The organism is Mesorhizobium sp. Root695, assembly GCF_001428185.1.
Classification (GTDB): domain Bacteria; phylum Pseudomonadota; class Alphaproteobacteria; order Rhizobiales; family Rhizobiaceae; genus Mesorhizobium.
In genome coordinates this window covers 399076-448723 of sequence record NZ_LMHO01000012.1, presented here as the reverse complement: position 1 = coordinate 448723, position 49648 = coordinate 399076, and the positions used below count along the sequence as shown (strand labels likewise).

Below are 49648 nucleotides of genomic sequence, written 5' to 3'. Positions count from 1 at the left end.
TGAGCGCCTCCCCGAAAATCGGACAGTGACGGAAGCTACGAACTGACGTCTGCTGATCTCCAAGGACGAGGAGATCAGAATATGCGCAAACGCAGGAACCATGACGCGGGCTTCAAGGCTCGCGTGGCGCTAGAGGCCGTGAAGGGCGAGCGCACCGTGTCGGAGTTGGCCGCGGATTATGGCGTGCATCCGACGATGATCCACCAGTGGAAGAAGGCGCTGCTTGACGGGGCGGCGGACATCTTCGAGCGGGGCACGAAGAAGACCGCTGAGGTCGACGAGGACACTGTGCGTTCCTTGCATGCGAAGATCGGAGAACTGGCCGTCGCCAACGATTTTTTGTCACGAAAGCTCAAGCCTTGGGGCGGGAAATGAGACGCGGGATGATCGAGCGGAACCATCCCGTGCTGTCGGTGGGCGCGCAGTGCCGCCTGCTGTCGATCTCGCGGTCCTCGTTCTATTACGAGCCGCAGGGTGAGGCAGAAATGAACCTCGCCCTCATGCTGCTGATCGACAAGCAGTTCCTGGAGACGCCCTTCTACGGCGTGCAGCAAATGACCTGGCACCTGCGGAATGATGGCCATGCCGTGAACGTCAAGCGCATCCGGCGGTTGATGCGGCTTATGTGCCTGATGCCGATCTTCCAGAAGCCGGACACCAGCAAGCCCGCGAAGGGACACAAGACCTATCCCTATCTGCTGGGCGGGCTGCGGGTCGAGCGGCCCAATCAGGTCTGGTGCGCCGACATCACTTACCTGCCGATGCGCAGAGGCTTCCTCTATCTGGTCGCGATCATGGACTGGTTCACCCGTAAGGTACTGGCCTGGCGCATCTCGAACACGCTGGAGGCCGACTTCTGCGTCGAGGCCCTGAACGAGGCAATCCACCGCTTCGGCCCGCCCGAGATCATGAATACCGATCAGGGCTCGCAGTTCACGTCCTTCGCCTGGACCGACCGGCTGAAGCGGGTCGGGACCCGGATCTCCATGGACGGCAAGGGACGCTGTCTCGATAACATCTTCATCGAGCGCCTGTGGCGGTCGCTGAAGTATGAATGCGTCTACCTGCACGCCTGGGAGACTGGGTCGCAGGCCAAGGCAGGCATCGGTCGCTGGATCATCTTCTACAACTACCAGCGGCCTCACGCAGCCCATGGCGGACAGCCGCCCGCCGTGGTCTACTTCAACAGCATCGAAACCGATCAGCAGGCGCGGAGAGTAGCTTAAACCACCCAGAAATCTGTCCGAAGATCGGGGAGTAGCTCANTCTTCTACACCTACCAGCGGCCTCACGCAGCCCATGGCGGACAGCCGCCCGCCGTGGTCTACTTCAACAGCATCGAAACCGATCAGCAGGCGCGGAGAGTAGCTTAAACCACCCAGAAATCTGTCCGAAGATCGGGGAGTAGCTCACGTTGATCGGAGGGAGTGCAGCGTTCCTCCTCGGCGTGCCGCAAGACTGGCTACTTCTCGTCAGGGTGTTGTTGCAGTCCCGTTGGTGCTTGCCTGTCGCGGCGACATCAATTTGGAAGGTTTGAAATCTTGAGCTTGCCGATCCATCATCGCTGTCGGATTCAAGGTTTGCTAGGTACCACAGCGGTGAGGATATGACAGCGGAAGCTGCCCTTTTGTCAGGAAACCCGTTAGGCTCACTTGGCTTGCGAGATGGCGCGACATGCTCGGCCTTAAACAGTTGTCCGACATGAAACAGGTAAGATTGCTGGGTGTCCTGGCGGCGACAGCGATCGGTGTATATGTCTGCTATCTGTTGGTGCTGCCGTTTTTACCGGCATTGACTTGGGCACTCGTGCTGGCAATCGTCCTTCATCCGGCCCATCTGAAGGTGGAGGCGAAGACCGGAAATCGAGATCTGGCAGCCCTGATATCAGTAAGCGTTGCGGCGGTTGCAGTCGGCCTGCCGCTGATTTTCGTGGCACAGCAACTCGTTCGCGAGGCGGCAAATGGAGCTACCTATCTTGAGGAGGTTATCCGGGGATGGAACGCAAAAGGCTTCGCGTTAGACTATCCCAGGCTTTCAGCCTTTGCCCAGTGGATTGAGGACCGGCTCGATCCGGCCGGCTCAGTCGCCGCATTCGCTCAATGGCTGACGGGACAAAGCACATCGCTATTGCGCGGCTCCATCAATCAAGTGGTGATGGTCGTGCTGACGTTCTATTTTCTGTTCTATTTCCTGCGGGATCGCGAACATGCCCTGCGATGGATTGAGAGCCTTTCGCCCCTGCATGCTCCGGAAACGGCATACATTCTGTCCCGTTTTGCAGAAACGGTACATGCCACGCTCATCGGCACCGTTTGCGTCGCCGCTGTTCAGGGAGCGCTGGGTGGTCTGATGTTCTGGTGGCTCGGCTTGCCCACTCCGGTCTTCTGGGGCCTGGTGATGGGACTTCTGGCCATCGTGCCTGTCCTCGGCGCATTCGTAATCTGGGTACCGGCAGCGGTCTATCTCGCGCTGGAAGGCAGCTGGGCAAGCGCGGCGATATTGACCATCTGGGGCGGCGTCATTGTCGCCGGCATCGACAATTTGCTCTACCCGATGCTTGTCGGGGACCGGTTGCGGCTCCATACGGTGGTGGCCTTCATCGGCGCGGTCGGCGGCATTGTCCTGTTCGGACCTTCCGGGCTCGTTCTCGGCCCTGCTGCTACAGCCGTCACTATCAGCCTCATTGATATCCTCAAAAGGCGATTGAACGTCCGATCCGAGGCGGAAGTAACCCTTGGCAACTAGTCAGATACTTTGCTTCCCAGCTCTCGCCGAACCAAGACAAGTGTCGGATCGTCAGGATAAGTCGTCACGGCAAATCCCATATCGCGTTCGAGCTCGATGGCAGCGCGGTTTTCGCGATTCTCAATCGACTCGATCGTATCGAGGCCCAGCCTTTCAGCATACTTTGCGATATACGCGAGCAATTCCCAGCTGACGCCCAGATGCTTGCGATCTGCGCGAATGCAGATCGCGACTTCTCCGTGCCGACCAGCCTGATCGCATGCCAAAGTTGCTACTGCGATCAGCATCCCGTCGATGGAGAAGGCAAGAAAATTGTGTATCCGGGCATCATCGGAACGCGTCATTTCGACGAGGCGCTCATGCGAAACCTCCTTCACCCCGCCGAGAAAGCGAAATCGCAGGTCCTCCGGCGTCACATGGGTGAAGAACTCCGCCAAGGTGGGTTCGTCTTCGCGGTGTGCGCTGCGCACTTCGAAGCGAAATCCAGTGCGTGTGGTAAGAGTATCTTTGGCGTCTGTAGTCATTTTGCTGCCTACAATCGTTGGAACTGGTATTGACGACCCTGGCCGCCTACGGTCTGCTGCGGGCGTCGACTAGCCGACCCGCGTCACTCGCTCATATTGTGAAGCGCCTCATGCTTGACGATTTCGATGCTGCGCAGGTTGAGCAGGCGGATGACGCCCTTTTCCTTCAGCCGGGTGAAGACCCGTGACACGGTCTCGATGGTGAGGCCGAGATAGTCGCCGATATCCATGCGAGACATCGGCAGCTCGACCTGCCGCAATCCGCCTTGCCGCTCCGCCATGTCGACCAGGAAGGCGGCGACGCGTTCGATGGCGTTCTGGCGGCCGAGAACCAGCAGGTGTTCCTGAGCCTTGGTCAACCCCTTGAGCGCAAGTGGCAGAAGCTGGCGGGACATGTCCACGCCTGAGGCAATCCGGAAAACCCGAACGCCGGTGGCGTTGATCGCCTCGGCGAAGAAATGATGCGTGGTGTCGGCTTCGAAGCCGAACGTCTCTCCAGCAAGGTGGAAGGCACTGATCTGCCGGCGACCGTCAGCAAGCAGGCGGTAGATGCGGACGGCGCCGAATTCGACCTGATAGAGGGATCCGGCCTTTTCGCCCTGGGCATAAATCTCCGCACCGGCGGGAAAGAAGCTGAGCGGCTGCAGCAGTGCGGGCTCGAAAGCCTCCGGCGTATTGGGTTGCGAGGACCGTGACGGCAGTGCAATTGTGGAGGTCGAGTAAGCGTGCATGGCTGTTCTCCCGGTTGATCCGTGACACAGCAATTCGCGCGAATCCGCGGGTGGCGAAATTCGGTTTTGTCCCTAAGGGAAACTACCTAACGTTTGGCCGAGGCGGCAGTGGAGCCGTTGATGAGACCGGGTCGGGCATTCGGGCCGTTGAGGAATACCATCATGAACCTGAGGCGGCCGCCGTTTCTGTCATCGAATATCCGCGTCGCTTCAGTGCGACGCTTGATCGGATATCACAACCAAACATCGACAGGATTATTTCTCGCCGTTGATGGGCATCAATGAGACCGCTGCGGGCTGGCCTGATGTAGTATTTGTTTCGGCTTGCACAAAACCAGGCGCGCGATTTCCGCAACGACGCCGGCCCCATGCGCTTTGAGAATACTATGACCGAGCTTCATTTTTGGTCGATTGTTCAGTGCCTCATTTTGCTGACCCTCGCGAACGGCGTGCCTGTCATCGCCAAGAAGATGCTTGGCGATTGGCTTGCATGGCCCATCGATGGCGGTCGACTCTTCTGGGACGGACATCCGCTCTTGGGCAAGTCAAAGACGCTTCGCGGGTTCGTCCTGGCAACCCTCGCTACTGCGATCGGCGCTCCCCTTGTCGGGCTCGACATTGAAACCGGAGTGCTCATCGGCTTCACCGCCATGGTCGGCGACATGCTGTCGAGCTTCATCAAACGTCGCTTGCGCTTGGCTCCGAGCGCCGAGGCGCCAGGCTTCGATCAGGTGCCGGAATCGCTGTTGCCTTTCCTGGTGGTCAGGAACCTTGTGGGGTTTTCGGTTTGGGACATTCTGATCGGTGTCGGCGCGTTTTGGATCGGTGAACTGCTGGTCTCTCGGCTTCTCTACATACTGCGCATCAGAGACAGGCCCTACTAGTCCTTGCGGACCAGTTGGTGGAGTGTGATCTCGGGAAGACAGTTTAGCCGTACCGCGACGACACTCGAGCCGGCGCCAACCGATGTGTAACCCATCATGCCATGGTACATCCACGCGCCGGCGCCCATCGTGCGCGGGAGTTTCGAATCCAGGGTGACCGGAATTCCCCCCGGCAGACAGATCTGGCCGCCATGGGTGTGACCTGCCAGCAGCACGTCGAATCCAGCGTGCGCTGCCTGGCGATAAATCTCGGGAGTATGCGAAAGCAGGATCGAAAATGCCTCGGCGGGCACATCGGCTGCTGCCTTTTCGATATTGTCGACCCGGAAGAAATGCGCATCGTCTATTCCGCCGAGATAGATGTGTTCTCCGCACCGCTCGATCACTTCGAGCTCATTCATCAGCATGCGAATGCCCATGTCCTCCAAGGCCGGAACCATTCGAACTGTATCGTGGTTCCCGAGCACCCCGTATAGCGGACCCTTGAGAGAGGCGCGTACGCGGGCGACGCCGTCGACGGCAGCTTCAAAGGGACCGAAAGTCTTTGCACGGAAATCGCCGGTCAGCACGCAAATGTCATAGTCGAGACCGGCGACGAGTTCGGTGACGCGATGCATCGCGGGGCCGCTCATGTCCGTATGCAGATCGGTGAGGTGCAGGATCCGGAATCCTTCGAAGCCGCGTGGCAGGGTTGCCGATGCGATGGTGTTGAAGCGGAGCTGGACGTTCTCGGCGTTGCGGCACCCGCGTCCATAGAGCCCCGTGATCCTCAGCCCGTTGCGGATCATCGCATGGATCGAATACCAGTTCTCCAAGTGAAAGAAGTTCAGGCCCTGGCCGAAGATTTGTGCTTCGTGGTCGTCTTCTATGCCCAGACGCTGCCTGGCATGAATCCGGCCGAGGCGCTCGTCCAACCTCAGGCTGATGTCATTCATCGCGGTCCAGAGCTAAGTTGGTGGCGCAGAGAGAACGTGCACCAATCCATGCAGGCGCAGCAAGCCATTTAGCGACCTTCGCAGCTGCTGAGACTATTGCTGCAGCGTCTCAATGTAACCGGCCAGGTTATGAATGCGTTCGGTCGTGACGACCTCACCGCCGCTGGGACCGTAAAGTGTTTCGTCTTGCTCAAGGAACTGGCGACCCCAGACCGGCATCTCGCGATCGCCATGGCTTGGTATGGGATAGCGACCGTCGATAGTTGCGAAGACCCTCGAATAGGGAAACGCGCCGCCGTTTCGTTCGGAGAGATGCGTCAGGTCGGCCGGGCGTTTCAACAGCACATCGCCAAGGGGGCCGTCGCCCTTGCCTTCGAGACCATGACAGACCGCGCAGGAGTTCAGATATTCCGCCTCACCATAGCTCATTTCCTGCGCACTAGACGCTTCGTAGGTCAGGATTGCGAGAGCTGCTGCGATCAGGAATTTCATGTGCACACCCACCGATTGATCGGCTGAGCGTACTGCGTCAACGCGTCCACGTGTTGATCCGGATCAATTGGGCGTCGGCATGGTCTTTGATTCAACGCAATGAACATGCCGAACCGCCTTGCTATCGTTGTCATCGAATTTGACACAAGATCGGGAGCAGCCGCCATGGCTTTCAGGACGATACTTACGGTTACGGGACCGCATATGGGCGACGACGATCTCAAACTCGCCGCTGAGCTTTGCGACGAAATCGGTGCCCATCTTGCTGTTCTTAACGTTGTCATCGCCGCGCCGCCGCCAGTCGGAGAGTATGCGGCAATCGTTTCAGAAGACTGGCTGAAGGAGCGGCAGGCCGATGAGAAGCTCTTGAAGAAGCGAGCCACTGCCGTGTCGGCTTTTCTCGCCAACAGGGCGCTTTCGGCCGATGTCTCCAGCGAATATCCGGAGGTTGGCTGGGCTGACGAAACAATTGGTCGCCGCGCACGCTACGCCGACATCACGGTGATCGGGCCGGAATTGCTCGCTGGCGAGACGCTGAAGGGCAAAGTGATCGAGGGCGCCTTGTTTTCTTCCGGGAAGCCGCTGCTGATCGTTCCCCCGGGGACGCGGCCGACACTGAAGCCGAAGCGGGTACTGGTCGCGTGGGATGCTCGTCTTGAGTCATCGCGCGCCGTCCGTGAATCACTCGATATGTTAACAGGCGCCGACGAAGTGCGTCTCGTCATGGTCGATCCGGTGGAGGACGATTACCACCACGGTCAGGAACCCGGAGCTGATGCCGCAGCCTACCTCGCCCGGCATGGCATGAAGGTAACAGTCGACCGTCTGCCGAGTGCGAACCATTCCGTCGCTGATGTTCTTCGCCAGCACGCGGTCGACAGCAGCGCCGAGTTGATGGTCATGGGCGCTTACGGTCATTCCCGGTTGCGCGAGCGGATTTTCGGCGGCGTCACCAAGTCGATGCTTGAGGATCAATCGCTGCCTGTCTTGATGGCGCGATGAAGCACGGCCAGTGTGCCGCGACCGATGTTTAGATAGTACGCTCTTTCGCTTCGCGACCCGACACGTGCTCGATCGAAATCCGAAAGAATACAGGTGTCGAGTGGTCCGCAAGCGGAGGTGTCCATGGGTTTAAGGGCTCCAGGTTCCCACCAGTCGACGTGCCTGCTTAAGATTGACCAGGCATGCTCCCGTTCCGGCATGTGGCCGATCCGGTCCAGCAATTCCTCGTATCGACCATCAACCACGACGCTTTTCCATTCTCGCCCTTCGCCGCGCGTATCGACCAGGACGGACACCAAGGGGTTTGCCCGCATCCGTTCGACCTTCTTGCCAGGCATCGAGACGGCATTGAGATTTCGGGTTCTTGCGTTGATACTCATCAATCGAAATGCCAATCCGTGGCGAATTCAGTTGCGTGGCTCCACCAGGCCGCCATCGACAAGGGCGTCGGACGGGTGGATGACAACTCCGGCGCCGGGCTTCAGGCCTGTCAGCACTTCCGCGGCATCGTCATTCATGTGACCGATCTGCACTTCCGTCTGCCTGGCGCGGCCACCATCGGCAGCAAAGACGTTCCACCGGTCGCCGTTCCTGAACAGCGCCCCGATCGGCACCTGGACGCATTCGGCGCACTCCCAGACGGTCATTTCGACGAAGACCCGATAGCCGTGGCCGAGTCGGACGTCCGTATCTTCCAGATCCAGGACGACGGTAACCCTCTGCTCCTCGATGCCGAGCGCGGAAACCTTCGTGAACGCCGCAGGATCGACGCGTCTCACCGTCGCGCGCAATGTATGATCGCCGCCCCAGTCGCTGATCTCACCTTTTGTCCCAGAGGCGATGCGTACCGCGTCACTCGACAGCAGGTCGACAACGATCTCCAAATCGTGGACGTTGCCTATCTCGGCGATCTTGGCGCCAGCCGCCACCGCCTGTTCGCTCCTTGCCATGACGGCAAGAACGGTTCCGTCGATGGGAGCCAGAAGATTGACGCAGCAGCTTTCACCGGTCGGGTCCGCCGGATCGGGCTGCAGCAGGCGGGCCTCGGCGTTCGCAAGTTCCGCATTTCTGAGCCCTATGACTGCTTTCGCAGCATCGACTGCGGTTTTCCGCAGGTCGACTTCGTTGGTAAGCCTCTGCAAGGCGCTCTCCGAGACAAAACCGGATCCGAACAATTTGATTGTCCGAGCCAATTCGTTCTCCGCCAGCTTCAATGCTGATTGCGCACGCTGCAAATCGATCTCGGCAACACCGACACCGGCGCGCGCCCCGTCGCGGCTAGCAAGCAGTTCGGCCTCCGTGCGCCGGTCGATCAGTGGCGGGTCGAGCGGATGGATGGCAGCAACAACCGTATTGTTTGCTTTCACCACGTCGCCTTCGTTCACCACCGTGCGCGTCAGATGACCGGCGATCGGCGCCGATACCGCATAGACATCGCGCACGCGCGTCACACCTTCCTCGCGGATCGTCACTCGCATCGGTGCCGCGGTCACCTCGGCCACATCCACCAGCGCCGGCTGCTCGCGCAGAGCCCAGCCGAAGCCCGCAACCACCGCAACGGCAAGGAGTGCAAGTCCAACGCGTTTGATCCAGATAGACTTCATCGGGCTAATCCCTTGTCTTGAGGACGCGCACCAGGTCCAGGCTGTCGATACGTCGCCGAACGATCAGCGCCGAAATCGTGGCCACGGCGAGCACGACCAGGCTGGCAAGCGCGAAGGTGGACCGATTGACCACGAACGGAATGCGGAAGAGGTCGCTTTCGAAGCCCCTGACGACCGACCACGAGAAGAGATAGCCGAGGATCCAGCCTAGCGGCTGCGCTAGAGCGACGATGGTAGTCAGTTCGATGAGCAGGACACTCGACACCTCGCTCCTGGTGAAGCCGAGCACGCGCAGGCCGGCGAGTTCGCGGGCGCGCTCGGAAAGCTGGATACGGGCCGAGTTGTAGACGACGCCGAAGGCGATGATGACGGCAAGCGCCGTGTAGACGCTGGTCATGATCGTGATGTTCTCTCCAATCGTCTCGCGGAAGCGCTGGCGCGATACGCCCTGCAGCGCGATTGAGGCGACAGCGGGCATCTGTTTGATGGCGGTGTAGAGATCGCCGAGGCGTGCCGGATCGATCGATACCCTTACCCCGGAAATCCGTGGTCCGCCGCCGACCAGCCGGTCCAGCGCCTCGGCGCGCATGTAGACGGCGAGCCCGACATAGCTCTGGACGATGCTGGTCACGGGAACGCGGACCATTTGATGCGCCTTTTCAATCAGTTCGACCTCGGCCAGATCACCGATACGCAGATGGAGCAGCGAGGCGACCCTTTCGGACAGCATGAGGCCGGCCGACGGCGGGTCGATTGGATCGAGATCGAGATCGAGATCGAGAACCCGGGCGAGGTCCGCGCGTTGCGGAACACTCGAGATCACCAGCCGGCGCTCACGATAGCCATGGTGCAGGATCACAGCCGTTGCTCGGAACGGCTCGGCGCGCAACACGCCCGGCATGGCCGCGACCGACTGCAGGGCGCGCGGTGGTTGCTCGACGCCGAAGGACAAGGTCGCATCCTGTCGCTCGGCGCGGAAGAAGACTGTGTCGACCATGAACGCTATGGAATCGAAGGAGAACAGTGCCGTGACCAGGAGAGCGACGGCAAGCGAGGTCCCCAATGTCGTCAGCAACGAGCGAACGGGCCAGCGCACCAGATGCCTGAACGCCATGATGGTTAATTGGGAGAAAGCCGACAGAAGACGGCCGTCGCCCGTGAGGAAGGCCCGATATCGGGCCGGCGCCGGCGGTTGCATGGCGACCGCCGGCGGAAGCGTCACGACGCTCCAGATCGCCCGCGCCGCGCCCAACAGCGCTGCCAGCGCGCTTGTGGCGGCGGCGATGGCGTAGAGGTCGAGACTTTGCTGGAAGATCAGGAAGGGAAAGGAAAAGAATCGCGCATAGAGGGTGGTGAGGCCGTGTCCCAGCCAGTTGCCGGCACCGGCGCCAATGGAGATGCCGATCAACGCAATCACCAGGGTCAGCTTCGCATAGTGCCAGCCGATTGCTCCCGATCCATACCCGACGGCCTTCATCAGCCCGATTTGTTCCCGTTCCAGCACGATCAACCGTGACAGGATCATGTTGACGAGGAAGGCCGACACAAACAGGAACACCGGTGGAATGACGGCGGCCATGGCGCGAAGCTGGATCAGCTCATTGTCAAGGAAAGCGTGGGATATCTGGTCGGCACGCCCATGCGCACCGGTTCCGCCGAATGGCTTGAGGATACGGTCGACCGCGTCCTCGATCGCCTGGATGTCGGCACTGCGCTGGGTGCGTATGGCGACATCGTTGAATGCGCCATCCATGTCGAAGATGCCGGCAAGCACGGCTCGCGGCATGAAGAAGACGCCGAAGCGCCGCGGGTCTGGCACCATGTCGCCAGGGCCAAGCGCATAGATATATTCGGGCGTGAGCACGATGCCGGTGACGCTGAGTGTTCGCTTGCGACCGTTCAGAATGGCGTGGAATGTGCTGCCGGGCGCCATGCGATGTGCGGTCGCGAAACGTTCAGTCACCGCTACCTCGCCGGGACGTCCGGATTCAGGCAGCCGGCCGATGCGCAGGTACAGTCTGTTGACGGCCGGTTCGCCGCGGTCAGGGATCGAGACGGCGATCGCGGTGGCCGGTTCGGCCATTCCAGGCATGTCCAGCAAGACCGGCTTGACGATGCGCAGTTCGAGCCCGCTACCCCCCGCGATCGATGTGATGCGCTCGCGAAGGTGCAGCGGCGCGCGCGTCAGCCCGGAGAAGACGGTGGCAAACCGGTAGCGATCATAGAATGCCGTGCGGGTTTGCTCCAGCGAGCGATAGGCGCCGACGGCGATGACGATCGTCGCGACGCCGCAGGCCATGACGAGCGAGATGGCAAGGACCTGCGCCCACATCCGCAGGATATCGCGCAGAAGCTTACGATCAAGGACCGACACGGCGCTACCAGCTAACTTCGGCGGGCCGTGCCCGTTGGTCGTTGACGGCGACATCGGCAATGCGACCGTCCTTGAAGGTGAAGACGCGATGGGCGATCTGCCGGATGCCGGCATTGTGCGTGATGATCGCCATGGTCGTCTTCATCTCCTCGTTGATCCGCGACAGCGCTTCGAGGACCAGAACGCCAGTCTTCGAATCAAGGGCGCCGGTCGGCTCGTCGCACAGCATGACTTCCGGGCGTTTGGCGATTGCACGGGCAATCGCCACCCTTTGCTGCTCGCCGCCGGAGAGCTGGGCGGGGAAATGCGCCATGCGATCCTTGAGGCCTACCATCTCCAGCGCCTCATCGGGCTTCATCGGATTGGACGAGATCTCGGTGACCAGGGCGACGTTTTCCCACGCGGTGAGGCTCGGGATCAGATTGTAGAACTGGAACACAAAGCCGACATGGTCGCGCCGGAAGCGGGTGAACTGCCTCTCGGAGAAAGTGGTCAGGTCCTGGTCGCGAAAGCGCACCTCACCCGCGGTCGCCCGGTCAAGCCCGCCCATGATGTTGAGCAGTGTCGACTTTCCACTGCCTGACGGTCCAAGCAGGACAGCGATCTCTCCCTCATAGAGGTCGAGATCGACACCGCGCAGGGCGAACACCTCGACTTCGCCGGCGCGGTAGACCTTGGTCACCCCATGGGCAGAAAAAATCGGAGAATGCATGCTTCGCGGACCCTGTGTTCCGCCGACAGTCGCGGCATTCACGGCAAGGCACCTTGATGTTCATCAAACCCTGCCGCCAATCGCCTGGCGGACGGAGAACGGAATTTGAAGTGACTCAAGCCACCCGGGGCGTGGTCGTCCGGCGCGGAACTGTTCGCTGAGCCGTGCGACCTTCTTGTCTGGTCTCGGCGAGAGCTTCCGTCACCTCGTCATCGGTAATCTGGGGGAAGCTGTGGTAGTGGTAACCTAGGGCATGGAAACGTGCCGGCTGGCTGAGACACACGACCCGATCCGCTTCCTGGGCGAGCTCGGCCAGTGTTTCGGGCGGCGCGACAGGGATCGCCACGACGATCTCGCGGGGCGAGCGTCGCTTGAGGGCGCGGATCGCAACCTTCATGGTCGTCCCAGTCGCGACACCGTCATCGACGATGATTGCCGTCTTGCCGGTGATCGACAGAGGTGGGCGCTCGCCACGATAGACGAGCCGGCGCCGTTCCAGTTCCGGGCGCTCCTTGGCGATCAAGACGCGAAGCCCGTCATCGTCGAGCGTGTAGGCCTCGACGATCTCGCGGTTCAGCACAATGTCCGGGGGGTTGCCATCCACGATCGCCGCGACAGCCAGTTCAGGATTTCCCGGCGCGCCAACTTTGCGCACGATAATCAGATCAAGTGGCGCCTTCAGGGCTTTGGCCACTTCCACGGCGACAGGGACACCACCTCGCGGCAGGGCGAGAACGACCGGCTGATGTAAGCCGAGCTTCTCCAACTCAACGCCAAGTTTTTGTCCGGCCTCCTGTCGATCACGGAACATGGGTCAATCCATCGGCCAGAGCTGACGGAGCGATTTCTTCATCGAGTTCCGAACCTGGACGATTTCACCATGCGATATATGACGGTCGAGGACCTTGAAAACAGCCTTGATCGCCTGATCGATATCGACGTCAAGTTCATATCCGAAGTGTTTCCTGACACAAATTACGAAGTCGCTCTTTTTCCTCTCCCAGGTAGGCGTGTCCGGTTTCCAGCCTTCGAAATAGATGCCCCTGATGAGTGTAGGCAACTGAGCTGAAAGATCGGCCATCTCCTCTGGCGTCAGCCAGTCTCGCACCGCGTGCAGGACGGATTTCATGAATCGGTAGGCATTTTGTTCGTTCCAGCCCAGATCCTGGGTCAACTCGTTCAGCCATTCCTGGGCCTGCTCGGCGGCATGAGTGAATCCCGTGGCTGACGTGTGGGTCATGCGATCGCTCCTTCTATTTGTCCTGCCATTCTGGCGTATAGGGCGATGTTCGCATTGAGCCGGATCAAATCATCGTGGCGTGACCATGTCCGGCGAACGAGCAGGGCGGGCGGGTGGGAAATGAACAACAGTCTCTCAAAAATTGGATCGTCTGTCTTGAATGATAGGAACATGTTCCTACTTCTAGGGTGCCCATGTCCTCCCCTGACGTGGGTGAGCGATGGGTTGTCCTCCCTGATCCATCGTGATGCTGAGCCCGCTGCCAACTCCCTCCGGCAGCGGGCTTCCTTTTGTCGATGCATCCAATTGAATCCGGTGGGACTCGATGGCGAGGTGATCCATACAGTGCGTGAAATTGCTGGTTACGGGTTCCCCTGGAGCGGATGCAATCTTGTAGGTTCGCATTTCGGCGTTTGAATCTGGGCGCGCAAAACGCAATTCATAAGTTCCGAAAATCACCGCGTTAATGAAAGTAGTAGCGAGAAGCGGATCTTGTGTCGTCGCCATGACTGTACCGTCGTCATAGATTTCGTAATCCAAATGGCCGAGCGAGTTGAATGTGCGGGAGCTGAATGCAGCGCCTGAAATCCGCGCTATTTGATATTTGTCGGCTGTCGTGATGTCGGCTGCAGCCATGAGAAAGCCGGCCAGAACCGTCCCGTCGAATTTGTTGTAACCGGCAAGCGCGATGAACTTGACGACTTCCCGCGATGGCGGGTTGCTGACGTCGAGGACGATCTCGCACACCTTGGCCTCTTCGCTCTCGTCAGTCCAATTGCTGTAGACGACCCCCGTCGGAAAGATCGTGGAGCCGGCGGCTTGGTTGATGCCGAGCAGAGCTAGCCCGATCACAAGGCGAAGTGCGACGAACATACGTCAGTTCCTCCGCGATTATCCAACTCCTTCAGCGCATTACGCGAGCAGGTCGCAATGGAGGCTATCTGAACATCATTCCAGGACCGAAGCCCGAGCGCCCCATGCCCATACCCATCATAGGCAGGACAATCTCGTCGGCGGCTTGCTTCTGCTCATCGCTCAGCTTTGCGTATAGTTTTTCGACTGCTGCCCTGACAGTCTTTACCTGTTCCAGACGCGCTTCGAGATGGGTCTGTTGGTAGGCCAGTCGCTCGGGCAAGGGCTTCTTCAGGAACTCGCCGTCCTGGAATTCCTTGAGCATGCCCTGCATCAAGGCGTTATGAGACTCGGCCGTGCTACGGATGACGCCAGCAAGTTCATCCCAGGAGGGCGTCTGCTCGCCAGTGATCTTCAGCTCCGTCTTGAGGAAGGCGAGGCGTCCGTCGATCCGATCGAGCATCTCGTCTGAATCATAGCCACCCATCGGGCCGCCCATGCCCCATTGGCCCATCATCATCCGGCCCATGCCCCAACGAGGCCACCAACCGGAATCATTGTCCTCAGCCCCGGCCATAACAGGCATCGCGACAACGCCCAGCATCAGCCCCGCAGCGAAAATATTGCGCAAATTGAACATCGATCGTCTCCTTCAGAGCGAGTTCCGAATATTAAAGAAATCACACTCTGGCGTTGGCGGCCTTGACCTGCATCAACGAGCGCCAGGGGATCTTCGGGGCGGTATCGCGTAGGTGCGGATTGTTCGGGGAGCACTCGTAGGGAGTGGTTCCAAAGCTGCCGGGGTCCCACGCCAGCTGCAGCATGCCTTGGCGGAACTGACTATGCCGGGGGGATCAGACGCAGGCGATTTGGAAAAGATCGAACTGCGGCTACCCGATGCGCCACTGAATTTTGTCGCGATACCTGCAAATCTGACTGTGCTATATTGGTATGCAGGTAAACAGGGAAGCCGCTGCGGCTGCTATGTGAAGAGTGGATAAGCGGATTGCTCTCCTGAATATTGAGCATTTTCAACAGCGTTTGGCTGAGGAGAAGGATGAAGTCAAGCCGAACACCCTGCTTGATCTGCTCGCAAAAGAAGAGGAAAAGCTCAGAAAAGCCGAGGGGGCTGACAAGGGAAAAAGCGGGCACAACAACAGATAGAGAATGCGGCAATGCCGCTAAACATCCTTGCTGGCAGGTTCCCAGATTCTCCAATGGGTGGGTGAGATATCAACCCGTTCCTTCGTGGCCGATTTGATCCAGCCTGTCAGTACACGCCTGCAGGGAAAGACGAGCGCGTGAGGGCCGTCCCTGTCGATGACGGCCAATTCCAGATCCCGATCGAAAGGGGCGGACGATATTGGTTGCCACATAGAATCATTTTTGGACGGAATGCCCAAGGCTTCCTTGACGCAGGTCAAATTCGACGGCCGGGCATCTTGCATGCCGGGTAGGGGAATAGGCTTCCAACGGCGATCAGCAGTTGAGTCTACCGCTGTTGGGCCGCCACGTTCCGCAGGGTCTGCCATTTCATCATCTCGCTGCTGCGCAGGCCCGGCTTGTCGATTGTGCCTTCTGCTTGGGGGTGGAGACGCACGAGAAGACAGTCTTGATGGTGAAGTTGATATCACCAAGATCGATACGACAATCTGCCTGTGCTTGTGAGATCAATGGCGCAATATCTGAAATTGCGAAATCCGGTTTGGTCCTTATGGGATTCCACCTAGACTGCTGCAGCAGACCTGCGATGGCTGTCGGCATCGCTGCCATAGCAGTAAGCACAGGACGGGCGGTCGAAAGGTCTGCGGAAGTATCTGTGGGTGATGTTCTGCGATCAGCTCCAGCTCCCCGGATATCCCTTGTCGGCTAGCTCCAAAGCCATCGCAATCATCGCCCATTTTCAGGGTTTGCTCGCACGCGAGATCAATCCGCAACAGCGGCGCGTCATCGAAGGCTTGCTGGTGTTGGAACGGACGAAGCTTGAGATAGCCGAAAGCCAAGCACGCGATCAGTCCTGCGGACCTGATAGCCCAGGCAATATTGCCGAACCATCGCGTTGATATGGCAGCGCGGCACCCCCCGAGAGTGGGAACGTGTTCCGTTGCGCCACGGGCGCGGTCGCCAAATTGCCTTCTCGTAAGAGCCTCAGCGCGCTGAACAGGCGCGCTGAGGCGATCATCAGTCACGGCTATTACGCAGCCTTGACGGTGATCTTCTTCTCGGCCTTCTGGGCTTCGGCCGTCTTGGGCAACTTGACCGTCAGTACGCCCTTGGCGAAGGTCGCCTCGATCTTGTCGGCGTCTACGCCTTCAGGCAGTTGGAAGGAACGCTGGAAGGAGCCGTAGCGGCGCTCGGACAGGTAGTAGTCTTTTTCCTTCTCCTCTTTTTCCTCGGTCTTTTCGCCCTTGATGGTCAGTGTGCGGTTGGCGAGTTTGATCTCGACGTTCTTTTCGTCGATGCCGGGCAGTTCGGCCGTGATCTCGTACTCCTTGTCCTTGTCGACGAGATCCATGGCCGGCGCGACCGACCAGCCCGCATTGCGCAGGGACGGCAGTTCATGGCCGAACAGGGAGCGTGTCGAAGGCAGGCGAAAGTCGAACGGGTGAAAGTCGTCGAATAGCCGGTCGATTTCGCGGCGCAGGCTTTCGAACGGGGTGGTCCAGTTGCCGACTGGCGCCGGCGCAGTGCTCTTCTCTGTCTTGACAGGTAGTTTGGTGGCAGCTTCAGCCATGGTTCTTCTCCTTGAAGGTGAGTTGATGGGCAGGTACCGCCGCCTCCACCCTTCCACCTTAGGTCTCCCAAGAGGCGCTAGAGCTGGAGGTCAGCGGACCCGCTTGCCAGGTGTCGTCACCGAACTGGTCCATTGCTTCGCGAATCCGCGGTTTTGCCGCAGGTCATCGCGCCCGCGTCGCCAAATCTAGCTCAGCCTGACAAGAACAGCATCAAAGCCCCTGCAAAGGGGCGGCTCATTGATCGGGATCAATGGCGCAGAAAATGTCTTCCGCTTGGAGCCCCGATGGCGATGCATCAAGGGATCGTGCGCGGCGACATCGAACGCCGTCCGTCAGCAAGCTTAGCGCGTTGTGATGACTAAAAGTGCTCGCGTTCATATTCGACACAGGAGTAGCCGAGTGTCGAAAGACCATCGGCTAGATGGTCTGCAAGCAGCGGCGTCCCACAGAGATAGTCGGAAGTATGCTCGTTGTGCGCGTCAGTTGCCTGCTGGCGGACACTTTGCCACTCGTCGGCGGATTGGTCGTCGCGACCCAGCCACATCAGGGCCACCAGGTCGATTTGTGCGTCGACGGAAAGATCGGAAATCAGCGACTGCAATTCTTCGAGAACCGGGTCGTCGTCATGATCCTCCAGGATCGAGGCGGAATGATCGTCGGACGGATTGGAGGCGGGGCTGGGTTCGGTGACCGGATCCTTGGCATCGAACTCGCGCGCCTTCATGATGATGAAGCATACTGTTTCGAGCGGAACTTCGAGTTCCGTTTCGCCCTCGCCAGTCCTGTCCGCTTTTTCCATCATACCGGTTCCTTCAGTTGCTGTTCGTCTTCCCGTCCCCGGACGACGCGCATGCCTGCGCTCGGCCCCGTTGTTTCGGTGACGACAGTGCATCGTCCCTCCGGTTGGCCGTCGGCCTGGAAATAGATCACGACCCAGTCGCTTGTTTTTGCCAGTTCGTGCGCCAGCCTGGTGTTCGAGAAGAACGCGGTGAAATGCCAGTTGTCATGTCGCGCATGCAGCACCGGCAGCCAGGTCTCGCCATTCGGATTGAAGCGCTTCGGCGCAATTTTGCGCAGCACTCCGGCTGCCGCCTTTTCGCGATACATGCGATCGACAGCGAGCAGCATCGACACTGGCGGCAAGGGTTGGGGTTGATGGCTCGTTCTCAGCCGAGCTCTGCCGAGTCGCTCGGCGAGGGCTGCCCCCAGCATCTCCTTGCGCCTGTGACCGATGCCCTTGATATGAAGCGCACCGCTATGGAGCGCATTCTCGAGGTCTTCGAGGGTCTCGAGCTGCCCGTCCTCAGCGAGGCGGTGCGCGTATCGCGGTCCGATTCCGGGGATCGACCGAAACAGCACCTCCGGCTCCATCTCGCCGCGCAGCCGTTCCAGTTGGGACCAGCGCCCGGTTGCAACCATCTCGGCAATCGCCCCAGCTATGCCTGTTCCGATGGCCGGAAGGGCGACGAGGCCGTCGCGCCCCTCCTTTGCCAAGATTTCGCCTACGGGCCGTTCCAGCCTGGACACGACATCCGCCGCCCTTCTGTAGGCCCGTGCGCGGAAACCGTCGGCACCCTGGCTGTCGAGGAGATCGGCAAAATCGCGGAATTTTGCTGCCATCCCGATGTTTTCGAGGAGTGGTTTCGTCGCCAATGTCGTCATTGGCTTGACGCCTGGGTTTGGCGGCGTGGTTTGGAGCGGCTCCAGCATGGCTTTCCCCAGCGCAGGCGTTGAAGATTATCGATTGGTTTTCCTACGCCGTCCGACAGTCCGCATCCTTGACGCGCATCAATCCATCAGTGCTCGAAACCGGATAGAAGAAAACATGCGTTTCTTCGCACTCAAAGGCTCAGAACAACTCGGCGCGGCCGCGGCGCGGGCGCTTTCGATCGAACTCGATCCGCATGAAGAGAGAGATTTCGAGGACGGCGAGCATAAGGCGCGCCCATTGGTCAGCGTGCGCGGCAGGGATGTCTATGTGCTGCACAGCCTTGGCGGAAGTAGCGGCGTGTCCGCCAACGACAAGCTATGCAAGCTTCTATTTTTCCTGGCGACTTGTAAGGAGAACGGCGCCGCGCGAGTAACAGCGATCGTTCCTTATCTCGCCTATGCGCGCAAGGACCGGCAGACCAAGGCACATGACCCGGTCACGACGCGCTATGTCGCGCAACTCTTCGAGGCTATGGGTACCAATCGGATTGTGACGCTCGACGTCCACAATTTCGCGGCTTTCCAGAACGCCTTCCGGTGCGAGAGCATCCATCTCGATACCCGGAAGCTGTTTTCCCCGCTGATAGCCAAATTGGCCGGCGATCTGCCGATCACCATTTTCTCACCCGACAGCGGCGGCGTAAAGCGCGCGCAATTGCTCAAGGAGACGCTGGAGGCGGAAGCCCGGACGCAAATCGGCTTCGGCTTCATGGAAAAGCGCCGCAGCCGAAACGTGGTTTCCGGCGAACTGTTTGCAGGCGATGTCGCCGACAATGCCGTTTTCATTGTCGATGACCTGATCAGCACGGGTGGCACCTTGTTGCGTGCAGCACTTGCCTGTCGTGAACGTGGCGCCCGGACCGTTCATGCGATCGCCACGCATGGATTGTTTGGCAAGGGTGCCAGCATGCTGTTCGGCAGCCAGGCGATAGACCGCATCATCGTCACTGACAGCGTGGACTCGGCGGCAGTCGCCAAAGCCCGTTACCCGCAAGCGCCCCTGGACATTCTGCCGATCGGTCGCCTGATCGGCAAGGCGATCAGGCGTCTCCACACACAGGGGTCGATTTCCGACCTGATCGGGATCGACGACTGAAAATCTCGCGCTCCGCCTGCCTGATGTAGCGGATCGCCTGCGGGCGCCATTTTTCCGGATGACGAATAGGTGTCTCGAGGAGATGCGCGACCCCGAGACGGGCCTTCAGCAATGCCCGGAAACCGCCATAGAGCGCCAGCAACTCGGCATCTGGGCGGTCCGGCAGCCGGCACATCAGCGCCTTGACCAGCAGCGGCCGGATCCATGGCGCGCCCAGCATCTCGCATTCCAGGCCGAGATAGTTGATCTCGTCATAGGGATCGATGATGCGCATCGACCGGTTGAACTCGAGGCAGTCGATGATCTGGAGCGGCTGGCAAAGGCAGACGTGTTCGGGGCGCAGGTCGCCATGCCCTTCGACGATCGCGCCGCGAAGGATGCGCGCTTCTATCCGCGGCCTCAATTGCTGCAGCAGGCCGTCCACAATGTCCAAGGCGCCGGACACGATATCCGCCAACGCGAATTCGGGTCGCAGCAGGATGGCGCGGTTGATGCGCTGCTCTCCTGTCAGGTGGCGCAGATAGGCGACGCCGTCGTCAATTTCAGCCTGGCGTTGCGCATAAAAGGCCGCCAGCGTTTTGGCGACGTCGTCGATCTCCGCCTCCGTCAGGCGACCGCAAGCGATGCGCTTGTCCAGCATGTCGCCTGGCGGCAGGCGCTTCATTTCGACCAGCCAGTCGACCACACGCCCGCTACCGTCGAGGGAGAAGCAGCCCGATGCGTCACGACGAAGAGGGAAAATCCGCCGATAGGTTTCGGCGGCAAGGCGAGCGTTCAGCCGCAATTCCTCGCCGCAGTAGAAGTGCCGCTTCCCGATAGTGCTGAAGTCGAGGAACGCATGCCTGACGGGCTTCTTGAGCTTGTAGACCAGTTCATCCGTGAGGAAGACCCAGGACATATGCGTCTCGCGGACATCCACATGTGTCGTTCCGCTCCCGTATGCCGCCGGATCGCTGAGAAAGCGCACCTTCGCCGCCAAGTCTGCAATTTGCCGGTGGCCCATCATCGCCGGTACAATGATGGCCAGCAGCGATCCGCACTTTGATGCGTGTCAAGGACGCGCCCGCTGGTCGTGACATTTTGCCGATGAGTACAATTTCCGGCTGGATGTCATGGACCGCAAACACACCTTCAACATAGGCTACGTCATCGTTGCTGTCCTGATCATTGGACTGTTTCAGGTCTGGTTCGCTTATCGCGACACTGCCCAGCTCTCCTACAGTGACGTGATCCGTCTAACCGAAGAGGGCAAGGTGGCGTCCGTCACGCTGACCGAGACCATGATCGAGGGCTCGTTCAAGGAGCCGCAGGATGGCAAGACGGCGTTTCTTGCCAATCGCGTCGACCCTGCGGCAGTTGCGGTTTTCGAGAAGGCCGGCGTCAAGATCACTGGGGCGTCCGACAGCAACTGGCTGACGACAATTCTTTCCTGGATATTGCCCGCGCTGATCTTCGTCGGCCTCTGGACGTTCTTTTTCCGCGGGTTCGCCGACAGGCAAGGCATGGGCGGCCTGATTAATATCGGCAAGTCGAAGGCTAAGGTCTATCTGGAGCGCAAGACAGGTGTGACTTTCGGAGACGTGGCGGGCGTCGACGAAGCCAAGGCCGAACTGCAGGAAATCGTTTCCTTCCTCAAGGACAAGGACAAGTACGGTCGCCTCGGCGCGCGTATCCCCAAAGGCATCCTGCTGGTCGGGCCGCCTGGAACCGGCAAGACATTGATGGCGCGCGCCGTCGCCGGTGAAGCAGGGGTGCCCTTCTTTTCCATCTCAGGCTCGGAATTCGTCGAGATGTTCGTCGGTGTGGGTGCGGCCCGTGTGCGTGACCTGTTCGAGCAGGCCCGGCAGGCCGCGCCTTGCATCATCTTCATCGATGAACTCGATGCACTCGGCCGCGCCCGCAGCCCGTTCGCAGGCTACGGCGGCGGTGATGAAAAAGAGCAGACATTGAACCAGCTGCTCTCGGAACTCGACGGTTTCGATCCACGTGTTGGTATCGTGCTGCTTGCCGCCACCAATCGGCCCGAAATCCTGGACCCGGCTCTGCTGCGCGCTGGGCGCTTCGACCGGCAGGTCGTTCTGGACCGGCCCGACCGCAAGGGCAGGGAGGCCATCGTCAAGGTCCACATCAAGAACGTCTCGACCGCGCCTGGCGTCGGCACGGATGAGATCGCCGCGATAACGCCCGGTTTCACCGGCGCTGATCTTGCCAATCTCGTCAACGAGGCGGCCATCATCGCCACGCGGCGTGGCGCCGACAAGGTGACGATGGATGACTTCACCAATGCGGTCGAACGCATCGTCGCAGGCTCGGAACGCAAAAGCCGATTGCTGAAACCCCAGGAGCGTGAGCGTGTCGCCTTTCACGAAATGGGGCATGCCTTGGTCGCGGTCGCGACGCAAAGCGCCGATCCGGTGCACAAGGTATCCATCATCCCGCGCTCGATCGGTGCTCTCGGTTTCACCATGCAGCGCCCGACGGAGGACCGGTTCCTGATCACCGTCAGTGAGCTGAAGGACCGAATGGTCGTCCTGATGGGCGGCCGCGCGGCCGAGGAAATCATATTCGGCGAAGTCTCAACCGGGGCGGCCGACGACCTCGCCAAGGTCACCGATGTTGCCCGTCAATGTGTCACCCGCTTCGGAATGGATCCGACGGTGGGTCAGGCCGTTCTCGAAGAGCAGCGCCTGCAATGGCTGGGTGACGGCCCTGGCATGCCAAACAAGAAAGACTATTCGGAGGCCACGGCGCGGGAAGTCGACTTGGCGGTGCGCGGCATGATCGAGGAGGCCTTTGCCAGTGCCAAGGACGTGCTCCGGGCGAGGGTCACCGACCTGCGCGCCGGCGCCAAGTTGTTGCTCGAGAAAGAGACGTTGACGCCTGACGACTTCGCGCCGTTGCAGCGAACCGCCGAGCTGGTCTCGGCGGCGTGAAGGCGACGCGGGCGGAGATGCTGGCCCCCTTTGAACAAACGAGGAGAGTGTCATGAAACACAAGCTTCAGCAGAAGATGATCGACATCCTGGCCCGTTGCATGGACATGGCGATTGCAACGACCCGCTCCGATGGCTCGCCACAGGCGACGGTGGTCTCGTTCGTCCATGACGGTCTGCTGCTCTATTTCGGCTGCGGAGCCGTCTCGCAAAAGGCGATGAATATTTCTCGCGACCCGCGCGTTTCGGTCGCCATGACCGCACCCTATGAGAACTGGCTGGAGATCAATGGGTTATCGATGGCGGCGACCGCGAGGGAGGTCGTCTTGCCTTCCGAACTCACAGAAATCGGACGCATGATGGTCCAGCGCTTCCCGCAGATTTCGGCTATCCAGCCTAGTGAAGCCGCACCCGTGAAGCTGTTCAGGGTACGGCCCACGATCATCTCTGTGCTCGACTATTCCCTGGGTTTTGGTCACACCGACCTCGTCAAGATCGGGGCCGATGACATCGCCGAAACCTTGGACAGCATGCGACACCATTGGCTTGTAGGCACTTCCGCGACCTCATGATGTTCGCGCCAATCGTCCAACCAGCTGACTCTCTGACCCGGGCATTGAGCCGGATCAATGACCAGAGGCGCAAAGGATGTTTTTTTTGCCGCTGCGGGCGAGAAGTCCGCTCAACAAACAGGAGACAGACCATGACGGATATAACGTTGCGTCAGAACATTCTCGATGAGTTGGAATTCGAGCCGAGCATCGACGCTGCCCACATCGGCGTCGCCGTGGAAGACGGCATCGTCACCCTGACCGGCCATGTCTCTTCCTATTGGGAAAAGACCACCGCCGAAAATGTGGTCAAGCGGGTCAAGGGCGTGAAGGGCATCGCCGAGGAAATCGAAGTCCGGCTGATTGGACAGAAGGGAACCGCGGACGACGAGATCGCCAAGCGTGCGGTCGATGCGGTCACCTGGAACGTCTCCATCCCGAGGGACAAGGTGCAGGTCAAGGTACAGGATGGATGGATCACGCTGACGGGGAAACTCGAATGGCAGTACCAGAAGAATGCTGCGGCCGAGGCCGTGCGCGGCCTGGCAGGCGTTGTCGGCGTTGCCAACCAGATCGAAATCACCCCACGTGCCTCGGTGCCCGACGTCAAGAAGCGCATCGAGGATGCGCTGAAACGTGACGCGGAAACCGAAGCACAGGCGATCCGGGTCCACGTCTCGGACGGAAGGGTAACGCTCGAGGGCAAGGTCAAGGCCTGGTCCGAGCGTCAGGCGGCGGAACGTGCCGCATGGTCGTCACCGGGCGTCCGGATGGTGGAAGATCGGATTTCCATAATCTGATGGGGCCGACAAGCTCGGCGCGGCGGCTTCCGTGAGTTGCCGCCGCGCCAATGCAGCGCGCAGTGTGAATTCGGTCAAGAGAAGTACGCTCGGAGGAAGAGGGCGCTCTCTTCTAGTCCACGAGGCGACGATGATCGTTGCCAATGATGGCGAGGGAGTGCGTTGGACCTCGATCAAACCATGTCAAAGGAGAAACGAAATGATTCTGGCTAATGGCACTATCGTCGCGGTCACCGACGGCGCGAAGCTGCGTCTCTTCCGCAACAAGAGCCCCGAACCCCGGATCGATCTGGTAGAATTGCCCGAACCGGTGCTGCACTCGGCTAACACGGGCTCGGGCGGACGGCATCACAGTTCCACGGCCAATCCCGACGACTCCCGCCTGCGGGAGGACGATTTTGCCGCCGCCGTGGCTGCCTATCTCAATCGCGAAGCGCTGACCGAAGCGTTCACGCATGTGGTGGTGATCGCCGATCCGCGCACGCTGGGCGAGCTGCGCAAGCACTTCCAGGCTTCGCTGAAAGCAAAGTTGGTGGGCGAGCTGACCAAGGATCTCGCGAAACACCCCGTCGAAGCCATCGAGAACACATTGGCGGCGGCTTGAGCCCCGCCCGGACTATGGACCAGGCTTCGCTGATCTTGACGGACAGGCTGCCACAGCCAGAGACCGCATGCCACGACCTTGATCGGCATCCGTCAAGGGCACGGCCGGATCACCGACTCGCGGAAGCTGCTGCTAGAGGAGAGAGAAGTTCGAGCCGAGAAAGACGAGAACCTGACCGGTGATCAGGGGAATTTTCAATATGGGACCATTCTCGCCGCTATCCTGGATCGGCGATCCCGCGACGTAAGGATGCACCTTCAGGATGTTTTTCCAGATCGTTGGAAAATCCGCTCCCTTGTTCTTTTCAGCGTTGCACGCAGTGAGAAGCCTCGCGACGATGTCCGTCATTGAACCCGCATTAATAAAGTGCCTGATTTCAAATCATATGAACGAACACGGCTGGGATGGTTTTGATTTCGATCAAATTGCCAGGGCTCAAATGGGTACCCAGACTCTGCCTTGCTTTCGATAGAGGCGCTTCACGGCAGCCCAAGCGACACGGTGGGCTGTTTCTTCACGCCTTTCGCCTTGGTCGGCATATTCGTCCCAGGCGCTGTTGAAGGCAGCGCGAAAGATCTCCTGGGCATGCAGGGGCAAATGCGCCCTGACGGACGGTGGAAGGTCTTTCTCGGTCGCATATGGTATAGCTATCCCTCCTGGCATGCCAAGCCGAGGCCCATAGCCGGGAACACGCCATGGGTCGCGGGTGGCGGACGATCAGCTTGACATGAAGCGGCAGATCCGGACGTCATCTAGCAGCGAGCGGGTAACGCCGCCGAATACCCATTCCCTGATCCGACTGTGCCCGTAGGCGCCCGATACAATAAGGTCGGCGTTGGCGGAGCTCAGGAAGTCTATCAGCCTGTTGCTCTCGTCATCGGCTTTCAGGACTTCGGTGCGAGCCGTGATGCCATGCGTGGCCAGGAAGGTCGCAACATCCTCGATGCCGGCACTGATCCTGTCGTCGGGCTCGGAAGCGACCATGACCACGATTACCTCGTTTGCCATTGCCATCAGCGGCACGGCGTCAGCCACCGCGCGCCTCGCTTCGCGCGTATCCTTCCAGGCGACGACGATCCTGCCTGTCGGCGCATGCTCCGCGCCGCCTGACGCGATCAGCAGCGGCCTGCCGGCGCGCAGCACGAGGCTGCCGGGATCGACGGTCCGATAGGAATCGCCGGTGGAAGCCCCTTCAGAGGCGCCAGTGATGATAAGGTCGGCGATCCTTGCTGTCGTGACCAAGGCGTGGTCGGGGTTGTCGAGCGTATTGCGCCATTCCGTCGCCACCGAACCAGCAACCAGACTATCGAACTCGGCGTGGAGGTCCTTGAACCGTTTTTGGATGTCATCCTTCAATTGCTGCCAGACCTCCGCGGCTATCGCGGCACCTTCAGGTGCCATCGTGACCGGCAGGGGTGCATCAGCTGCGCAGAAGCCAATCAGCCGAGCCTCGCAACGCTTGGCAAGATCGATGGCGATCCTGGTGATGGGCCCGATCGGACCGTCTATGTCCACATTCAGCAGGATGGATTTGTAGCTCATCGGTGGCGCTCTTCTTTTGTATTGATTCGATGAACTGAGACTAGACCACGCAAGGCATAGCGTTCCTTGACGCCGATCAAGCGGCCGACTTCAAGGCATGCTTGACTCGAAATGGATGATCTCGCCGTCCACCACGAAGGCTCCCATTCCAACATGGTGGATGGTTTTGGGCTTTGGCTGCCCCGGATCAACCCACGCCTTCACAACCTCCAGAACGAAGAGATTGTATTTGTTGACCAAGCGGGTATCGACGACGCGGCATTCCAGATTGGCAAAGCATTCAGCGACCAAGGGTGCCACGACATGCTCGGCAGGCAGCGGCGTGAGCCAGGTCGTCGCGAACTTGTCTCTGTCTCGACCTGAGCAGTTGCCTATCTCCACGACTTTTTCTGCCAGCCCTACGGCCGGAATCGCGATCACGCACTCCTTCGTGTCGCGCAACGCGGCAAACGAGAAGTCGCCGTTCGATACGACACAGGCAATTGTCGGCGGCGTGAACTCCACCATCATGTGCCACGACATGGTCATGACATTGGCCCGACCTCTGGCACGGGTTGTCAGCAAAACGACCGGACCAGGCTCTATCAGCCGATAGACCTCGGCAAGCGGCAGTTCCTTCATCTTCATACCTCCGTCGCATCCCTATATTGCCTCGCGGAAGGCGGCCGCCACTCAGGCGACGCCTACATTCGGCGATATCGTCAGTTCGAGAACAGCCGATTGACTGAGCCTGTCTTGAGCAGGGAGCGGGTCATGCCTCCGAAGGCCCATTCACGGACCCGGCTATGACCGTAGCCGCCAGCGACCACAAGTTCAGCACCCAGAACACGGGCGAGTTCGGTGATGGTTTCGCAAACGTCCCCATGACCGGCGCCTAGAACCTCCGATCTCGCCTTGACGCCATGCCTCATCAGGAACCGGACAACGTCGCTGACACTTTCGCGCGCATCCCTCTGGTTCTGTTCCTCGATCGTCGCCACGAGCACATCTTGTGCGTCAGTAAGAAAGGGCAGTGCGTCGATGACTGCGCGCCGAGCCTCGCGAGTATCCTTCCACGCCACCAGAACTTTCTTGGGGTCGGGCGGAGTAAGTTGGTCGGCCCCAATTAGCACGGGCCGTCCAGCCGACAGCACTAACGTCCCTATATCGACTGCCCGGTGGTGATCACCGGCAACTCCCGAGGCCGGCGTTCCGGTCACGATCAGGTCTGCTGCGCGGGCATGCATCGCGAGCAGACGTGTTGGATCGCCGATCTCCTCGCGCCAGGAGGCGTCGTCTCCGACAAGGCTCAGGAATTCTTCCTTCAGGCTCTTCAGGCGATCCTCGATCTCGGTCCGGCGTTGACGCATGATTTCCGCCGCCGCCATGCCGCCATCGTCGCCCGGAACAAACACATATGAATCGGCGGCGGCAAAACCGATCAGCGTAGCTTCGAAGCGCCGCGCCAACTCCAGCGCATAGGTCGTTCGCGGCGCTGCCGGAGAATCGACATCGAGTTGAACCATGATGGTGTTGAAGATCATTTTCGTGCCTCCGATGAGATTTATTGCAGGATCACCGGAGGTCCGATCTCGCGCCTTGATGCGCATCAAAGCAAATCCGTCAGGGCACATCGTCATCGCCGGCTGGCGAGACGCCGGACGCTGTAGCCAAGAGAGAACAATCGACTTGAATGAGAATGCGGGCAGCGCGGCACTGCTGCGCCGAAATCATCATCGAGTTGTCTATTTCCACCTTAGCAACGACGCTTCGCGTGGTGCTACATAGTCATCTCTGGTTCGAGCGCGCGTTCTTTCGCCTGTTCCGGAATTTCGGTCATGGTGGCTTCGGTCAAGAGCAGAACGCTCGCGACCGAGACGGCGTTTTCCAGGGCGATGCGCACCACTTTGGTCGGATCGATAATGCCGGCCTCGACGAGGTCAACGTACTCTTTGCGTCCCGCATCGAAGCCGAAATTGCCGGTGCCCTCGAGCATCTTGGCAATGACAACGCCACCGTCGACCGCAGAATTCTCAGCAATCTGCCGGACTGGCGCTTCAAGCGCGCGCTTGAGTATCTGCACGCCGGTCCGCTCATCGCCTTCGCAATGTTGCTCCTCGTCAGCCACGGTCGCGATGCAGCGCAGCAGGGCAAGTCCGCCACCTGGCACGATGCCCTCGGCGACGGCGGCCTTGGTGGCGCTGATGGCGTCGTCGAGTGCTTCCTTTTTTGACTTCATTTCGGCCTCGGTCGGCGCGCCGACCTTGATGACGGCGACCCCGCCCGCAAGCTTGGCAAGCCGCTCCTGCAGCTTTTCGCGATCATAGTCGCTCGTCGTATTGTCGATCTCGCGCCGGATTTGTTCGACACGGCCCTTGATTGCCTTCGGGTCGCCGCTGCCGCCGATGATCGTCGTATTGTCCTTGTCGATGACCACGCGCTTGGCCCGCCCCAGCTGCTCCATCGTGACATTTTCCAGTTTGAGCCCGAGGTCCTCGGAGATGACCTGTCCGCCGGTCAGAATTGCGATGTCCTGCAGCATGGCCTTGCGGCGGTCGCCGAAGCCGGGCGCCTTGACGCCACAATTCTTGAAGGTGCCCCGGATCTGGTTGACGATAAGCGTCGCAAGAGCCTCGCCTTCGACTTCCTCGGCAATCACCAGCAATGGTGAACCGGACTTCGCCACCGCCTCCAGCAGCTTGATAAGATCGTTCAGCGAAGCAATCTTCTTCTCCACGATCAGCACCAGCGCGTCTTCCAGGACCGCTTCCATCTTTTCCGCATCGGTCACGAAATACGGTGACAGGAAACCGCGATCGAACTGCATGCCTTCGACGACGTCCAGAACGGTCTCGGTGGTCTTCGACTCTTCGACCGTGATGACGCCTTCGCCGCCAACCTTCTCCATTGCCTCGCCGACCAACTGACCGATGACAGGATCGTTGTGCGCGGAGATCGTTGCCACCTGTTCCTTCTCGCGACGGGTCGAGACCGGCCGAGATATCTGCTTGAGTGTTTCGATCGCGCGTTTTGTTGCACGATCGAGACCCTTCTTGATGTCGATCGCGCTCGCGCCGGCGACGACGTTGCGTACCCCGTCGGCGAACATCGCATGGGCCAGAATGGTCGACGTGCTGGTGCCGTCACCGACCATGTCCCCGGTCTTCTCAGCCGCCTGCCTGAGCATCCGCGCGCCAAGGTTCTCCTCGGGATCCTTCAGGTCGAATTCCTTGGCGATGGTCACCCCGTCATTGCAGACGATGGGAGCGCCCCACTTCTTTTCGATCAAAACCGATTTCGAGCGCGGCCCGAGCGTCACGCGCACGGCGTCGGCGAGCTGGGTTGCGCCACGAAGAATCTTTTCGCGCGCAGCGGAACGAAACAATACCTGTTTGTGAGCCATGACCGTCTCCGAACTATGATGCGTCATAGCTAACAGGCGTAGCGTTCAGTCGGCTTTGATGCGTATCAATCGCGCTTCAGTGCCATGTTGACGACGATCAAAGAAGGCTGGGCTGGTTCCCCTGTTGGATAGCCCTGCAGATTAGGAATTTGTCAGACGACATTTCCCATGCTCGGGACACCGCGGTAGGCTGACAATTTCGTCGCACACTCGATGGCATCGACGATTCCGCCCATCTCCCCAAGGACGGACCGGGCGAGGAAGACCGGAACATTCGAGAACAGATTTGGCCGCGACTTCAGGAACGCTTCGCAGAAGCCGGGGGCGCCGACCTCCGGATCAAGCGCAGCTTAAAGTGCAGTTCGGTCGAGGGTGATGCAAAAGCAGTTTCGGTTGAGCCGGGTCGATATGGCCCGGCTCGCTTCCGATACGTTGGGGACTGTGTGCACGATCATGTCTCCTCGCTGCCGGGCGCGGGGCTGCCGCTGTCCCGCTCCATCGCAGCGATGATTGCGGCCTGGACGGACTTGTCCTGCGCCGTCACGGCCGCGCTCAGCGATCGCAGGCGCTGCCGCGTTTCGTGGAGCTGATCGATTAGCGACAATACGACCGGCAGCGTGTCAGTGTCGATTTCCAATTCATAGCGAAGCGTGCAGATCAGACGGACGCGTGCGAATTCCATATCGGTGAAGAGCAGAGTTTCCGCGTCCTGCCGCGGCACGACAAGCTCGTCCCGGATCCAGGCTTCAAGATCGCTCCGCTGCAGCGCGGCTATCCGCTCAACAAGGTCATCGACGCCTATCATGCCAGCATCTCCTTGCGTGGGTGATCAGGATGTTTCGGCTGCCAGTTCTCAAGGAAAGCGACAAGTTCGTGCTCTTCGGCCGAGGGCAGAACAGCTTTCAGGGTGATCAGCTGGTGTCCGCGTTGTCCGGTCTTGCGGTTCCGAACGCCCTTGTCGCGCAGTCGCAGCGTCTGGCCGGTGTTCGACCCCTTCGGGATGGTCATCGTAACGGGACCGCTTATGGTCGGAACCTCGATGCGTGCGCCCAGCATCGCCTCCTTCAGGGTAACGGGAACCTCGACATGAATGTTGTCGTCCTTGCGATGGAAGAACGGATGCGGCTCGACATGCAGTTCAACGTAAGCGTCTCCCGCCATTCCGCCGCCGAATCCGGCCATGCCTTGGCCCTTCAGTCGCAGCATTTGCCGGTCCTCGGCTCCTTCGGGGATCGTCACCTGTAGCGTCTTGCCATCAGGCAGCGTGATCGTGCGCTGGGCGCCATTGACCGCTTCCATGAATTCCACCGGCAGCACGTAGCTCACATCCTGGCCGCGCGCCTGAAAAGTCTCGTGCCGCCGCTGACCGCCGCCTGCAAACGCCCGCCTAAGGAATTCTTCCAGATCTTCGTTGCTGGCGAATCCTTCGTTAGCTGCGTGCGAGGCGTTGACACCGCCGTCGGCGAAGTCGCGATAGAACCGCTCCCGTGGCCGCTCCGCTCCGGCGGCGTCTATCTCGCCGGCGTCGAAGCGCCGCCGCTTCTCCTTGTCCTTGAGCAGATCGTTGGCAGAGGAAATGTCCTTGAACTTCCCTTCCGCTGCCTTGTCGTCCGGATGTAGGTCGGGGTGGAACTTGCGCGCCAGTTTCTTGAACGCCTCCTTGATCTCCTTGTCGGAGGCGGTGCGGGTTACGCCGAGCGTCTCGTAAGGGTCTTTCATTCACCTAGTCCCATCGCAACCATGAAAGGATCGGCAGGCGTCACGCGCTGCTTTTCTTCACGCGATGCCAGACAGCTCGTGAAGCGCATGCCGAACCTACGCCCCAAGAATGACGTGCTCCACGGGGCAACGGAGCGATTTGGGCAGCTCGGGACCATAGCCGAACCTCATCACGAGATCCGGTCGACGGCCACCGATGCCCAGATAAGTTGCGAATTGGCCTCGCACGGCGGGAACCTCGACCGGTTGATTGATGAAAGCATGCCGGAGTTGGAGAGCTGTCGCCTGGAGGGCGAAGCGCTGGCAGGAACGGCCGGCTTCGGCCCAATAGGCCGGTTCATTCTTGTCGGAGACGGACACGGCAACTCCGGCCGAACTCCTGAGCTGGCTCTCGTATTTCCTGTTTTCGGCGTCCCTGGTGAACACTTGGCTGAATACCAAGCGGCCGATCCAACCTGGTAGGACTGGACTGCCGGAGGATTTCGAAAACAAGCCGTCTCGCGTCGAAAGGGCTTCGCCATAGCTAAATCGTATCCACGATTCCAATTCCTCTACGAACGCGACATCGTCCATCTGCGCGCTGTTGCCTGCGACGAGATAGGAGAGGATGTCTTCACGTTGCTGCCGCTCGGTGAAAAGCAGCATCCGCACGCCGTCGCCGTTCCCGGCAGTTTCCAGAAGCCGCAGATGCTCGGGCGGGACAGACCGCCCATCATAGAGAGCGCGTGTCGATTGGCGATACGGGATAGCGTCGAACAGGTCCGTCCGTTCGGGCGGCGCGGCCTCCAGGTCGACCCGTATTCCGCGCGCAGCTGGGTCGTAGCTCGGAGCCGCCCGAAGTCCGAACGCGCGAGCCGCTTGAACCATATTCTCGGCGGCACAGCCGAGGCTGGCGAACACGTGATGCTCATCGGGATCGACGGCGGGCAAGCGGCGCCCTGGATCGGACAGCACAAGGACGGAGCGGTCCGAGAGCCGGAATTGCCAGGGCTGAGTGTTGTGGCTGTTTGCCGCCAGGGTGGCGTAACGGACAAGTTCTCGTCGGGCCGATGACAGTGGCAGATCGGTGCTGTCGCTATGGCGCCACGTGGCGATGATAGCGCCCTCATAACCGGAAAGCCCTCGGGCGTTCGTGACAAGCGCGGGTCCGCCGCCAACTGCGACAAGCCCTCCTCCGACGGTGAGCGCGGCCAAGAGCCGACGACGGCCTTGATGAACCTCAGACATGATGGCTGCATATTACAACCGGGCCCCGCCTGGCTTTGATCTGAATCATTGCCTTCCTGTGGCGTGTGGCCTCGACGCTTGACAGCGAACCGAACGCCGTTGGTTGCGCCAGATCAAAGCGCGAGGGCAACAGCGATGATCTTGTACGTTTGGAAGCTGGGAACCGTGGCTGATGCTGCCATTCACGCGCGAGCAATTCCTTGGCGTCTTCGTCACCTACAATGATGCGATCTGGCCGCTGCAGATCGTGACCTATCTGTTAGGCATCGTCGTCGTCGTAGCCCTGTTGTTTCGACATGGCCGTCCCTCTGACCGGATCATCGCGGGCGTTCTCGCGGCGATGTAGGTTTGGACTGGGATAGTCTATCAGGGGCTGTTCTTCGCGCCGATCAACACGGCTGCTTATCTCTTCGGTGCCCTGTTCCTGTTTCAAGGGGGGCTCCTGGCCCATGCTGGGATGCAGCACGACTGGCTCCGCTTCGGCCTTCAGTCAGGACTGGCCGCGTGGGTGGGCGCCGCTTTCCTGTTTTACACGGCCGTCCTCTATCCGTTGATCGGCATGGCGACGGGGCACGCTTATCCCGAGATGCCGATGTTCGGCGTGACGCCGTGTCCGGTGACGATGTTCACTTTCGGCATGCTCCTGCTGACGACGCAGCGCCTGCCCAGCTGGCTGCTAGTCATCCCCTTCGTCTGGTCGCTGATCGGCGGAAGCGCCGCCATCGCGCTCGGCGTAGCGCAGGATTGGCTGCTCCTCGCAAGTGGCTTCATTGCCGTTCTGCTTATTGTTGTTCGCGACCGCCGTCGCCACGCTTGTGCACAGAATTATGTCAACAATATCAATGATGTAAATCGATAGCGATGATGCTGTTGAAGACTGTCGTTGTCAACTTCACCGTCTCAGGTCACACGCAGGGCCGTCGCGGAATCGGTCGCCGCGGCACTGGGAGCCGACCATGTTCGCCCTGCTCCAGTGGAGTGAAACGGTCCGAACTTAAGGCGGACAACTGCTCCGTCGCTCTAGACGTCATGTTCCGAGGCGGAGAACGGTGGCCCGCCCTTTCGTGCGATTAAAAGACGAGGGTTGCTCGGATGGGCCGAGCCGATCCTCACGCACGGAGAGCGAGCCATGGAAGAGTATAGCGAAGCATTTGTCGCGTTTGATGTAGCCAAGAAGAAGCACGCGGTTGCGATCGCGGAGAGCGGCCGCACCGGCGAGGTCCGGTTCGTCGGCGAGGCCGAGAATAGTCCGGCGGCGATAGAGCGGACGATCAAGAAGCTGGGAAAAAAGTATGATCGACTGCACGTCTGCTTCGAGGCTGGGCCGACGGGATATGGGTTGTGCCGGCAGGTTCGCGATCTTGGTCACGACTGCATGGTGGTTGCGCCGGCCCTGATCCCGAAGCGGCCGGGCGAGCGCGTCAAGACCAACCGGCGGGACGCGGTCACGCTGGCGCGACTGCATCGGGCGGACGAACTGATCGGGGTGTGGGTGCCGGACGTAGTCCACGAGGCTGTCCGCGATCTCGTCCGGGCCCGCGAAGCCGCAGCCGACGACCTGCGCCGCAAACGTCAGCAGCTTCTCTCATTCCTTCTGCGCCATGGGCGGATCTACGAGGGCGGCGGTCATTGGACATTGGCGCACCGGCGCTGGCTTGCCCGCCAGAGCTTCGAGCATACCGCGCAGCAGATCGTGTTCCAGGAGAAGATCGACGCGATCGAGGACGCGGCTCAGCGACTACACCGCCTGGATGAGCAGTTGCGCGCCGTCGTGCCAACTTGGTCCATGGCGCGGGTCGTCGAGGCCTATCAGGCCATGCGCGGCGCCTCGTTCCTGGTCGCAGTGATATTTGCGGCCGAGATTGGGGATGTGCGTCGCTTCGATACGCCGCCGCAGTTGATGGCCTTTCTCGGCCTTGTCCCGGGGGAGCGCTCGACCGGTGACACGGTTCGCCGGTCGAGCCTTACGCTCGCCGGCAATCGACGCGCCCGCCGCGCCCTGGTCGAAGCGGCATGGACTTACCGCTATCCTGCCAGGGTCAGTGAGACCCTGAGGGGGCGGCTCGAGGGGCTGCCCAAGGCCGTCCGCGATATTGCCTGGAAGGGGCAGCTCCGGCTCTGCGCCCGCTATCGTCGCCTCAGCGCCACCGGCAAGAAGCCGCCGGTGGTCGTGGCTGCGATCGCACGCGAGATGNGCCTGGAAGGGGCAGCTCCGGCTCTGCGCCCGCTATCGTCGCCTCAGCGCCACCGGCAAGAAGCCGCCGGTGGTCGTGGCTGCGATCGCACGCGAGATGGCCGCCTTCTTGTGGGCCATCGGCCGGGAGGTCGCGCCGTCATAGCCGGTCTCGACCCACCCCGCTGCACAGTGTTGGGGGTGGGGCCACGGTGGGGAACTCCCGTCGCTAGTTATGTGGCCGAGCCGATGCGCCCGACGCCCGCCCTCTAGACCGAGGACAGCCCCGAGACGAAGACACGGAAGGCCGGTACCCAACCCGCGGATGAGAGTCTGATCAACCGTCGTCTCTGAGCTCCACCCCCAGCCCTGTGCAGCTTCAGCNCCCGAGACGAAGACACGGAAGGCCGGTACCCAACCCGCGGATGAGAGTCTGATCAACCGTCGTCTCTGAGCTCCACCCCCAGCCCTGTGCAGCTTCAGCCGATCCGACTGCTTCGCAAACCTGCCAAGCAGGCGAGTCTTCTTGCCGTCAACCTTGACAGGGAACATGAGAGACTCGCACAGCGATTTTCGCGATCATTGCAGTCGAACCGCAGCGGACCCTTTCGGTGTCAGCTCGTCATGACTGGAGAGGATTACTATCCGCTCCCGCAACCGGTGTAGCAGGGCGTCGAGAATGCGCTTGCCTTGTTCGGCCGCGAGATGCTCGGTCGGTTCGTCCAGGAGTACGATGGGCATATCGGAAAGCCATGCACGCGCGAGGTTCAATCTTTGTGCCTCGCCGAGTGAAAGCATATCCTGCGTGATCCAGCCGTCCAGGCCGCCCGCCGCCCCGATACGGTCCTGAAGTTCCACAGTGGTCAACGCGCGCCACAGCTCATCGTCGCTGGCGTGCGGGGCAAACAGGTTCTCGCGCACTGTGTCGGCGAGAATCGTCGCGTCGTGGGGGCAGAAACAACTCATGGAGCGGCGCGCATCCGCACCGAGTCCAATACCATCGCCCAGGACGCATTCGTCACCGGCGTCGAGCCAGCCGGCGATCTGCTTCAACAGGGAGGTCTTGCCGCAGCCACTGGCACCATGCAGGACTGTTGTCCTGCTGGCGTGGAAGGTCGCGCTGAGTGGCCTTCCAATCAGCCGGCCATCCGGGGCGTGGCGCGGCAATCCGTCCAGCGTTAGTGACGAGATGTGCTTTCGGAAGTGATCGCGCGACAAACCGTCCGCGTTTACGGTCCATTTCGCCAGGGCCGCGCGCGCCGCTGTCTCGCGCGCGAAGGCGACGACGATCTTCGATGCACCCAAGACGGATTCCCCGACGGCCAGCCAGGAGAAGGCAAGAAGGGCGGGCACCAACAGGGCCTCGCCGCGCAGGCCCGACAACCAGGCGCACACCAGGACGCTCAGCATGGCGCATGGCGCGAGGCAGTTGGCCAACATATCGAACAAGGTCTGCCTGTGACGAAGCACCAACGCGCGTGCCTGGGCATTGGCGTGGCCCTCAAATGGCTCGTTGAGCATCGGGTCCCAGCGGCGTTCGCCTTGCAATGGCACCACGGCCTGTACCGCCGCGCCAAGCAGGCGGGAGGCCGTTTGCCTGCTTTCGCGAATTGCCGCCAGATCGGACTTGGCTCGTCTGGCAAGGAACCGGGCCCCGACCGTGTTTACCGCGATGAGGAGCAGGATGGGTACGATTGCCAGCGGGATCAGCCAAGAGGTAGCCACGACAAGCAATGCAATGGCGACGCCAAGGGTGACCGACGGCAGGCCGACGCGCAAGCGTGCATAATCCACGTCCTCGACGTCATCGAGATAGTCGGCGAGGCGATCCTGATTGCCGAGCTGCCACCCGGCTCTGCGCACCGCCGGCGCGGCGGCCATCGTGGCGAACAACGTCGAGCGACGCAGGACCTGATCGGTGAGCGCCGCCCGGTGGCCGACAACGCGCTCGCCATATTTGGCAGCCGTGCGCGTCAAGGCGAACAGGCGTATCAAGGCGGCGGGGATATGGAAGTTGAATGTCATGGCGGCGGGCGTCAGCCCCGCCAGCGCGACCGCGCCGAGAAACCACACGGACACGCCGGTCAGCAGGATTGAGCCCGCCAGAGCGGCAAATGCCATAACAAGAGCGAGGCGCCACGGCGCTCTGTTCCGGGCGCGCTCGGTGACTTTCGGGGAAGCGCTCTCGTTCATGCGGCTCGCTCCCCTGCTTGCCTGTTTCCCACATCGAGGTCGATCGTTCTACCGGCAAGCATGGCCAGGCTCCTGTCGTGCGTGGCCACGAGTACGAGCCGGCCGCGCGCGGCATCCGCAAGCGCAGCGCGCACGATCGCGGCATTGGCGGGATCAAGCTTGGCGGTCGGCTCGTCGGCGACAATCGCTCGGTTCGAGATCAGTGCCCGCGCCAGGCCGATGCGCACCCGTTGCCCACCGGAGAGGTTTTCACCGCCAGCCTTGATCAGCGCGTCAAGCCCGGCCGGCAAAAGCGCATCGTCGAGCAGGCCGACATTCGCCGCCGCAAGCAGCAGCCTTGTCCGGCAACAGGGGCCGTTTCCCCAGCCGATGGCATCGCCGAGCGTACCTTCCGGAACATAGATGTCGGTCGAGCACCAAGTGACGCCTGGCTGGGCGTCAAGGTTCGGTTGAACGGAAAGGGTGGACCCGATCCCTGCAAGATGGCGCAGCAGGGTCGACTTGCCTGATCCGCTCGGTCCCGTGATGGCCACCAGTCCGGTCTGCGGCAGACGCGCTATCTTAATTGCCAGATCTCGGGTCAGGATAGCGGCTTTGAAAGCCGGTAATCCCGGACGAGCGTCCAGAACCAGCGCGTCGAGCGCGGCGGCGGCGGCGAGGCCCTCGGCCTTGGCGTGATATTGCTCGGCGTAACGTCGGAACGGGGCGAAATACTCTGGCGCGATCATCAGTATGAACAGGCTTTGCCAGAGTTGAAGGTCGCTAAAGCCGGGAGTGCTGATGAGCTTGAGATGTCCGAGGCCGAGAAACACGGCGAGGATCGCGATCGACAGCGACGAGAAGAAGTCGATGATGCCGGCGTTGAGGAATGCGACCCTGAGCACGCTCATCGTGCCCGAGGCATAAGTGTCCAGCCGCACCGCGAGCTTGTCTTCTTCCCGCGCCAGCGCGTGGTTTCCAAGGATGGTCGGCAAGGCGCGGATGCGATCGGCGAACTGGGCGGCAAGACGACCGAAGGCCTTCTCCTGCGCCTCGGCACCGCTGCGGATCGCACTGCCAATGAGGACGAAGAAGACGATCATCACCGGCGTCAGCACGATGAGCGCAAGTGCCGCCTCCCACGAGACGGCAACGATCGCGGTTGCGGCAAGCAGAGGCCCCAATCCCAGCATCATCGAAGCGAGGCGATGCCCGACCGCCAGGCCAGCCACGGCTTGCGGATAGCGTTGAAGTCCCGCGATCAATGTTCCGAGCGGCATAGCCTGGATATCGCCGGGAGAAGCCGCGGCGAGGGCGCGACGCACCGCCTCAAGCAGGCCGTTGGCGACCTTCAGCTCCGTTTTGGCGATGGCGCGGTCGCCCACCAGCCCAACGACAGAGCCAAGGATCAGACTGGTCAGCGCGGCGCCAAGCAGCGGCCAGCTTGCAATCCCCGAGATCATGCGGCCCACGAACATTGCCGCCAGACCTATGAAGGCAAGCCGCAGCATCGCGCGCGCCACCTGCAATGCAAGGGCGGAACGCAAGCCGGGGGTGGCCAGGTCGCGCGCAACGCGAAGTGTCTTGCCGGGGGCGGGTGCCCCTGGATTGGCCGCCTCCGGTGGATTTGCCCCCGTTGGGCGTTTGCCGCGCTGATTCAGGATGGTTTTCAGCATGACAGCTCAATCTCATGCCGCGGGCCTGAGGGAATTGATGCACATCAAAGGCGCAGCCGCACAACAAGCTATCAAAAGGAACGCTATAACGGAGCTTCCGATGACCAACCCATTGCTTGTGGAACTGTCGCGGCTGCAATTTGCGCTGACCGCGATGTACCACTTCCTGTTCGTCCCGCTGACGCTGGGCCTCTCCATCATGCTTGCGATGATGGAGACGGTCTACGTCATGACCGGCCGCACGATCTGGCGAGACATGGTCAAGTTCTGGGGTATGTTGTTCGGCATCAATTTCGCCCTCGGTGTCGCCACCGGCATCACCATGGAATTCCAGTTCGGTATGAACTGGGCCTACTACTCCCACTATGTCGGCGACGTGTTCGGAGCTCCTCTGGCGATCGAAGGCCTGATGGCGTTCTTCCTGGAAGCGACCTTCGTCGGGCTGTTCTTCTTCGGTTGGGAAAAGCTCTCCTCTCGCGCGCATCTCGTCGTCACTTGGCTGGTCGCGCTGGGCACCAATTTCTCGGCGCTGTGGATCCTGATCGCCAATGGCTGGATGCAGAATCCGGTCGGCTCGGCCTTCAACCCGGATACGCTGCGCATGGAAGTGACGGACTTCGTGGCTGTCCTCTTCAACCCTGTCGCACAGGCAAAGTTCGTCCATACCGTTTCGGCGGGCTATGTCTGCGGCGCCACCTTTGTGCTCGGCATTTCGGCCTTCTATATGCTGCGCGGCCGGCACATCGATCTCGCCAAGCGTTCCTTCGTCATCGCCTCGGCCTTTGGCATCGCCTCATCGCTTTCGGTCATCGTACTCGGCGACGAGAGTGGCTACGCCATCACCGACAACCAGAAGATGAAGCTCGCCGCGATGGAGGCGATGTGGGAGACTGAGCCAGCTCCCGCCTCCTTCACCGCCTTCGGCATTCCCAGCATGGCCGATCGCACGACCCATTTTGCCGTGCATATTCCTTGGGTCATGGGCATTATCGGCACGCGCTCGATCGACAAGGAAATCCCCGGCATCTTCGAACTTGTCGAGAAGGCCGAGGGGCGCATCCGCAACGGTCTGACCGCCTACGATGCACTCGAAAAGCTCAAGGTCAACCATGGCGACGCGGCTGCACGCACAACCTTCGATACGACAAGCAAGGATCTAGGCTACGCCCTGCTGCTCAAGCGCTATGTCGAGGATCCGCGCCTGGCCAATGCCGATCAGATCAAGCAGGCGGCATGGTCGACCGTTCCGGAAGTGCCGGCGATCTTCTTCACATTCCGGATCATGGTGTTGTGCGCCTTCCTTCTGCTTGCCGTTTTCGCGATCTCGCTCTGGCATACGATGCGTGAGACGCCGGCGCCGCGCTGGCTGTTTCGCATGGCGCTGATCGCAATGCCGCTGCCATGGATTGCCGCTGAGGTAGGCTGGTTCGTCTCCGAATTCGGCCGGCAGCCATGGATCATCGAGGGTACGCTGCCGACCTTCCTGGCGACCTCCGAGCTTGGCATCCCTGACCTTCTGATCACCATCCTTGGGTTCACCGTTGTCTATGGCGTCCTGGCTGTGATCGAGGTGCGGCTGATGTTGCAGGCAATAGCAAAGGGTCCGGCCGTCAGCGCGAATGCCGCGCCTCCCCTCGGCGAAGGCAAACGAGTCCATCTGGCGACCGCCCAATAGACCCGGGACCAGCAAGGAACAACGACGATGATCGATTTTCTCTTCAACTACGAAACGCTACGGATCGTGTGGTGGGTGCTGCTTGGCGTCCTTTTGATCGGTTTCGCGGTGACCGACGGCTTTGACATGGGCGTAGGGGCACTGCTGCCCTTCGTCGCAAAAACCGACATCGAGCGGCGCGTTGCCATCAACACCATCGGACCGGTCTGGGAAGGCAACCAGGTCTGGTTCGTACTTGGCGGCGGAGCCATCTTCGCTGCGTGGCCGGCGCTCTACGCGTTGAGCTTCTCCGGCTTCTACCTCGCCATGTTCCTGGTGCTGTTCGCGATGATCTTGCGGCCGGTCGCCTTCAAGTACCGCTCCAAGCGAGAAGACTCGCGCTGGCGTTCGAATTGGGACTGGGCGTTGTTCATAGGCGGCGCCGTGCCGGCGCTCATCTTTGGCGTGGCAGTGGGCAATGCGCTAAGAGGCGTGCCGTTCCACTTCGACACTGACCTTCGGCCGTTCTATGAGGGCACCCTGTTCGGCCTTCTCAACCCGGTGGCGCTCTACTGCGGCCTGGTTTCGCTTTCAATGCTTGTCATGCACGGCGCGGCGTGGCTGGCCTTCAAGGCGGAAGGGACGGTGGCTGACCGCGCCCGTATCATCGGCGGTAAGGCCGCGCTGGCCGCTGCCATCTTGTTCGCCGGCGGTGGCGTGCTTGTCTGGCTCGGGCTGCTCGGCGGCTACGAGATCACGAGCGCGATCGTCTGGGATGGCCCGTCAAATCCGCTGGGCAAGACCGTCATCGCGAGCGGAGGTGCCTGGCTGCGCAACTTCCACGCCACGCCAGCCCTTTGCCTGGTTCCGGCGCTAGGCATTGTGGCGCCGCTGATCGCCGCCGCCGGCTTCCGCGCGCGTCGCGAAGGCCTGACCTTCATTGCGTCGAAGATTGGCATTTTCTGCATCATTGCGACTGTCGGCCTGGCGATGTTCCCAATCATCCTGCCGTCCAGCACAAATCCGGGCCATTCGCTTGCGGTGTTCGACGCATCCTCAAGCCGGGCGACCTTGCGCAACATGCTGATCGCAACCGTCATTTTCCTGCCGCTCATCCTTGCCTATACGGCCTGGGTCTACAGCGTGCTTTGGGGAAAGGTCAGCGAAGCCTCCGTGCGCGAGGCCGGTTCATCGGTCTATTGAATCAGACTGGAGATTGCAAAGATGTGGTACTTCGCCTGGATCCTCGGCCTCGGACTGGCCACCACGGTCGGCATCCTGAATGCCCTCTGGTACGAACTGCGCGCGGTTCGCGCGCAGCCCTCCGAAAGAATTGAGCACTTGGAAGCGCCGTGAGACGCCGCGACTAAACCTCCATTGTGAAAACGCCGTCCCCATCAGCTTGCCAGAGGAAAGCCTTGCGCACGCCAGGCGCCGATGCCGCCGCCCAGATGGGTGTCGTGCGATTGTCCACCAGCTTTGGCGATGGCAATCGCTTGCGATGAACGGCCGCCGGCCTGGCAATAAAACACCACGGGTTTGTCGGATGGGATGAGCGCCATCTCCTCACGAAGCCTGCCTAAAGGAATATGAATGGCCCCGGCTATATGCCCGGACGCCCACTCGGCGTTCTCCCTAACATCGACAAGCGTGATCGTGTCGCCCATCTGACGCACTTGCGTCGGTGTCAGCGTTCTGACCGACGACTGCGCTCCAAATCCAAACATTGCACTTCTCCTGTTTCTTCCGGATGCGGCATGCCATGCACCGCCTTTGAGATTGTCAATTGCAACAGCTTCTCGTCAGGGACAGAAAGCCGAGTGAAGCGCTTCGACGACCGTGAGCACTTCCGGCCGTGTGATGCGGTAGTAGACAGTCGTGCCATTTCGGCGCGACTCGACCAGGCCGTCAGCACGCAATCGCATGAGTTGCTGCGACATCGGTACTTGATCGATGCCAAGCAGTTCGCGCAGTTCCGCGACAGAGCGCTCATCCTTCCCCAACGCGCAGAGGACCAGGAGCCGTTGCGGATGGGACAGGCTCCTGAGCAGGTCCGCCGCCTTTCCCGAAGCCGGGATCATCTCGTTTACATTCATACTATTGAATTTAAAGTATTTGAATGTTAAATGCAAGCCCATCGGTCTGGCTTGCGAACGGCACAACCTTACCATCGTGCCGCCCGGCTCGGGAATTGAGCCAGATCAACGCAAGCCTGCTGCCTTTCTGTCAGTTTGCTTGAACGAGAAACATCGGGAGAAACCCTATGTCACATGTCGTCGTCCTCGGGGCCGGTCTTGGTGGAACCATCATGGCCTATGAAATGCGAGAGAAGCTGCGCCGCGATGACAGCCTCACCGTCGTCAATCTCGGCACATCCTATTCCTTCGTGCCTTCCAATCCGTGGGTGGCGGTCGGCTGGCGCAACCGCGACGACATCTCTGTCGACCTCCACGCAATTTTCAAGCGACGCAACATCGCGCTCAAACCCGAGGGCGCCAAGAAAGTGTATCCGAAGGAAAACCGGATCGAGCTCAATGACGGTACGTTCGTCGACTACGACTACCTGATCATCGCGACCGGGCCGGATCTCGCGTTCGATGAGGTGCCCGGCCTCGGACCTGCCGGATATACGCAGTCTATCTGCCATATCGACCATGCGACCGCCACGAAGGCGAAGGTCGATGAACTCGTCAGCATGCCGGGTCCGGTCATCATCGGTGCCGTCCAGGGGGCATCCTGCTACGGACCCGCCTATGAATTCGCCTTTATCCTCGACACCGCGCTACGCAGGTCCAAGGTGCGCGACCGCGTGCCGATGACCTTCGTGACGCCGGAGCCCTATATAGGTCATCTCGGCCTGGATGGCGTCGGTGATACCAAGGGCCTGCTCGAGAGTGCCATGCGCGATCGGCACGTCAAGTGGATCACGAACGCCAAGGTGACTTCAGTCGATGCCGGAACCATGCATGTCGAGGAAGTGAACGAGGATGGTGGGCTGAAGGCCAAGCACGACCTGCCATTCGCGTTCTCGATGATGCTTCCGGCCTTCCGTGGCGTGCCGGCGGTGAAGGACATAGAGGGCCTGGTCAATCCGCGCGGCTTCGTCACGATCGACAAGCACCAGCGGAACCAGGTTTATCCGAACATCTTTTCGATCGGCGTCTGCGTCGCCATTCCCCCCGTCGGCAAGACGCCGCTGCCGGTTGGTGTTCCAAAGACCGGCTTCATGATCGAATCCATGGTCACCGCGACGGCGGAAAACATTGGCGCACTGTTGCGCGGCGAGGAACCGCGGGCTGTCGCAACCTGGAACGCGGTCTGCCTGGCTGACTTCGGCGACGAAGGCATCGCCTTCGTGGCGCAGCCGCAGATCCCGCCACGCAACGTCAACTGGTCATCGCAGGGTAAGTGGGTGCACGCGGCCAAGGTGGGGTTCGAGAAATACTTCCTGCACAAGGTTCGTCAGGGCAAGAGCGAGACCTTCTACGAGGGACTGGCACTCGACTTGCTCGGCATCAAGAAGCTCAAGGCCATTCACATAGAGCCGGCCGAATAGGCACGGCGCAGATTTCAGGAGACAAGATTATGACTATCGACAAGGCAGTTCTGATGTTCGCGGGGTTCATGGTGCTGATCTCCGTTGCGCTCGGCTATTACTATTCACCCTACTGGTTCCTCCTAACCGCCTTTGCCGGGCTCAATATGGTGCAGGCTTCGGTGACGGGCTGGTGCCCGGCGGCGATCGTCTTCAAGAAAGCAGGCTGCAAGAGCGGCGTCGCCTTCAAGTAACACCGACTTTCCAGGATTGGCGTCCCATACGGGAGGTGCCTTCGTGCCTCCCGTCCTTTCAATTCGTTCCGAGAACGGCACATTGCGATGAGATACGCACGATTCCTCCTGGCCGACGGGCTTCTGCTCGCCATCACGCTGCTCGTCGACGGCAGCGCGTTCGCGGGGGACTTCACAGTCAAGGCAGCCACCGTCATCGAGATGAAGGCCGTTTACGGTCAGGTCGAGAGCCGCACGATCGTGCCGGCACGAGCGCGCATTTCCGGTACCATCACCGAGGTGCGGGTGACTGAAGGCCAGATCGTTAAGAAGGGTGATGTGGTCGCTACCGTAGTCGACGACAAAATAGCTCTGCAGCTTCGCGCAGCCGATGCCAAGATCGGCGCCCTTAATTCCCAGATGGAGAATGCCAAGACCGATCTGCAGCGCGCCCAGGATTTGCTGACTAAAGGCGCTGCAACACAGAGCCGGGTCGATGCAGCTCAGACCCAGTTCGACGTCATCACCAGCCAGTTGGCAGCCGCGGTTGCCGAGAAGGCCGTTACCCAGCAGAGCGCCAAGGAAGGCGATACCTTGGCTCCGGCCGACGGTCGGGTGCTGACGGTTCCCGTCACGGCAGGCTCGGTGATCATGGCAGGCGAACCGGTCGCCCGGATCGCGTCGGGACAATACTATCTGCGACTGTCGCTGCCGGAGCGGCATGCGACGGAGATCAAGGAGGGCGCCGAGGTCGATATCGCCGAACGCGGCGCCGGCGCGGACGGCGGCTTCGTCAAGGCCCGCCAGGGCCGCATCGCCAAGGTCTATCCAGAGATCGAGAACGGCCGCGTCATCGCCGATGTCGAGGTCGCCGACATAGGCAAATTCTTCGTCAACGAGCGCACGCTGGTATCGATCCCGGTCGCGAAGCGGACCATGCTTGGCGTGCCGCCAAAGGCGGTCAGGACGGTACACGGGATCGACTACGTCACAGTCAATACACCGGACGAACCACTCGACGTGGCGGTCGTGCTGGGCCAGCGATACCAGGATGACGGAGAGCTGCGGGTCGAAGTTCTGACCGGCCTCGCCGAAGGCGACAAGGTCGTCCTGCCATGAAACTTGGCATCGCCGGCGGGCTCACCCGCTCGTTCATCGCCTCGCCGCTGACGCCGCTCTTCTTGTTGGCGGCGCTGGCACTCGGGCTTGTGGCCCTCGCCACGCTGCCACGCGAGGAGGAGCCGCAGATTTCCGTGCCCATGGTGGACATCCATGTCGCGGCCAACGGGCTGAAGGCGGAGGATGCCGTCAAGCTCGTGACCGAGCCGCTGGAAACCATCATCAAGGGCATTGACGGTGTTGAGCACGTCTATTCGCAAACCGTGGACGACGGCGTGCTGGTGACTGCCCGCTTCAAGGTCGGTACCAGTTCCGACGCCGCCGTTTTGCGCGTTCATGACAAGGTGCGCGCCAATATGGACCGCATCCCGGTTGGCATACCCGAGCCACTGATCGTTGGGCGTGGTATAGACGACGTGGCCATTGTGGTGGTGACATTGACGCCGACGCCCGAGGCGGCCAGCCGCTATTCCTCGGCCGATCTGACTCGGTTGGCGCACGAACTGCAAGTCGAGGTCGCCAAGCTGCCGGATATTGGCCTGACTTACATCGTCGGCGAACAGCCGGAAGCGATCCAGGTCGAGCCGGATCCGGAAAAACTCTCTCTTTACGGCATCACGCTGCAGCAGTTGACGGCCAAAATCGCTGGCGCCAACAGATCCTTCCAGATCGGCACGGTGCGCGATGAGGGCAAGCAGCGTGTGCTGATTGCCGGCCAGACCTTGCAGACCCTCGCCGACATCGGCAACCTGCTTCTGACTGCGCGGGACGGGCGGCCGGTCTATGTGCGCGACGTGACCACAATCATGTTGGCAACGTCGCCGGCAGAGAACCGGGTCACCAACGTCATCAAGTCCGACAAGGGGCTTGAACGGGCGCCGGCCGTGTCGCTGGCAGTGGCCAAGCGTCCGGGCACCAACGCCGTTGTCATCGCGGATACGATCGTCAAGCGCCTTGACCAGGTGCGGGGTGAAATTTTCCCGAAGGACGTCGACATGGTCGTGACCCGCGACTACGGCCAGACCGCGAACGAGAAGGCAAATGAACTGCTCTTCCACCTCGGCCTCGCGACGATCTCCATCGTCGTGCTCGTTGCGGTCGCCATAGGCTGGCGCGAGGCGCTGGTGGTGGCCGTTGTCATCCCGACGACGATCCTGCTCACACTGTTTGCCTCGCGCATCATGGGCTACACGCTGAACCGCGTCAGCCTGTTCGCACTCATCTTTTCCATCGGCATCCTCGTCGACGATGCGATCGTGGTGATCGAGAACATTGCCCGGCATTGGGCCATGGATGATGGGCGGTCCCGCAAGCAGGCGGCCATCGACGCCGTGGCCGAGGTTGGCAATCCGACGATCGTGGCGACGCTCACCGTGGTCGCGGCGCTGCTGCCAATGCTGTTCGTGTCTGGTCTGATGGGGCCGTATATGAGCCCGATCCCGGCCAACGCCTCGGCGGCGATGCTGTTTTCCTTCTTTGTCGCGGTGACGCTCACGCCGTGGCTGATGATGAAGTTCGGGAAGAAGGACCACGCCTCGGCGCATGCCCATGATGCCAGTAGCCCCGGTGGCGCGCTCGGTCGCGCCTATATCGCGGTCGCTAGGCCCATCCTGAAGTCGCGGTTTCGGTCGTGGACCTTCCTGCTTGTCGTCGGCGCCGCGACCATGGCTTCGATGGTGCTCATCTACACCAAGCACGTCACTGTGAAGCTCCTGCCGTTCGATAACAAGACCGAATTGCAGGTGGTTGCGGACCTGCCCAAAGGCTCCTCTGTCGAGGACACCAATCGGCTGTTGCAGGCTGTGGTGAACCGTCTCGCCGACGTAGCCGAGGTGGTCTCGTTCCAGACCTATGCCGGTACAGCGGCGCCTTTCAATTTCAACGGCCTGGTGCGCCATTACTATCTTCGCTCTGGACCCGAGCAGGGCGACGTCGCAGTCAACCTAGCGGGGAAGGGCGAGCGCAGTCGTCCAAGCCATGCCATCGCCCTCGACATTCGCGAACGGCTGAAGGGCATTGCCATGCCAGAAGGCACCGTGCTCAAGGTGGTCGAGCCACCGCCTGGTCCGCCGGTGCTCGGGACCCTGCTGGCGGAGATCTATGGCCCCGACGCCGAGACGCGCCGCGCGGTGGCGGCAAAGGTGCGCGAGACGTTCTCCTCTATTCCGTTCATCGTCGACGTCGACGACAGCTTCCACAACCAGCCGCAGCGCGTGCGGCTGGCGATCGACCAGGACAACCTCGAATACTACAAGGTCGAGCAGTCCGACGTATACGACACGCTGAGCTACCTCTACGGCGGCACGACGGTAGGCTATTCGCATCGCGGCGGCGGCCGCCAGCCGATCCCGATCCGCGTGGCGCTCTCGAAGAGCGACGGCGTCGTCGACCAGCGTGCCCTTACGACGCCGGTCCCGGCGAACGCGCTACCGGGCGCGCGCGACGTGGTGGAACTCGGCGACGTCGTGCGGGTGACGCGTGAACCGGCATCCTACCCGATCTTCCGCCACAATGGCCGGCCCGCCGAGATGGTGATGGGGGAGCTCGCGGGCGCGTTCGAGGCGCCGGTTTACGGCATGCTCGCCGTAGACGATGCCATCGCCAAAGCCGATTGGGGCAACCTCCCGAAACCGACGATCGCATTGCACGGGCAACCGGATGACGAATCCAAGCCGACACTTTTGTGGGACGGCGAGTGGGAGGTGACGTGGGTCACCTTCCGCGACATGGGCGCGGCCTTCATAGTGGCGATCCTCGGCATATACATTCTTGTAGTGGCGCAGTTCGGTTCGTTCAGGCTGCCACTGGTTATCCTGACGCCGATCCCACTGACCCTGATCGGTATCATGCTTGGCCATTGGGCCTTCGACGCGCCGTTCTCGGCCACCTCGATGATCGGCTTCATCGCGCTCGCCGGCATCATCGTGCGTAATTCGATCCTGCTGGTGGATTTCATTCGCCATTCCAAGGGCACCGACAGGCCGCTGGTCGACGTGTTGCTCGAGGCCGGCGCCATCCGCTTCAAGCCGATCCTGCTCACCGCGATCGCAGCGATGATCGGGGCGGCGGTCATCCTGACCGACCCGATTTTCCAGGGGTTGGCGATTTCGCTGCTGTTCGGCCTCGCCTCGTCGACGCTGCTGACGGTGCTCGTCATTCCCGCCATCTACGTGGCGTTGCGCGGCGGCTCGAGGCAGGACACCAGGACCGATGTGCCGGCAGAGCCTGCAACGACCAATCAACCAACCTCAGCTTCCGGCTGAACCAACAAGGACAAGATCATGAGCTACTATTTTTCCAAGATGCTGGACTCCAGCTTCGATGCGGCGGTCGAACACACGACGGCGGTTCTGAAGGACGCCGGCTTCGGCATCATTACCGAGATCGACGTCAAGGAGACGTTCAAGAAGAAGCTCGGGATTGACTACCGCAACTACCGTATTCTTGGTGCCTGCAATCCCAAAATGGCGCTTGAGGCGCTGTCGATCGAAGACAAGGTCGGTACCATGTTGCCTTGTAACGTCATCGTTCAGGAACTGGGCGAAGGGCAGGTGGAAGTCGCTGCGATCGACCCGGTTGCCTCAATGGCTGCGATTGAGAACGCGGCGTTACGTGGTCCGGCCGAGCAGGTGCGAAACATGCTGCGAGACGCAATCGAAAGCCTTTGAGGCATTGTGATGTATGCACGTCTGTTAGTCGCCACGGACGGATCTGAGCTGGCGGAGATCGGCGTGAAGCAAGGGCTGTCGCTTGCCAACCGTCTGAAGGCAAAGATTGTCTTCTTGTATGTCACCGAACCGTTCCCTCTCTTCGATTGGCGAGATCCGATGTCAGGCTATTCGGCTGGCCAACATTTCCGTGCTTATGTCGAAGAGGGGCGCCGCTTTGCCGGGCAGATCCTCGATCGATGCAAGGCGTCGGCTTTGGACCTGGGCGTGGACGCTAAGGTCGTTCATCTAGAGAACAAGAGACCAGCGCAAGCGATCCTAGAGCTATCCAAGGCAGAAGGCTGCGACCTCATCGTCATGGCCTCGCACGGGCGCCAGGGACTGGGAAAGCTGCTCTTGGGAAGCCAGACCGCCGAGGTACTTTCCTACGTCGATATCCCGGTCCTGGTCGTCCGCTAGGACGTTTGGCGGTCAGCCGCGATCTGACCTCGATCAATACCGGGCGCTCGATTTGCCGGTAGAAAAGCTCAGGCGCTGCTTATACCAAGCAGGCAAGCACCAGCGAGAAAGGCCACGGAATGTTCGAATACAACATTGAAGCCCGACGGACCGATGCACGAGGCAGCGTCGCCACGACCAAGAACGCCGCGCTTGTTCTCGACACCTGTCTCGAGGGCCGACCCGATGCCTTCAATCCAGCCGAACTGCTTCTGGCGGCCATCGCCGCCTGCATGATCAAGGGCATCGAGCGCGTCACGCCGATGCTCGGTTTCAAGCTGCGCGGCGTCAAGGTCGCGTTGCATGCCGTTCGGCGCGACAGCCCACCGGGGATTACCTCGATCGACTACGAGCTTGTCGTCGACACCGATGAAACCGACCAGCGGCTGGAGCTGCTTCACAAGAACGTCCGCAAGTACGGCACGATTTCCAATACAGTCGCCGCCGCCACGAAACTCGAAGGCACGATCCGGAAAGCATGAGCCGGCTGCATGTCGAAAACCATCTTGTGTCGCGCATCGGCTGGC

The 49648-nt window shown here is 60.8% G+C and carries 49 protein-coding genes and 4 pseudogenes (1 of these 53 cut by a window edge); 24 read left to right on the top strand and 29 right to left on the bottom strand.

The features are described from left to right. Positions 1-81 precede the first annotated feature (81 nt). Positions 82-1226, top strand: a protein-coding gene (locus tag ASD99_RS15065; protein ID WP_413813934.1) for an IS3 family transposase whose coding sequence is annotated in 2 segments (ribosomal slippage) — positions 82-358 and positions 358-1226 — 1146 coding nt in all. Because the reading frame shifts where the segments join, the coding sequence is not laid out codon by codon here. A 448-nt stretch (positions 1227-1674) separates the two neighbouring features. Next, positions 1675-2745, top strand: a complete 1071-nt coding sequence (locus ASD99_RS15060) for an AI-2E family transporter (protein ID WP_056590572.1) — start codon at positions 1675-1677, stop codon at positions 2743-2745. Here the strand turns inward: ASD99_RS15060 and ASD99_RS15055 are convergent. Then, positions 2742-3269, bottom strand: a complete 528-nt coding sequence (locus tag ASD99_RS15055; protein ID WP_056590575.1) for a GNAT family N-acetyltransferase — start codon at positions 3267-3269, stop codon at positions 2742-2744. The two genes, ASD99_RS15060 and ASD99_RS15055, sit on opposite strands and share 4 nt — an antisense overlap. Positions 3270-3352: 83 nt before the next feature. After that, positions 3353-4000: a helix-turn-helix domain-containing protein gene (locus tag ASD99_RS15050; protein ID WP_056590578.1), complete on the bottom strand. Its 648-nt coding sequence runs from the start codon at positions 3998-4000 to the stop codon at positions 3353-3355. 386 nt (positions 4001-4386) lie between these two features. Here ASD99_RS15050 and ASD99_RS15045 point away from each other — a divergent pair, with 386 nt between their 5' ends. Beyond that, the gene (locus ASD99_RS15045) at positions 4387-4884 is read left to right on the top strand and encodes a CDP-archaeol synthase (RefSeq protein ID WP_057144133.1); all 498 of its coding nucleotides are present in this window, start codon (positions 4387-4389) and stop codon (positions 4882-4884) included. On the opposite strand, the gene ASD99_RS15040 is transcribed toward ASD99_RS15045, so the two are convergent. Further along, positions 4881-5819 carry a metallophosphoesterase gene (locus ASD99_RS15040; RefSeq protein ID WP_057144099.1) on the bottom strand — a complete coding sequence of 313 codons (939 nt, stop codon included), beginning with the start codon at positions 5817-5819 and terminating at the stop codon, positions 4881-4883. The genes ASD99_RS15045 and ASD99_RS15040 overlap by 4 nt on opposite strands. 93 nt (positions 5820-5912) lie before the next feature. Continuing rightward, entirely contained in the window at positions 5913-6311 is a 399-nt protein-coding gene (locus ASD99_RS15035; protein ID WP_056590587.1) for a c-type cytochrome, read from the bottom strand. Between the two features lie 165 nt (positions 6312-6476). Here ASD99_RS15035 and ASD99_RS15030 point away from each other — a divergent pair, with 165 nt between their 5' ends. Next, positions 6477-7313: a universal stress protein gene (locus ASD99_RS15030; RefSeq protein WP_056590657.1), complete on the top strand. Its 837-nt coding sequence runs from the start codon at positions 6477-6479 to the stop codon at positions 7311-7313. Between the two features lie 28 nt (positions 7314-7341). Here ASD99_RS15030 and ASD99_RS32220 read toward each other — a convergent pair. The 8 genes and pseudogenes from ASD99_RS32220 to ASD99_RS14995 all read right to left on the bottom strand — a co-directional run. Continuing rightward, positions 7342-7669 (bottom strand): annotated as a pseudogene (locus tag ASD99_RS32220) (pyridoxamine 5'-phosphate oxidase family protein); the annotation flags it as partial. Between the two features lie 51 nt (positions 7670-7720). Continuing rightward, positions 7721-8917: an efflux RND transporter periplasmic adaptor subunit gene (locus ASD99_RS15025; RefSeq protein WP_057144098.1), complete on the bottom strand. Its 1197-nt coding sequence runs from the start codon at positions 8915-8917 to the stop codon at positions 7721-7723. A 4-nt stretch (positions 8918-8921) separates the two neighbouring features. Then, positions 8922-11291 (bottom strand): ABC transporter permease, encoded by a 2370-nt coding sequence (locus ASD99_RS15020; protein WP_082583283.1) that lies wholly within the window; start codon positions 11289-11291, stop codon positions 8922-8924. A 4-nt stretch (positions 11292-11295) separates the two neighbouring features. Beyond that, positions 11296-12003 carry an ABC transporter ATP-binding protein gene (locus ASD99_RS15015; RefSeq protein WP_056590595.1) on the bottom strand — a complete coding sequence of 236 codons (708 nt, stop codon included), beginning with the start codon at positions 12001-12003 and terminating at the stop codon, positions 11296-11298. A gap of 115 nt (positions 12004-12118) precedes the next feature. Next, a complete protein-coding gene (locus ASD99_RS15010) occupies positions 12119-12814 on the bottom strand; it encodes a phosphoribosyltransferase (RefSeq protein WP_056590598.1) in 696 nt (231 codons plus the stop codon). A gap of 3 nt (positions 12815-12817) precedes the next feature. After that, positions 12818-13243 (bottom strand): DUF2267 domain-containing protein, encoded by a 426-nt coding sequence (locus tag ASD99_RS15005; protein WP_057144096.1) that lies wholly within the window; start codon positions 13241-13243, stop codon positions 12818-12820. 183 nt (positions 13244-13426) lie between these two features. Then, positions 13427-14116: a hypothetical protein gene (locus tag ASD99_RS15000; protein ID WP_056590603.1), complete on the bottom strand. Its 690-nt coding sequence runs from the start codon at positions 14114-14116 to the stop codon at positions 13427-13429. A gap of 64 nt (positions 14117-14180) precedes the next feature. Then, entirely contained in the window at positions 14181-14735 is a 555-nt protein-coding gene (locus ASD99_RS14995) for a Spy/CpxP family protein refolding chaperone (protein WP_056590606.1), read from the bottom strand. Between the two features lie 353 nt (positions 14736-15088). Between ASD99_RS14995 and ASD99_RS33320 the strand changes: the two genes are divergently transcribed. Together ASD99_RS33320 and ASD99_RS14990 are read left to right on the top strand one after the other, a co-directional pair. Further along, positions 15089-15259, top strand: a complete 171-nt coding sequence (locus ASD99_RS33320; protein WP_156388987.1) for a hypothetical protein — start codon at positions 15089-15091, stop codon at positions 15257-15259. A gap of 698 nt (positions 15260-15957) precedes the next feature. After that, on the top strand, positions 15958-16158 hold the full coding sequence (locus tag ASD99_RS14990; RefSeq protein ID WP_156388986.1) for a hypothetical protein: 201 nt from the start codon (positions 15958-15960) through the stop codon (positions 16156-16158). A 131-nt stretch (positions 16159-16289) separates the two neighbouring features. Here ASD99_RS14990 and ASD99_RS14985 read toward each other — a convergent pair whose 3' ends face one another. The 3 genes from ASD99_RS14985 to ASD99_RS14975 all read right to left on the bottom strand — a co-directional run bounded on the left by ASD99_RS14985 (position 16290) and on the right by ASD99_RS14975 (position 18450). Further along, positions 16290-16829 (bottom strand): Hsp20/alpha crystallin family protein, encoded by a 540-nt coding sequence (locus ASD99_RS14985; RefSeq protein ID WP_056590611.1) that lies wholly within the window; start codon positions 16827-16829, stop codon positions 16290-16292. Between the two features lie 359 nt (positions 16830-17188). Further along, positions 17189-17629 (bottom strand): DUF3775 domain-containing protein, encoded by a 441-nt coding sequence (locus ASD99_RS14980; protein WP_164482291.1) that lies wholly within the window; start codon positions 17627-17629, stop codon positions 17189-17191. Next, positions 17629-18450 (bottom strand): DNA-binding protein, encoded by an 822-nt coding sequence (locus ASD99_RS14975; protein WP_244497751.1) that lies wholly within the window; start codon positions 18448-18450, stop codon positions 17629-17631. Before ASD99_RS14975 ends, ASD99_RS14980 begins: the two co-directional genes overlap by 1 nt. A 205-nt stretch (positions 18451-18655) precedes the next feature. Here ASD99_RS14975 and ASD99_RS14970 point away from each other — a divergent pair, with 205 nt between their 5' ends. Next, a complete protein-coding gene (locus ASD99_RS14970) occupies positions 18656-19636 on the top strand; it encodes a ribose-phosphate diphosphokinase (RefSeq protein ID WP_057144095.1) in 981 nt (326 codons plus the stop codon). Here ASD99_RS14970 and ASD99_RS14965 read toward each other — a convergent pair. Then, positions 19581-20534: a hypothetical protein gene (locus tag ASD99_RS14965; RefSeq protein WP_156388985.1), complete on the bottom strand. Its 954-nt coding sequence runs from the start codon at positions 20532-20534 to the stop codon at positions 19581-19583. The two genes, ASD99_RS14970 and ASD99_RS14965, sit on opposite strands and share 56 nt — an antisense overlap. Positions 20535-20748: 214 nt before the next feature. Here ASD99_RS14965 and ftsH point away from each other — a divergent pair, with 214 nt between their 5' ends. The 4 genes from ftsH to ASD99_RS14945 all read left to right on the top strand — a co-directional run bounded on the left by ftsH (position 20749) and on the right by ASD99_RS14945 (position 24523). Then, positions 20749-22569 carry an ATP-dependent zinc metalloprotease FtsH gene (gene ftsH, locus ASD99_RS14960; protein ID WP_056590622.1) on the top strand — a complete coding sequence of 607 codons (1821 nt, stop codon included), beginning with the start codon at positions 20749-20751 and terminating at the stop codon, positions 22567-22569. Positions 22570-22621: 52 nt separating this feature from the next. Continuing rightward, on the top strand, positions 22622-23140 hold the full coding sequence (locus ASD99_RS14955) for a pyridoxamine 5'-phosphate oxidase family protein (RefSeq protein WP_057144093.1): 519 nt from the start codon (positions 22622-22624) through the stop codon (positions 23138-23140). Between the two features lie 131 nt (positions 23141-23271). Beyond that, complete coding sequence (locus ASD99_RS14950) at positions 23272-23919, top strand: BON domain-containing protein (RefSeq protein WP_056590627.1); 648 nt, start codon at positions 23272-23274, stop codon at positions 23917-23919. Between the two features lie 130 nt (positions 23920-24049). Further along, a complete protein-coding gene (locus ASD99_RS14945) occupies positions 24050-24523 on the top strand; it encodes a host attachment family protein (protein ID WP_320410769.1) in 474 nt (157 codons plus the stop codon). 132 nt (positions 24524-24655) lie between these two features. Here the strand turns inward: ASD99_RS14945 and ASD99_RS14940 are convergent, their stop codons facing one another. From ASD99_RS14940 to ASD99_RS14905, 9 genes are all read right to left on the bottom strand, one after another. Further along, positions 24656-24871: a hypothetical protein gene (locus tag ASD99_RS14940; RefSeq protein ID WP_056590632.1), complete on the bottom strand. Its 216-nt coding sequence runs from the start codon at positions 24869-24871 to the stop codon at positions 24656-24658. Positions 24872-24958: 87 nt separating this feature from the next. Continuing rightward, entirely contained in the window at positions 24959-25168 is a 210-nt protein-coding gene (locus ASD99_RS32210) for a ChaB family protein (RefSeq protein ID WP_082583288.1), read from the bottom strand. A 72-nt stretch (positions 25169-25240) separates the two neighbouring features. Next, entirely contained in the window at positions 25241-26065 is an 825-nt protein-coding gene (locus ASD99_RS14935; RefSeq protein ID WP_056590638.1) for a universal stress protein, read from the bottom strand. 90 nt (positions 26066-26155) lie between these two features. Continuing rightward, on the bottom strand, positions 26156-26686 hold the full coding sequence (locus tag ASD99_RS14930) for a flavin reductase family protein (protein ID WP_057144131.1): 531 nt from the start codon (positions 26684-26686) through the stop codon (positions 26156-26158). Positions 26687-26766: 80 nt separating this feature from the next. After that, on the bottom strand, positions 26767-27588 hold the full coding sequence (locus tag ASD99_RS14925; protein ID WP_056590641.1) for a universal stress protein: 822 nt from the start codon (positions 27586-27588) through the stop codon (positions 26767-26769). A 236-nt stretch (positions 27589-27824) separates the two neighbouring features. Then, the gene (groL, locus tag ASD99_RS14920) at positions 27825-29447 is read right to left on the bottom strand and encodes a chaperonin GroEL (RefSeq protein WP_056590644.1); all 1623 of its coding nucleotides are present in this window, start codon (positions 29445-29447) and stop codon (positions 27825-27827) included. A gap of 451 nt (positions 29448-29898) precedes the next feature. Continuing rightward, entirely contained in the window at positions 29899-30252 is a 354-nt protein-coding gene (locus tag ASD99_RS14915; protein ID WP_057144092.1) for a chaperone modulator CbpM, read from the bottom strand. After that, complete coding sequence (locus ASD99_RS14910; protein ID WP_057144091.1) at positions 30249-31166, bottom strand: DnaJ C-terminal domain-containing protein; 918 nt, start codon at positions 31164-31166, stop codon at positions 30249-30251. Before ASD99_RS14910 ends, ASD99_RS14915 begins: the two co-directional genes overlap by 4 nt. A 96-nt stretch (positions 31167-31262) precedes the next feature. Further along, positions 31263-32360: an Acg family FMN-binding oxidoreductase gene (locus ASD99_RS14905; protein WP_244497750.1), complete on the bottom strand. Its 1098-nt coding sequence runs from the start codon at positions 32358-32360 to the stop codon at positions 31263-31265. Between the two features lie 205 nt (positions 32361-32565). Here ASD99_RS14905 and ASD99_RS14900 point away from each other — a divergent pair. Next, positions 32566-33252, top strand: a pseudogene (locus ASD99_RS14900) (DUF6064 family protein). 270 nt (positions 33253-33522) lie between these two features. Continuing rightward, positions 33523-34587 (top strand): annotated as a pseudogene (locus tag ASD99_RS14895) (IS110 family transposase); the annotation flags it as partial. 558 nt (positions 34588-35145) lie between these two features. Here ASD99_RS14895 and ASD99_RS14890 read toward each other — a convergent pair. Beyond that, positions 35146-36759, bottom strand: a complete 1614-nt coding sequence (locus tag ASD99_RS14890; protein ID WP_082583281.1) for an ATP-binding cassette domain-containing protein — start codon at positions 36757-36759, stop codon at positions 35146-35148. Continuing rightward, positions 36756-38414 carry an ABC transporter transmembrane domain-containing protein gene (locus ASD99_RS14885; protein WP_082583280.1) on the bottom strand — a complete coding sequence of 553 codons (1659 nt, stop codon included), beginning with the start codon at positions 38412-38414 and terminating at the stop codon, positions 36756-36758. The genes ASD99_RS14890 and ASD99_RS14885 overlap by 4 nt, the downstream gene beginning before the upstream one ends. A 100-nt stretch (positions 38415-38514) precedes the next feature. Here ASD99_RS14885 and ASD99_RS14880 point away from each other — a divergent pair, with 100 nt between their 5' ends. From ASD99_RS14880 to cydX, 3 genes are read left to right on the top strand one after another with little or no spacing between them, the layout of a single operon-like run. Beyond that, positions 38515-40089, top strand: a complete 1575-nt coding sequence (locus tag ASD99_RS14880; protein ID WP_057144088.1) for a cytochrome ubiquinol oxidase subunit I — start codon at positions 38515-38517, stop codon at positions 40087-40089. Between the two features lie 27 nt (positions 40090-40116). Beyond that, positions 40117-41271 carry a cytochrome d ubiquinol oxidase subunit II gene (gene cydB / locus ASD99_RS14875; RefSeq protein ID WP_057144087.1) on the top strand — a complete coding sequence of 385 codons (1155 nt, stop codon included), beginning with the start codon at positions 40117-40119 and terminating at the stop codon, positions 41269-41271. A 21-nt stretch (positions 41272-41292) separates the two neighbouring features. Further along, entirely contained in the window at positions 41293-41424 is a 132-nt protein-coding gene (cydX, locus tag ASD99_RS32205) for a cytochrome bd-I oxidase subunit CydX (RefSeq protein WP_082525216.1), read from the top strand. 41 nt (positions 41425-41465) lie between these two features. On the opposite strand, the gene ASD99_RS32200 is transcribed toward cydX, so the two are convergent. Together ASD99_RS32200 and ASD99_RS14870 are read right to left on the bottom strand one after the other, a co-directional pair. After that, positions 41466-41795 carry a rhodanese-like domain-containing protein gene (locus ASD99_RS32200; protein WP_082583279.1) on the bottom strand — a complete coding sequence of 110 codons (330 nt, stop codon included), beginning with the start codon at positions 41793-41795 and terminating at the stop codon, positions 41466-41468. Between the two features lie 75 nt (positions 41796-41870). Beyond that, on the bottom strand, positions 41871-42149 hold the full coding sequence (locus ASD99_RS14870; RefSeq protein WP_244497749.1) for an ArsR/SmtB family transcription factor: 279 nt from the start codon (positions 42147-42149) through the stop codon (positions 41871-41873). Positions 42150-42331: 182 nt separating this feature from the next. On the opposite strand from ASD99_RS14870, the gene ASD99_RS14865 reads away from it, so the two are divergent. From ASD99_RS14865 to ASD99_RS32195, 8 genes and pseudogenes are all read left to right on the top strand, one after another. Further along, on the top strand, positions 42332-43624 hold the full coding sequence (locus tag ASD99_RS14865; protein WP_057144085.1) for an NAD(P)/FAD-dependent oxidoreductase: 1293 nt from the start codon (positions 42332-42334) through the stop codon (positions 43622-43624). A 29-nt stretch (positions 43625-43653) separates the two neighbouring features. Then, positions 43654-43857, top strand: coding sequence for a DUF2892 domain-containing protein (locus ASD99_RS14860; protein WP_056581875.1), 204 nt, complete (start codon positions 43654-43656; stop codon positions 43855-43857). A gap of 87 nt (positions 43858-43944) precedes the next feature. Continuing rightward, a complete protein-coding gene (locus ASD99_RS14855) occupies positions 43945-44955 on the top strand; it encodes an efflux RND transporter periplasmic adaptor subunit (protein WP_057144084.1) in 1011 nt (336 codons plus the stop codon). Next, on the top strand, positions 44952-48218 hold the full coding sequence (locus ASD99_RS14850) for an efflux RND transporter permease subunit (RefSeq protein ID WP_057144083.1): 3267 nt from the start codon (positions 44952-44954) through the stop codon (positions 48216-48218). The genes ASD99_RS14855 and ASD99_RS14850 overlap by 4 nt, the downstream gene beginning before the upstream one ends. An 18-nt stretch (positions 48219-48236) precedes the next feature. Beyond that, positions 48237-48623 carry a DUF302 domain-containing protein gene (locus ASD99_RS14845; RefSeq protein WP_056581872.1) on the top strand — a complete coding sequence of 129 codons (387 nt, stop codon included), beginning with the start codon at positions 48237-48239 and terminating at the stop codon, positions 48621-48623. Between the two features lie 9 nt (positions 48624-48632). After that, on the top strand, positions 48633-49082 hold the full coding sequence (locus ASD99_RS14840; RefSeq protein ID WP_056581871.1) for a universal stress protein: 450 nt from the start codon (positions 48633-48635) through the stop codon (positions 49080-49082). A gap of 119 nt (positions 49083-49201) precedes the next feature. Beyond that, complete coding sequence (locus ASD99_RS14835; RefSeq protein WP_056581870.1) at positions 49202-49603, top strand: OsmC family protein; 402 nt, start codon at positions 49202-49204, stop codon at positions 49601-49603. Beyond that, positions 49600-49648: pseudogene (locus ASD99_RS32195) on the top strand (VIT1/CCC1 transporter family protein) (its annotated part continues 230 nt past the right edge of the window); the annotation flags it as partial. The gene ASD99_RS14835 and the pseudogene ASD99_RS32195, both read left to right, overlap by 4 nt.

Bases quoted from the DNA above. Each gene is read 5' to 3' on its own strand.
- ASD99_RS15060 (WP_056590572.1), top strand. From the start codon at position 1,675: ATGCTCGGCCTTAAACAGTTGTCCGACATGAAACAGGTAAGATTGCTG.
- ASD99_RS14985 (WP_056590611.1), bottom strand. From the start codon at position 16,829: ATGGCTGAAGCTGCCACCAAACTACCTGTCAAGACAGAGAAGAGCACT.
- groL (WP_056590644.1), bottom strand. From the start codon at position 29,447: ATGGCTCACAAACAGGTATTGTTTCGTTCCGCTGCGCGCGAAAAGATT.
- ASD99_RS15025 (WP_057144098.1), bottom strand. From the start codon at position 8,917: ATGAAGTCTATCTGGATCAAACGCGTTGGACTTGCACTCCTTGCCGTT.
- ASD99_RS14955 (WP_057144093.1), top strand. From the start codon at position 22,622: ATGAAACACAAGCTTCAGCAGAAGATGATCGACATCCTGGCCCGTTGC.
- ASD99_RS14935 (WP_056590638.1), bottom strand. From the start codon at position 26,065: ATGAGCTACAAATCCATCCTGCTGAATGTGGACATAGACGGTCCGATC.
- ASD99_RS15035 (WP_056590587.1), bottom strand. From the start codon at position 6,311: ATGAAATTCCTGATCGCAGCAGCTCTCGCAATCCTGACCTACGAAGCG.
- ASD99_RS14865 (WP_057144085.1), top strand. From the start codon at position 42,332: ATGTCACATGTCGTCGTCCTCGGGGCCGGTCTTGGTGGAACCATCATG.
- ftsH (WP_056590622.1), top strand. From the start codon at position 20,749: ATGGACCGCAAACACACCTTCAACATAGGCTACGTCATCGTTGCTGTC.
- ASD99_RS14945 (WP_320410769.1), top strand. From the start codon at position 24,050: ATGATCGTTGCCAATGATGGCGAGGGAGTGCGTTGGACCTCGATCAAA.
- ASD99_RS14840 (WP_056581871.1), top strand. From the start codon at position 48,633: ATGTATGCACGTCTGTTAGTCGCCACGGACGGATCTGAGCTGGCGGAG.
- ASD99_RS15030 (WP_056590657.1), top strand. From the start codon at position 6,477: ATGGCTTTCAGGACGATACTTACGGTTACGGGACCGCATATGGGCGAC.
- ASD99_RS14950 (WP_056590627.1), top strand. From the start codon at position 23,272: ATGACGGATATAACGTTGCGTCAGAACATTCTCGATGAGTTGGAATTC.
- ASD99_RS15055 (WP_056590575.1), bottom strand. From the start codon at position 3,269: ATGACTACAGACGCCAAAGATACTCTTACCACACGCACTGGATTTCGC.
- ASD99_RS14880 (WP_057144088.1), top strand. From the start codon at position 38,515: ATGACCAACCCATTGCTTGTGGAACTGTCGCGGCTGCAATTTGCGCTG.
- ASD99_RS14870 (WP_244497749.1), bottom strand. From the start codon at position 42,149: ATGATCCCGGCTTCGGGAAAGGCGGCGGACCTGCTCAGGAGCCTGTCC.
- ASD99_RS14980 (WP_164482291.1), bottom strand. From the start codon at position 17,629: ATGGAAAAAGCGGACAGGACTGGCGAGGGCGAAACGGAACTCGAAGTT.
- ASD99_RS14860 (WP_056581875.1), top strand. From the start codon at position 43,654: ATGACTATCGACAAGGCAGTTCTGATGTTCGCGGGGTTCATGGTGCTG.
- ASD99_RS15050 (WP_056590578.1), bottom strand. From the start codon at position 4,000: ATGCACGCTTACTCGACCTCCACAATTGCACTGCCGTCACGGTCCTCG.
- ASD99_RS14970 (WP_057144095.1), top strand. From the start codon at position 18,656: ATGCGTTTCTTCGCACTCAAAGGCTCAGAACAACTCGGCGCGGCCGCG.
- ASD99_RS14845 (WP_056581872.1), top strand. From the start codon at position 48,237: ATGAGCTACTATTTTTCCAAGATGCTGGACTCCAGCTTCGATGCGGCG.
- ASD99_RS14910 (WP_057144091.1), bottom strand. From the start codon at position 31,166: ATGAAAGACCCTTACGAGACGCTCGGCGTAACCCGCACCGCCTCCGAC.
- ASD99_RS15010 (WP_056590598.1), bottom strand. From the start codon at position 12,814: ATGTTCCGTGATCGACAGGAGGCCGGACAAAAACTTGGCGTTGAGTTG.
- ASD99_RS14930 (WP_057144131.1), bottom strand. From the start codon at position 26,686: ATGAAGGAACTGCCGCTTGCCGAGGTCTATCGGCTGATAGAGCCTGGT.
- ASD99_RS14850 (WP_057144083.1), top strand. From the start codon at position 44,952: ATGAAACTTGGCATCGCCGGCGGGCTCACCCGCTCGTTCATCGCCTCG.
- ASD99_RS14890 (WP_082583281.1), bottom strand. From the start codon at position 36,759: ATGAACGAGAGCGCTTCCCCGAAAGTCACCGAGCGCGCCCGGAACAGA.
- cydB (WP_057144087.1), top strand. From the start codon at position 40,117: ATGATCGATTTTCTCTTCAACTACGAAACGCTACGGATCGTGTGGTGG.
- ASD99_RS14940 (WP_056590632.1), bottom strand. From the start codon at position 24,871: ATGACGGACATCGTCGCGAGGCTTCTCACTGCGTGCAACGCTGAAAAG.
- ASD99_RS15000 (WP_056590603.1), bottom strand. From the start codon at position 14,116: ATGTTCGTCGCACTTCGCCTTGTGATCGGGCTAGCTCTGCTCGGCATC.
- ASD99_RS14995 (WP_056590606.1), bottom strand. From the start codon at position 14,735: ATGTTCAATTTGCGCAATATTTTCGCTGCGGGGCTGATGCTGGGCGTT.
- ASD99_RS14885 (WP_082583280.1), bottom strand. From the start codon at position 38,414: ATGCTGAAAACCATCCTGAATCAGCGCGGCAAACGCCCAACGGGGGCA.
- ASD99_RS14835 (WP_056581870.1), top strand. From the start codon at position 49,202: ATGTTCGAATACAACATTGAAGCCCGACGGACCGATGCACGAGGCAGC.
- ASD99_RS15040 (WP_057144099.1), bottom strand. From the start codon at position 5,819: ATGAATGACATCAGCCTGAGGTTGGACGAGCGCCTCGGCCGGATTCAT.
- ASD99_RS14965 (WP_156388985.1), bottom strand. From the start codon at position 20,534: ATGTCCTGGGTCTTCCTCACGGATGAACTGGTCTACAAGCTCAAGAAG.
- ASD99_RS15045 (WP_057144133.1), top strand. From the start codon at position 4,387: ATGACCGAGCTTCATTTTTGGTCGATTGTTCAGTGCCTCATTTTGCTG.
- ASD99_RS14855 (WP_057144084.1), top strand. From the start codon at position 43,945: ATGAGATACGCACGATTCCTCCTGGCCGACGGGCTTCTGCTCGCCATC.
- ASD99_RS14975 (WP_244497751.1), bottom strand. From the start codon at position 18,450: ATGGCAGCAAAATTCCGCGATTTTGCCGATCTCCTCGACAGCCAGGGT.
- ASD99_RS15015 (WP_056590595.1), bottom strand. From the start codon at position 12,003: ATGCATTCTCCGATTTTTTCTGCCCATGGGGTGACCAAGGTCTACCGC.
- ASD99_RS32200 (WP_082583279.1), bottom strand. From the start codon at position 41,795: ATGTTTGGATTTGGAGCGCAGTCGTCGGTCAGAACGCTGACACCGACG.
- ASD99_RS14925 (WP_056590641.1), bottom strand. From the start codon at position 27,588: ATGATCTTCAACACCATCATGGTTCAACTCGATGTCGATTCTCCGGCA.
- ASD99_RS15005 (WP_057144096.1), bottom strand. From the start codon at position 13,243: ATGACCCACACGTCAGCCACGGGATTCACTCATGCCGCCGAGCAGGCC.
- cydX (WP_082525216.1), top strand. From the start codon at position 41,293: ATGTGGTACTTCGCCTGGATCCTCGGCCTCGGACTGGCCACCACGGTC.
- ASD99_RS14915 (WP_057144092.1), bottom strand. From the start codon at position 30,252: ATGATAGGCGTCGATGACCTTGTTGAGCGGATAGCCGCGCTGCAGCGG.